At 35.9% G+C, this 57,671-nt stretch carries 57 protein-coding genes (2 of these 57 running past the window's edge); 34 read left to right on the forward strand and 23 right to left on the reverse strand.

Translation table 11 applies throughout. The annotated features are described in order from the left end of the window. The 3 genes from ettA to ACXAGJ_RS02850 all read right to left on the reverse strand — a co-directional run. Positions 1–1,458: the 5' portion of an energy-dependent translational throttle protein EttA gene (gene ettA, locus ACXAGJ_RS02840; protein WP_073314006.1), read on the reverse strand. Its footprint begins 234 nt before the window's first position; only the first 1,458 of its 1,692 coding nucleotides appear in the window; its start codon is at positions 1,456–1,458; the stop codon falls past the left edge of the window. A gap of 44 nt (positions 1,459–1,502) precedes the next feature. After that, entirely contained in the window at positions 1,503–1,685 is a 183-nt protein-coding gene (locus ACXAGJ_RS02845) for a CAL67264 family membrane protein (protein WP_073314008.1), read from the reverse strand. 210 nt (positions 1,686–1,895) lie between these two features. Then, the gene (locus tag ACXAGJ_RS02850; RefSeq protein ID WP_474836931.1) at positions 1,896–3,317 is read right to left on the reverse strand and encodes a DNA/RNA non-specific endonuclease; all 1,422 of its coding nucleotides are present in this window, start codon (positions 3,315–3,317) and stop codon (positions 1,896–1,898) included. 215 nt (positions 3,318–3,532) lie between these two features. On the opposite strand from ACXAGJ_RS02850, the gene ACXAGJ_RS02855 reads away from it, so the two are divergent. From ACXAGJ_RS02855 to ACXAGJ_RS02905, 11 genes are all read left to right on the forward strand, one after another. Next, positions 3,533–5,161: a carboxyl transferase domain-containing protein gene (locus ACXAGJ_RS02855; protein WP_473280090.1), complete on the forward strand. Its 1,629-nt coding sequence runs from the start codon at positions 3,533–3,535 to the stop codon at positions 5,159–5,161. Between the two features lie 8 nt (positions 5,162–5,169). Beyond that, positions 5,170–7,005, forward strand: a complete 1,836-nt coding sequence (locus tag ACXAGJ_RS02860; RefSeq protein WP_474836934.1) for a tetratricopeptide repeat-containing sensor histidine kinase — start codon at positions 5,170–5,172, stop codon at positions 7,003–7,005. A 22-nt stretch (positions 7,006–7,027) separates the two neighbouring features. Then, positions 7,028–7,780 carry a LytR/AlgR family response regulator transcription factor gene (locus ACXAGJ_RS02865; RefSeq protein ID WP_073314022.1) on the forward strand — a complete coding sequence of 251 codons (753 nt, stop codon included), beginning with the start codon at positions 7,028–7,030 and terminating at the stop codon, positions 7,778–7,780. A 125-nt stretch (positions 7,781–7,905) separates the two neighbouring features. Continuing rightward, entirely contained in the window at positions 7,906–8,532 is a 627-nt protein-coding gene (locus ACXAGJ_RS02870) for a hypothetical protein (protein WP_474836936.1), read from the forward strand. Between the two features lie 37 nt (positions 8,533–8,569). Further along, positions 8,570–9,271 (forward strand): VWA domain-containing protein, encoded by a 702-nt coding sequence (locus ACXAGJ_RS02875; protein ID WP_474836938.1) that lies wholly within the window; start codon positions 8,570–8,572, stop codon positions 9,269–9,271. A 5-nt stretch (positions 9,272–9,276) separates the two neighbouring features. Continuing rightward, complete coding sequence (locus tag ACXAGJ_RS02880) at positions 9,277–9,987, forward strand: TapB family protein (protein WP_474836940.1); 711 nt, start codon at positions 9,277–9,279, stop codon at positions 9,985–9,987. 53 nt (positions 9,988–10,040) lie between these two features. Further along, positions 10,041–10,352: a hypothetical protein gene (locus tag ACXAGJ_RS02885; RefSeq protein WP_474836942.1), complete on the forward strand. Its 312-nt coding sequence runs from the start codon at positions 10,041–10,043 to the stop codon at positions 10,350–10,352. A 494-nt stretch (positions 10,353–10,846) separates the two neighbouring features. Next, positions 10,847–11,281, forward strand: coding sequence for a helix-turn-helix domain-containing protein (locus ACXAGJ_RS02890; protein WP_474836944.1), 435 nt, complete (start codon positions 10,847–10,849; stop codon positions 11,279–11,281). Between the two features lie 142 nt (positions 11,282–11,423). Then, positions 11,424–11,579: a hypothetical protein gene (locus ACXAGJ_RS02895; protein ID WP_474836946.1), complete on the forward strand. Its 156-nt coding sequence runs from the start codon at positions 11,424–11,426 to the stop codon at positions 11,577–11,579. Positions 11,580–11,608: 29 nt separating this feature from the next. Next, the gene (locus ACXAGJ_RS02900) at positions 11,609–12,253 is read left to right on the forward strand and encodes a hypothetical protein (protein ID WP_474836948.1); all 645 of its coding nucleotides are present in this window, start codon (positions 11,609–11,611) and stop codon (positions 12,251–12,253) included. 81 nt (positions 12,254–12,334) lie between these two features. Beyond that, positions 12,335–12,535 carry a hypothetical protein gene (locus ACXAGJ_RS02905; protein WP_073314036.1) on the forward strand — a complete coding sequence of 67 codons (201 nt, stop codon included), beginning with the start codon at positions 12,335–12,337 and terminating at the stop codon, positions 12,533–12,535. 97 nt (positions 12,536–12,632) lie between these two features. Here the strand turns inward: ACXAGJ_RS02905 and ACXAGJ_RS02910 are convergent, their stop codons facing one another. From ACXAGJ_RS02910 to menA, 7 genes are all read right to left on the reverse strand, one after another. Beyond that, on the reverse strand, positions 12,633–13,958 hold the full coding sequence (locus ACXAGJ_RS02910) for a M24 family metallopeptidase (RefSeq protein WP_474836950.1): 1,326 nt from the start codon (positions 13,956–13,958) through the stop codon (positions 12,633–12,635). 114 nt (positions 13,959–14,072) lie between these two features. Beyond that, complete coding sequence (locus ACXAGJ_RS02915) at positions 14,073–16,181, reverse strand: vWA domain-containing protein (RefSeq protein ID WP_474836952.1); 2,109 nt, start codon at positions 16,179–16,181, stop codon at positions 14,073–14,075. A gap of 107 nt (positions 16,182–16,288) precedes the next feature. Further along, on the reverse strand, positions 16,289–17,404 hold the full coding sequence (locus ACXAGJ_RS02920) for an AMP-binding protein (protein ID WP_474836954.1): 1,116 nt from the start codon (positions 17,402–17,404) through the stop codon (positions 16,289–16,291). A 55-nt stretch (positions 17,405–17,459) separates the two neighbouring features. Then, entirely contained in the window at positions 17,460–18,383 is a 924-nt protein-coding gene (locus ACXAGJ_RS02925; protein WP_474836956.1) for a lysostaphin resistance A-like protein, read from the reverse strand. A 2-nt stretch (positions 18,384–18,385) separates the two neighbouring features. Then, positions 18,386–19,435: an o-succinylbenzoate synthase gene (locus tag ACXAGJ_RS02930; RefSeq protein WP_474836958.1), complete on the reverse strand. Its 1,050-nt coding sequence runs from the start codon at positions 19,433–19,435 to the stop codon at positions 18,386–18,388. Beyond that, positions 19,436–20,116, reverse strand: coding sequence for a metal-dependent hydrolase (locus ACXAGJ_RS02935; RefSeq protein WP_474836960.1), 681 nt, complete (start codon positions 20,114–20,116; stop codon positions 19,436–19,438). It abuts the gene before it with no gap. A gap of 34 nt (positions 20,117–20,150) precedes the next feature. Beyond that, positions 20,151–21,110, reverse strand: coding sequence for a 1,4-dihydroxy-2-naphthoate octaprenyltransferase (menA, locus tag ACXAGJ_RS02940; RefSeq protein ID WP_474836962.1), 960 nt, complete (start codon positions 21,108–21,110; stop codon positions 20,151–20,153). Positions 21,111–21,193: 83 nt separating this feature from the next. On the opposite strand from menA, the gene ACXAGJ_RS02945 reads away from it, so the two are divergent. The 5 genes from ACXAGJ_RS02945 to ACXAGJ_RS02965 all read left to right on the forward strand — a co-directional run bounded on the left by ACXAGJ_RS02945 (position 21,194) and on the right by ACXAGJ_RS02965 (position 26,467). Continuing rightward, positions 21,194–22,375 carry a helix-turn-helix domain-containing protein gene (locus ACXAGJ_RS02945; RefSeq protein ID WP_474836964.1) on the forward strand — a complete coding sequence of 394 codons (1,182 nt, stop codon included), beginning with the start codon at positions 21,194–21,196 and terminating at the stop codon, positions 22,373–22,375. A gap of 93 nt (positions 22,376–22,468) precedes the next feature. Then, positions 22,469–24,172 carry an alpha-amylase family glycosyl hydrolase gene (locus tag ACXAGJ_RS02950; RefSeq protein ID WP_474836966.1) on the forward strand — a complete coding sequence of 568 codons (1,704 nt, stop codon included), beginning with the start codon at positions 22,469–22,471 and terminating at the stop codon, positions 24,170–24,172. Between the two features lie 133 nt (positions 24,173–24,305). Then, entirely contained in the window at positions 24,306–24,833 is a 528-nt protein-coding gene (locus ACXAGJ_RS02955) for a DoxX family protein (protein ID WP_474836968.1), read from the forward strand. A gap of 28 nt (positions 24,834–24,861) precedes the next feature. Next, entirely contained in the window at positions 24,862–25,740 is an 879-nt protein-coding gene (locus ACXAGJ_RS02960) for a GIN domain-containing protein (protein ID WP_474836970.1), read from the forward strand. 361 nt (positions 25,741–26,101) lie between these two features. Beyond that, the gene (locus ACXAGJ_RS02965; RefSeq protein ID WP_474836972.1) at positions 26,102–26,467 is read left to right on the forward strand and encodes a hypothetical protein; all 366 of its coding nucleotides are present in this window, start codon (positions 26,102–26,104) and stop codon (positions 26,465–26,467) included. A 10-nt stretch (positions 26,468–26,477) separates the two neighbouring features. Here the strand turns inward: ACXAGJ_RS02965 and ACXAGJ_RS02970 are convergent, their stop codons facing one another. The 4 genes from ACXAGJ_RS02970 to ACXAGJ_RS02985 all read right to left on the reverse strand — a co-directional run bounded on the left by ACXAGJ_RS02970 (position 26,478) and on the right by ACXAGJ_RS02985 (position 29,355). Beyond that, positions 26,478–27,278, reverse strand: coding sequence for an alpha/beta hydrolase (locus ACXAGJ_RS02970; RefSeq protein ID WP_474836974.1), 801 nt, complete (start codon positions 27,276–27,278; stop codon positions 26,478–26,480). Further along, positions 27,271–28,140, reverse strand: a complete 870-nt coding sequence (locus ACXAGJ_RS02975; RefSeq protein WP_474836976.1) for an alpha/beta hydrolase — start codon at positions 28,138–28,140, stop codon at positions 27,271–27,273. The genes ACXAGJ_RS02970 and ACXAGJ_RS02975 overlap by 8 nt, the downstream gene beginning before the upstream one ends. A 111-nt stretch (positions 28,141–28,251) precedes the next feature. Continuing rightward, positions 28,252–28,887, reverse strand: a complete 636-nt coding sequence (locus ACXAGJ_RS02980) for a hypothetical protein (RefSeq protein WP_474836978.1) — start codon at positions 28,885–28,887, stop codon at positions 28,252–28,254. Positions 28,888–29,004: 117 nt separating this feature from the next. Then, entirely contained in the window at positions 29,005–29,355 is a 351-nt protein-coding gene (locus ACXAGJ_RS02985) for a 4Fe-4S dicluster domain-containing protein (RefSeq protein WP_473280138.1), read from the reverse strand. Positions 29,356–29,421: 66 nt separating this feature from the next. Here ACXAGJ_RS02985 and ACXAGJ_RS02990 point away from each other — a divergent pair, with 66 nt between their 5' ends. The 6 genes from ACXAGJ_RS02990 (at position 29,422) to ACXAGJ_RS03015 (ending at position 34,519) form a co-directional block, all read left to right on the forward strand. Then, complete coding sequence (locus tag ACXAGJ_RS02990) at positions 29,422–30,483, forward strand: acyl-CoA reductase (protein ID WP_474836980.1); 1,062 nt, start codon at positions 29,422–29,424, stop codon at positions 30,481–30,483. Positions 30,484–30,608: 125 nt separating this feature from the next. After that, positions 30,609–31,673, forward strand: a complete 1,065-nt coding sequence (gene serC / locus ACXAGJ_RS02995) for a 3-phosphoserine/phosphohydroxythreonine transaminase (RefSeq protein ID WP_474836982.1) — start codon at positions 30,609–30,611, stop codon at positions 31,671–31,673. Between the two features lie 29 nt (positions 31,674–31,702). Then, positions 31,703–32,653, forward strand: a complete 951-nt coding sequence (locus tag ACXAGJ_RS03000; RefSeq protein WP_473280144.1) for an NAD(P)-dependent oxidoreductase — start codon at positions 31,703–31,705, stop codon at positions 32,651–32,653. Positions 32,654–32,828: 175 nt separating this feature from the next. Continuing rightward, positions 32,829–33,467 (forward strand): DUF937 domain-containing protein, encoded by a 639-nt coding sequence (locus tag ACXAGJ_RS03005; protein ID WP_073314071.1) that lies wholly within the window; start codon positions 32,829–32,831, stop codon positions 33,465–33,467. 16 nt (positions 33,468–33,483) lie between these two features. Next, the gene (locus tag ACXAGJ_RS03010) at positions 33,484–33,966 is read left to right on the forward strand and encodes a DUF6146 family protein (RefSeq protein ID WP_473280146.1); all 483 of its coding nucleotides are present in this window, start codon (positions 33,484–33,486) and stop codon (positions 33,964–33,966) included. A gap of 31 nt (positions 33,967–33,997) precedes the next feature. Further along, on the forward strand, positions 33,998–34,519 hold the full coding sequence (locus tag ACXAGJ_RS03015) for a DUF6787 family protein (protein ID WP_474836985.1): 522 nt from the start codon (positions 33,998–34,000) through the stop codon (positions 34,517–34,519). Here ACXAGJ_RS03015 and ACXAGJ_RS03020 read toward each other — a convergent pair. Genes ACXAGJ_RS03020 through msrA form a run of 3 tightly spaced genes read right to left on the reverse strand, consistent with a single transcriptional unit; the run spans position 34,516 to position 36,031 of the window. Then, the gene (locus ACXAGJ_RS03020) at positions 34,516–34,815 is read right to left on the reverse strand and encodes a hypothetical protein (protein WP_474836987.1); all 300 of its coding nucleotides are present in this window, start codon (positions 34,813–34,815) and stop codon (positions 34,516–34,518) included. The two genes, ACXAGJ_RS03015 and ACXAGJ_RS03020, sit on opposite strands and share 4 nt — an antisense overlap. A 53-nt stretch (positions 34,816–34,868) precedes the next feature. Further along, entirely contained in the window at positions 34,869–35,465 is a 597-nt protein-coding gene (gene folE / locus ACXAGJ_RS03025) for a GTP cyclohydrolase I FolE (protein WP_474836989.1), read from the reverse strand. Between the two features lie 5 nt (positions 35,466–35,470). Next, positions 35,471–36,031, reverse strand: coding sequence for a peptide-methionine (S)-S-oxide reductase MsrA (msrA, locus tag ACXAGJ_RS03030; RefSeq protein ID WP_474836991.1), 561 nt, complete (start codon positions 36,029–36,031; stop codon positions 35,471–35,473). A gap of 142 nt (positions 36,032–36,173) precedes the next feature. Here msrA and ACXAGJ_RS03035 point away from each other — a divergent pair, with 142 nt between their 5' ends. The 7 genes from ACXAGJ_RS03035 (at position 36,174) to ACXAGJ_RS03065 (ending at position 46,452) form a co-directional block, all read left to right on the forward strand. Beyond that, the gene (locus ACXAGJ_RS03035) at positions 36,174–38,606 is read left to right on the forward strand and encodes a DUF5916 domain-containing protein (RefSeq protein ID WP_474836993.1); all 2,433 of its coding nucleotides are present in this window, start codon (positions 36,174–36,176) and stop codon (positions 38,604–38,606) included. 54 nt (positions 38,607–38,660) lie between these two features. Next, positions 38,661–39,323, forward strand: a complete 663-nt coding sequence (locus ACXAGJ_RS03040; protein ID WP_474836995.1) for an ABC transporter ATP-binding protein — start codon at positions 38,661–38,663, stop codon at positions 39,321–39,323. A gap of 13 nt (positions 39,324–39,336) precedes the next feature. Continuing rightward, positions 39,337–40,101 carry a TIGR02757 family protein gene (locus ACXAGJ_RS03045; RefSeq protein WP_474837129.1) on the forward strand — a complete coding sequence of 255 codons (765 nt, stop codon included), beginning with the start codon at positions 39,337–39,339 and terminating at the stop codon, positions 40,099–40,101. Positions 40,102–40,296: 195 nt separating this feature from the next. Beyond that, entirely contained in the window at positions 40,297–41,496 is a 1,200-nt protein-coding gene (locus tag ACXAGJ_RS03050) for a sensor histidine kinase (protein ID WP_474836997.1), read from the forward strand. Between the two features lie 225 nt (positions 41,497–41,721). Then, on the forward strand, positions 41,722–43,179 hold the full coding sequence (locus ACXAGJ_RS03055; RefSeq protein ID WP_474836999.1) for a PhoX family protein: 1,458 nt from the start codon (positions 41,722–41,724) through the stop codon (positions 43,177–43,179). A gap of 48 nt (positions 43,180–43,227) precedes the next feature. Continuing rightward, positions 43,228–45,027 (forward strand): cytochrome-c peroxidase, encoded by a 1,800-nt coding sequence (locus ACXAGJ_RS03060; protein ID WP_474837001.1) that lies wholly within the window; start codon positions 43,228–43,230, stop codon positions 45,025–45,027. 216 nt (positions 45,028–45,243) lie between these two features. Beyond that, positions 45,244–46,452, forward strand: a complete 1,209-nt coding sequence (locus ACXAGJ_RS03065) for a sensor histidine kinase (protein WP_474837003.1) — start codon at positions 45,244–45,246, stop codon at positions 46,450–46,452. On the opposite strand, the gene ACXAGJ_RS03070 is transcribed toward ACXAGJ_RS03065, so the two are convergent. Further along, a complete protein-coding gene (locus ACXAGJ_RS03070; RefSeq protein ID WP_474837005.1) occupies positions 46,449–48,017 on the reverse strand; it encodes an NAD(P)/FAD-dependent oxidoreductase in 1,569 nt (522 codons plus the stop codon). The two genes, ACXAGJ_RS03065 and ACXAGJ_RS03070, sit on opposite strands and share 4 nt — an antisense overlap. A gap of 194 nt (positions 48,018–48,211) precedes the next feature. Here ACXAGJ_RS03070 and ACXAGJ_RS03075 point away from each other — a divergent pair, with 194 nt between their 5' ends. The 4 genes from ACXAGJ_RS03075 (at position 48,212) to ACXAGJ_RS03090 (ending at position 52,466) form a co-directional block, all read left to right on the forward strand. Further along, entirely contained in the window at positions 48,212–48,730 is a 519-nt protein-coding gene (locus tag ACXAGJ_RS03075; protein WP_073314093.1) for a porin family protein, read from the forward strand. Positions 48,731–48,897: 167 nt separating this feature from the next. Beyond that, positions 48,898–50,823 (forward strand): BatA domain-containing protein, encoded by a 1,926-nt coding sequence (locus tag ACXAGJ_RS03080; RefSeq protein ID WP_474837007.1) that lies wholly within the window; start codon positions 48,898–48,900, stop codon positions 50,821–50,823. Next, a complete protein-coding gene (locus tag ACXAGJ_RS03085) occupies positions 50,820–52,073 on the forward strand; it encodes a dihydroorotase (RefSeq protein ID WP_474837009.1) in 1,254 nt (417 codons plus the stop codon). The genes ACXAGJ_RS03080 and ACXAGJ_RS03085 overlap by 4 nt, the downstream gene beginning before the upstream one ends. Positions 52,074–52,136: 63 nt before the next feature. Then, complete coding sequence (locus tag ACXAGJ_RS03090) at positions 52,137–52,466, forward strand: DUF4870 domain-containing protein (protein ID WP_073314097.1); 330 nt, start codon at positions 52,137–52,139, stop codon at positions 52,464–52,466. A gap of 51 nt (positions 52,467–52,517) precedes the next feature. On the opposite strand, the gene ACXAGJ_RS03095 is transcribed toward ACXAGJ_RS03090, so the two are convergent. The 3 genes from ACXAGJ_RS03095 to ACXAGJ_RS03105 all read right to left on the reverse strand — a co-directional run bounded on the left by ACXAGJ_RS03095 (position 52,518) and on the right by ACXAGJ_RS03105 (position 55,174). Further along, positions 52,518–53,825 (reverse strand): alginate export family protein, encoded by a 1,308-nt coding sequence (locus tag ACXAGJ_RS03095; RefSeq protein ID WP_474837011.1) that lies wholly within the window; start codon positions 53,823–53,825, stop codon positions 52,518–52,520. 83 nt (positions 53,826–53,908) lie between these two features. Continuing rightward, positions 53,909–54,778 (reverse strand): type IV pili methyl-accepting chemotaxis transducer N-terminal domain-containing protein, encoded by an 870-nt coding sequence (locus ACXAGJ_RS03100; protein WP_474837013.1) that lies wholly within the window; start codon positions 54,776–54,778, stop codon positions 53,909–53,911. Positions 54,779–54,814: 36 nt separating this feature from the next. Beyond that, the gene (locus tag ACXAGJ_RS03105; protein ID WP_474837015.1) at positions 54,815–55,174 is read right to left on the reverse strand and encodes a hypothetical protein; all 360 of its coding nucleotides are present in this window, start codon (positions 55,172–55,174) and stop codon (positions 54,815–54,817) included. 326 nt (positions 55,175–55,500) lie between these two features. On the opposite strand from ACXAGJ_RS03105, the gene ACXAGJ_RS03110 reads away from it, so the two are divergent. Continuing rightward, a complete protein-coding gene (locus tag ACXAGJ_RS03110) occupies positions 55,501–56,160 on the forward strand; it encodes an alpha/beta hydrolase (RefSeq protein ID WP_474837017.1) in 660 nt (219 codons plus the stop codon). A 71-nt stretch (positions 56,161–56,231) separates the two neighbouring features. Here ACXAGJ_RS03110 and ACXAGJ_RS03115 read toward each other — a convergent pair whose 3' ends face one another. Beyond that, a complete protein-coding gene (locus tag ACXAGJ_RS03115) occupies positions 56,232–57,014 on the reverse strand; it encodes a hypothetical protein (protein ID WP_474837019.1) in 783 nt (260 codons plus the stop codon). Positions 57,015–57,410: 396 nt separating this feature from the next. Then, on the reverse strand, positions 57,411–57,671 hold the end of the coding sequence (locus tag ACXAGJ_RS03120) for a YdeI/OmpD-associated family protein (protein WP_474837021.1). Its footprint extends 330 nt past the window's final position; the window shows 261 of its 591 coding nt (coding positions 331–591); its start codon lies off the right edge, out of view; its stop codon occupies positions 57,411–57,413.

Below are 57,671 nucleotides of genomic sequence, written 5' to 3' on the forward strand. Positions count from 1 at the left end.
CACATCAAGATCATTGGTAGGCTCATCCAGAAGTAATACATTACCTTCTTCTTTTAAGGTCATTGCCAAATGCAGACGGTTACGTTCTCCACCTGATAAGGCAGATACTTTCTTGTTTTGTTCGCTACCACTAAAATTGAACCTACTTAAATACGCACGAGAATTTACTTGTCGTCCTCCCATCATCACCAATTCCTGCTCATCACTGAAGTTTTGCCAGATCGTTTTTTCCGGATCGATATTGCTATGCGATTGATCTACATAAGCGATTTTTGCAGTATCTCCAACGGTAAAGGTTCCTTTATCCGCCTGCTCTTCATTCATAATCATTTTGAAGATCGTTGTCTTTCCTGCACCATTTGGACCGATTATTCCAACAATACCAGCTTGCGGTAAATTGAAGTTAAGATCTTCGTATAACAATTTATCTCCAAAGGCTTTACTTACTCCGTTAGCTTCAATAACATTGGTTCCTAATCGTGGACCATTTGGGATATATATTTCTAACTTTTCGTCAACTTGTTTTTGATCCTGGCTCATTAACTTATCGTAATTGCTAAGACGGGCCTTTTGTTTTGCTTGTCGTCCTTTTGGAGCCATGCGCACCCATTCTAACTCTCGTTCTAAAGTTTTTTGACGTTTAGACGCTTGTTTTTGTTCTTGTGCCAAGCGCTTGGCCTTTTGATCTAACCAAGAAGAGTAGTTTCCTTTCCAAGGGATTCCTTCTCCTCTATCCAATTCTAAGATCCAACCTGCCACATTATCCAAAAAGTAACGGTCGTGCGTTACTGCAATTACTGTTCCTTTATATTGTTGTAAATGATGTTCTAACCAATGTACAGACTCTGCATCCAAGTGGTTGGTTGGCTCATCCAATAACAATACGTCTGGTTCTTTCAGTAATAATCGACATAAAGCTACCCTTCTTCGTTCCCCTCCTGATAATACGCTGATCTTTTTATCAGAATCTGGAGTACGCAGAGCATCCATAGCTATCTCTAACTTGGTGTCTAGCTCCCAGGCATTACTGGCATCGATCTGATCTTGCAACTTTGCCTGCTTATCCATCAATTCTTGCATCTTGTCTGCATCTTCATATACCTCTGGTAACGCAAACATATCGTTGATCTTGTTGTACTCGTCCAGTACAGCTACGGTCTCTGCCACACCTTCTTTTACTACCTCGAGTACGGTCTTTTCTGGATCTAATTGTGGTTCTTGTTCCAGTAATCCTACCGTATATCCGGGTGCGAATACTACGTCTCCCTGATAGTTTTTATCTACACCTGCAATAATCTTTAGCAAAGTAGATTTACCAGAACCGTTAAGTCCCAGGATACCAATTTTGGCTCCGTAGAAAAAGCTGAGATAGATGTTCTTAAGTACTGGAGTATTTGCCGTTTTAAACGTTTTGGTTACCCCAGACATGGAGAAAATAACCTTTTTGTCGTCTGACATATGTCTTTAAATTAGTTTGATTAGATGATTTGAGTTCTGAAAGATTACACTCTTCCTTTTAGTGCATTAAACACCCATGCAATTGCAAAAAAACCAACACCAACAGCTGCAAATCCATATCCTGAAACATCTCTATATCTGAAAGCTCCTAGTGCTATTAATGATAGTCCAACTATGATCATTATAAAAGTTGCCCATGCAAGCACGGTGTTTTTATTCATTCCCATAAAATGTTATTTAGTACAATACGTTGTGTATTTATTAATAATCGAATAGCAAATATCGGTATTTTCTCTACAAAAAATAGTTTTTTAGGGTTCAGTTAAGATATTAAAAACAATTATCGTCTGTTTTACAATCTATTAACGGTTAACTTTTACATTAAAAACGAGTACAATTTTGCAATCATACTCGTTTGCTATCAAAACAAATTTAAACTAGATCGATTGATTATCCACTCTGGATTCTAATACAGATTCTATAGAATTTGGAATATTTTCGAACAGATCATATCCTGTAAGACTTTCAATAGTGTTTACCGATGTTCTAAAACGTGTCCAATCACTACTAATGCCTTGATCATTGGGTACATTGATAGCAATGATTCGAGTAGATGTCGTTACTCGGTTAATATCATTGGTACCGTTAGGCAATACTAATGCCACCTTCCAAAAAGAATCGGGCACCGTAATGTTTCCATTATCTATTGTAGTAGCAAAGCCATTACTTCCTGTTCCACCACTACCAATCACTCCCGAAACAATATGGATTTCATTTCCGGCATTGACTAAGCTTCTCAAGTAATTTTCGAAATTCACCCAGGCTCTTCGGTTATTATCAGGAGCCTGCGGAGCTATATTGGTCATAAAATAGGTATTCTCATTAGAATCAGCATTCCTGTTTCTATCAGCAGATGGACATATATGTCCCCTATCAAATCCAGATCCCGTATAGTCACTAGTAGTTGCTCTGAAGAAATTACTTGGTAGTGTTCGATCTTGTTTAAAACAATTACATCTTGGGGTATTGCCCAACCATGCACTACTTAAATGCCAGCTTACCCAATTAGGAGTTCCTGTACTGTTATTATATGACAGCACAAAATCGGGTTTTGATACATAGTAGTTATTTGCAGAAGACGCTGCATTAGAGGGATTACCAAAGGTAAGATTACTATCTCGAGTAGGAGTTCCTCCTCCTCCATTATCGCCTCCTCCGGTAGATCCAGTCACGATTTCTACATTATCGATATTAATTCTGTTAGAACCACCGCCAGTTTTGTAGATTCCATAACGAACCGATTCTGTTTCGTTAACGTTGAAATTTACAGTATTCAAGGTAGTTGATGTAGTGTTTACTGTAGCTCCTGCATACACCCATGAGGATCCATTATCGTAAGAAGCGATTAGTCTCCAGGAAGAATTACCATCGTTTCCGTACTTCGCATGACGTACCCTAATCGTCTGTGCGCCATTATCCATATTGAAGGACATAATAATATAACCGCCATTACGGATACGAACCGATTTAGAACCAAACTTTCTGTCGTTAGACAAGGTTCCGATGAGTGCATCATTAAAATACCAGTTCCCAGAAGAAAGGTTAACACTAGCTCCTGCATAGCTGCCTTTGGAACCAGATTCGTAGGTCTCTGTAAAGCCCGAAGCCCTTTTACCAATAAAATCATGTTCATGGGGCCCCATATTATCATAAAAATGGGTGTCGACCTTTAGTTCGCCGTAAACCTCTAACGGAATGACCTCTACCGGTTCATAAATAAGTTCATCATCGGTACTACAACCAACGAAAAATAACAAGAGTAAGCTAAGAAGAATAGAATGAATGTGTGAATGTCTCATAACTGAAAGTTATATTTAGGTTTATGAATACATCAAATTAATTCTAAGCACGTTATGAGATTGTTAACCAGATAGAAACAAAAGTTATTTTTATCAACAACTTATCAATATTTATGAGCAGATTACTATATCTATTGGTTAAACATTTCTAAATTGACTCGGGATCCTTTATTAAATTGGTGTTTTTTGTATTTTCGTGCAAACAATACACACAAATGGATTTAAACTTCAATAAGAACGAAGATCACAATAAGTTACTGGTTTCAGAATTACGCCAAAGACTAGTTAAGGTTAAATTAGGAGGTGGTGAAAAACGCATCAAAAAACTACATGATAAGGGCAAAATGACAGCTCGAGAACGTATCGATTACCTTTTGGATAAAGATGCTAAATGTATCGAGATTGGTGCTTTTGCAGGAGATGACATGTACCAGGAACACGGAGGTTGTCCTAGTGGTGGTGTGGTGGTAAAAATAGGCTATGTCGCCGGCAAACAGTGTATCGTGGTTGCTAACGATGCAACTGTAAAAGCTGGAGCCTGGTTTCCGATTACTGGAAAGAAAAACTTAAGAGCTCAAGAGCTTTCTATAGAAAACAAATTACCGATTATCTATCTGGTAGATAGTGCTGGGGTGTATTTGCCTATGCAAGATGAAATTTTTCCGGATAAAGAACACTTTGGAAGAATCTTTCGCAATAATGCCGTAATGAGCAGTATGGGGATTACTCAGATCTCTGCTGTGATGGGAAGTTGTGTTGCCGGAGGTGCTTATTTACCCATTATGAGCGATGAAGCTCTAATCGTTGACAAAACAGGAAGTATATTTCTTGCTGGTAGTTATTTGGTGAAGGCCGCTATAGGAGAAAGTATTGATAATGAAACGTTGGGTGGTGCCACCACGCATTGTGAAATCTCTGGAGTAACCGACTATAAAGCCAAAGATGATAAAGATGCTTTGGACACCATACGCAATGTGATGTCTAAAATTGGAGACTTCGAAAAAGCAGGTTTTAATCGTACTGAAGCAATAGCTCCAAAAGAAAATCAAGAAGATATTTACGGTATCCTTCCTAAGGCTAGAAACGAGCAATACGATATGATGGAAATCATTAATCGTTTGGTTGACGATTCTGATTTTGAAGAATATAAAGCGGGATACGGACAAACAATCATTACTGGATATGCCAGAATTGATGGCTGGGCCGTTGGTATCGTGGCTAACCAAAGAAAAATAGTAAAAAACAAAAAAGGCGAAATGCAATTTGGTGGAGTCATCTACTCGGATTCTGCAGATAAGGCTACGCGATTTATTGCCAATTGTAATCAAAAGAAAATCCCACTGGTATTTTTACAGGACGTTACCGGATTTATGGTAGGTAGTAAAAGTGAACACGGAGGAATTATAAAAGATGGGGCCAAAATGGTAAATGCCGTAAGTAATAGTGTGGTTCCCAAATTCACCGTAGTTGTGGGGAACTCTTATGGAGCCGGTAATTATGCGATGTGTGGAAAAGCCTATGATCCAAGGTTGATTTGTGCCTGGCCAAGTGCAGAATTAGCCGTGATGGGTGGTGCTCAGGCAGCCAAAGTGTTACTGCAAATTGAAACCGCTTCGCTAAAGAGCAAGGGTGAAGCACTTTCTGAAGCCGATGAAAAAGCACTATTCAACAAAATTAAAGAACGTTACGACAAACAAACCTCCCCATATTATGCAGCAGCCCGTATATGGACAGATGCTATTATTGATCCATTAGAAACCAGAAATTGGATTTCTATAGGTATAGAAGCTGCCAACCACGCCCCTATCGAAAAGAAGTTTAACTTAGGGGTGATCCAGGTTTAAATAGCATAATGAAAATAAAAATTGTAGTTCTATTTTTAGCTGTATATAGTTTTAATCAAATAGAAGCCCAGTCGAATGAAGGGTTAGTTCAGGAAATTGAGAATCATCTTAGTCGTTCCAAAGAATTGAGTCAAAAGAATATTGATAGTTCTCTATACTATTCGGATCGAGCACTAGAATTGGCCAAAAATATATCTAATGATACGCTATTGGCAAAATCGAATTTGCAGAAAAGTAGTGTGCTCATTCTGAAACGAAAGTTTAGTGAAGCAGATTCACTATTACAACGTAATTTGGCCAAAAAACTACCAGAACATATTGCAGGTCAAACCCTGCATAATTTGGGTACAATTCAGTTTTATCAACAAGACTTTCAGAACGCTTTGGACATTTATCTAAAAGCTGCCAAAGTATTAGAAAATGCCAAGAGTAATAAACTATTAGTCAACACCTACTCCAATATTGGGTCCATAAATGCACATCTCAAAAATTATAAAAACGCTCAGGTATATCTCGAACGTGCGTTACCATTAAGTGATTTTAATCAGATATTGAGATTGCAAATTCTGGTGAACCTAAATAATATCTATAGAGAACAAGGCTTACATTCAAAATTCGAAAGCACTGCATTTGAAGCCGAAGGTCTTGCAAAAGAATATAACGCACAAAGTATTCTGTCTGTTATCTATAATAACCTCACTACGTATTACAGTGATGATGTGCCTGATTTTGAGAAAGCAATTTTTTATGGTAAAAAGAGTCTTGCTTTAAAGAAAGCTATCAATAAAGCAACAGATCTTAGCATCAACTACAACAACATGGGAGATGCCTACCTTAAAAAAGGAGAGTATCGTTTAGCTATTCGCTATTTAGATAGTGCATTACCAACAGCCAAAGGCGTACTGAAATCCTATGTTTTAAACAATCTGAAAGAAGCGTATACAGGATTAAATGATTTTAAATCTGCTATTCGATATGCTGACTTAAAGGATGAAATTAAGGATTCGATTACCAGTGCCCAACAAAAGGAAAAGGTAGCGGAGTTGACCGAACAGTTTGAGTCTGAAAAAAAGCAACAGCAAATTGACATTTTGGACACCAAAAATGAGCTTCAGGCTTTAACCATCAGACAGCAAAGAGGAATGCTCATTGTATTTGGGGTTATTGCGCTATTGATTCTAATCTTAGGGTATTTTGGATTTAAGAACTATAAGACCAAACAACAGCTGGACAAGGTGTTATTGCAACAAAAGTTGAGAAAAACACAACTAAATCCTCACTTTTTGTTTAATGCACTACAAAGTATTCAAAATTTTGTCTATCAAAATGATAAAGATAAATCCGGTTCGTATTTGTCTAGTTATTCCAAATTGATACGGCTCGTCTTGGAGAATTCTGAAGATAATTTTACCAGCGTAGCTGATGATAAGTTAGCCCTAGAATCCTACCTCAAGCTTCAACAACTTACACACAACGATTCTTTTACCTATCAGATAGAAATTGGAGAAAGTGTTGAAGAGGATTTTGATCAAGTCCCCTCTTTGATCACACAACCTTTTGTAGAAAATGCCATTTTACACGGTATCAAAGATGTTCCTGATGGCAAAGTGTCGATAAAATATTATAAAGAAAATGATCAATTGCATGTCGTAATTGCGGATAATGGAAAAGGAATATCTTCTAAAAAAGAGGCTTCAAAAAAATTACACAAATCAATGAGTTCAGAGATTATCAAAGAACAACTTAAAAATTTGAACAAAGCTTCCAAAAACTTTAATGGGGATCTTACCATTAATTCTTCGTCTTCGGGTACAGAAGTGGTTTTAACTTTTACTGCAGCTTAATAATCTATTGTATATTTAGGGTATGAATCAAAATATCAGCTGTTTTATTGTAGAAGATGATCCACAGGCTCTTGAGTACGCTACCACCATTATACGAAAACATGAAGAAATAGAAATACTCGGAAATTCGGATACAATCGAGGAAGCTGCAAAATGGGTAAAAGAACTGCAACCGGATTTTTTGATTCTTGATGTGTTTTTGAGTGATGGTAATGCCTTTGAGTTCTTGGCCTTGTTTGACACCATCAATTTTAAGATCATTTTTACCACCTCTTTTGCCAAATATGCGGTTGAAGCTTTCAAATTCAGCGCGCTGGATTATTTGTTGAAACCATATGAAGAAAATGATCTGATGCGAGCATTAGAAAAGGTGAAACAAGACATGCATTCCAAAAATTACGAACTTCAACTGAAGACTTTGTTGCAGAATTTTTCGGATAACAAACCTCCTCAAAAAATTGTACTCAAAAACGCGGATACCATCAATGTGGTGCATACCGAGGATATTCTATATGCGAAGTCTGATAATAACTACACGACTTTCAAACTTAAAACAGGAAAGGAAATCTTGGTTTCTAAACCTTTAAAGTCCTTTGATCAAAAATTAACTCCCTACAACTTTTTCAGAGTGCATCAAAGCTTCCTTATTAATTTGAGTTATGTTTCCGCATTTAATAAAAGAAACGAAGAAGTGGTGTTACAACAAGCCCATACTATCCCAGTTGCACAAAGTAGAAAGAAGTATTTGTTGGATTATATCGAAGGGCATTTGTAAAATTCTCACGTTTCTACTGCTATTTCTAAAATACTAAGGGCAAATTCTCATTGTCCAACTTTTGCGTGCCATCATAGTGTACCTTAGTTCTTACGAACTAATGTATAAATAACAATTCTACAGCAATGACACGAATTATCATCACCGCACTCTCTATCTTTTTTCTGATTTCTTGCGGAAAAAACAAGGAAAAAGAAGAACCAGGTTTACTAGATGTGATTGAAGGGGTTTCTGACCTAAATCAAATAGCGAAAGAAGCAGAAAAAATTGAAGAAGAAAATGATCAGCTCATAGCTGCTACGCCTATTTCTAATGAAAGCATGAAGAAAAATCTTCCGGAGACTATTTTGGGATATCCAAGAACCAAATTTTCGGTAGGTAATCAATTTATGCCAGATGTATCTATGGGAGAAGCAGAATATGAAAGTAAGAACGGAGCATTTATTTCACTTTCCATAATAGATGGAGCCGGAGAAACAGGAAGCGCAATGGTGACTTTGGCTAGACTAGGGTTTGCCAGAGATTTTGAAGAACAGACGGACAGAGGATATCGCAAATCAACCACAATAAAAGGGTACAAAGCTGTTGAAGAAGTAGAAAAAGACCCCTATGACAACCAAGAAACTTCAAAAATCGACCTCATGGTGGGTAATCGCTTCTTAATTTCTCTAGAAGGCGATGCTACTATAAAACAGTTAAGAGAAGCTGTTGGGGAGGTAGATCTTGATGCTTTTGAAAGCTTAGCCGAATAATAACAAATCACACAAAATCAATTAATAAAAGAGGAATATGAAAAAAGTAATTAGGATACTTTCTGTGTTTTTGATCATCAGTACATTTCAATCTTGCTATGTAGTAAAGAAGTCAGACCAATTTTTTGGTATTGAAACTTCTACCAAAAACACCTTATATCTTATCGATATATCAGGTAGTATGGAAGGTATAGATGAAGGATCTATCAAAGATCAGGTAATGCGAGAAGCTGGGAATAAGGCTGGGAGTGCCGTAAGCAACGCCATTGGAGGAAAAATAGGAAGTATTTTAGGGAAACAGGTAACCAAACAAGCTACCAAACTGGGGGCGGTAAAACGTAAACTAATCCCAGCAATCAAAGGACTTCCTGATGGTAAAAAGTTTGCCGTATTTGCTTACAACAATGATGTAACCAAACAATCCGTAGAACTTCGCTTAGCTAGCAATATGTCTAGAACTTCTGCTAATATTTTTGTGGAGAATCTTAAAGCCGGAGGTGGTACCAATACTGCTGGAGGTTTGGTAGAAGCAATCTCTACTCCAGGAGTGCAGGAAATTGTATTGATGAGCGATGGTCTTCCAAATGGTGGTCCAGAGGCTGTTCTTGAAGAAATCCGAAAAGTCAACACCAATAATATCATCATTCATACGATAGCCTTTGGAGAAGATGCTGACCACAACTTCATGAGAACCCTGGCCCAAGAAAACAATGGAATCTTCATAACTTCAAAAATGTAGTACCAATGATCAGGTTACAAAAAAACAAGGTATTTCTTTATGTTCTGGTATTCTTGGGAGGAATCATCATGTCCTTTGGACAAGAGTGTAATGCGGTGCCTTTTATGAAAAAAGGAGCTGTACTCACCTATACCAATTATAACAAAAGAGGAAAAAAAGAAAGTACTACCAGTCATGAAACTATGTCAATTACTGGAGATGGCAATACAGTTTCTGCTATTATCAAAGCGACAGTCAGTGATGAGAAAGACAATAAAACGTTTGATACCGAGTATAAAGCCAACTGCGACAATGGGCTATTCAGTTTGGATATGCTAAGGTTTTTCAATTTTGATAAACTTTCTGAGCATAACAAAAATAACCTCAGTCTTAAAATCGACGGCGATGTTTTGGAATTTCCCGTTGGGATGCAACCTGGAGATGATCTTAACGACGGAAACATTTCTATAAAAGTGAATAGTGAAGCTTTTACCCTGGTTACAATGACTTTTGACGTGTTTAACCGAGAAATTGTTGGAGAAGAAACCATTACTACTCCAGCAGGAACCTACAAGTGTAAAAAAGTAACTTTTGATTTCACTTCCAAATTTGGAATTATTAATGTAAAAGGGACTGGGGTAGAATGGTATTATAACGATGCGATGGTTGTCAAATCAGAATCGTACAATAAAAAAGGAAAACTTATTGGATATCACGAGTTGACAGGGATTCAATAAAACATACATCTCAATTCAGAAAAATAACATATAACCTATAACAACAATTTATTATGATAGTTTGGTCAGGAAGAGGGTTTCTCTCGGTTTTAGTACTAGCCGTAGTACTTTTTGGATTAAGTAACATATTACCCAAAGAACAAAGCAATTTATCATTTGCTATTAGTCTATTTATTGCTGCAATTTTTAGTTGGATCATGGGAAAGAAATGGAATGAATCCAATCAAAAAACAATGATTGATAAAGAAAGTGGACAAGAAATAGTAATTAAACCCAATCATAGTTTGTTTTGGATCAAAATGCAATATTGGGGTCCAATTTTTGGTGTCCTGGGAACAATTATGTTGGTTAAACAGTTTTTGTAACATCGAATTAGCATATAAACAATAAAAGTAATCATCAATTAGAAGTTACAACCACTTCTAATTCTTATCAAGGGAAAATCACCTCAATTCAGTGCTTAAATCAACTGTTTTGAGGTTTTTTATTTTGAATTTCGTAAAATCAAATTCATAAAAACGAATACACAATATTTTACAAAACAAGTATTTACATATAGTTTTGCCAAGAAATTCTCAAGTAAACCCTTCTTTAAAATTAAAAAGTATGATTCAACAAATTTTACAAAGGAATTTCATCAGGTATAAAAGGGATTTAAGATAAGGGAACACAGTGTTGTTGAGATTTTACTTTTATAAAGTATCCAAAACAATTACACAATTATTTGAACACAGGTATATTAAAAAAACCGTGTTTTCTTTTATACGATTTAGTTCTGAAATATTTCGAAATTCTTGAATAACCATCGAAATTCGGGAATACCGTGTAACATGATTTGCGTTGAAGTGAAGCTAAAAATATGTTTGCTCATAATCTTAAATCATCAGAACTAATGCACGCAAATCAACATTACTCTTCAAAAGAAATCGCTGATATTAATATCGCGGATGATAGAATACAAAGCATCATCCAAAAGCTTGATGAATTAGAAAAAACAGACTTCTTCTTTTCTTCAGAATGCAACCTTTACAATACAGCAAAGACCATTAATTCGAACACATCTTACCTATCAAGAATTATCAATATCTACAAACTAAAAACATTTAACGAATATGTAAATCATTTGAGGATACAACATTGCATCAAAAAATTAAAAACTGATAGAAGATTTAAGTTATATACGATCAAAGCCATTTCGAATGAACTGGGGTATAAAAGTGTAAATACTTTTATAGTTGCTTTCAAAAAACAAACAGGTTTTTCGCATGCTGTTTACATCAAAGGTCTTAGGTAAATGCTGTAAGAACAAAAAAAGCAGTTTCAAAAACATCAAATATATAAAATTGACATACTACACTTTTAAAAACCAACTTTTTACACATAACTTGATCTTTAATTCATACTTAGTCTATTTCTCAATGTAAAAACAAAACATCATGTCAAACCATCTTAGGAATTTAAATTTCAAACCTATTACCAAATCAGAACAACTGCATATCAAAGGAGGATATACTCAAGAAAATTGGGCTTGTAACAGTTCAGGAGATAATCAACATCAATACCTTCCTTCTGGTTGTCAAAATAGTATATAAACTAATATTCACACATAAATTAAAACATCATGAAAAAAACGCTCTTAAAACTATTATTTTTATGCCTATTCTTACATTTAGTAGGTTGCCAAACTGAAGATGATGTCATTCTTGAAGAAGAAAACAGCATCCCAACAACTATTCTTTATGAGAACCCTGTAGACTTAGGTAAGTCTTCAACACCAGCAACATTTATTTGTGCTGGCACTCCCCTGCCTAATGGTTATAAAATCGTTGGATATTTGAATCACGTAAATTGCAGTTCTAGTTTTGGGCTATTTCTTGGGTTTTACAATGCTGCGATTATCGTACCCATTGGAACCCCTATTCTTTTGAGTGCAGGTTCTGGATGCGATGACAATTTTTGCATCTGGATTATAGGAAATGATTTCGAATCTAACGCATACGTCGATATTAGAACTACAACAGGAAATGAAATTATAGGAACTTATAGAGGAAATGATAGAGTGCAGTATATCAATGACTCCGGACAAGATGTAATCACTTTAAGACTCGCATCTGATTTTGAACGAAGTGAATTTGCAAGCAGAGGATTACGTATTTGGGTGGTCAACCCTGACGCCAGAAAATGGGGAGATGGACGAACCGTAAGAAGATCCGCTGGCAGCAATCCCAACCAGGATTGTGGACAAATTGAATGTTTAGATCCTTGAAAAATCATAAATACTGAACCTGTTGCAAAGTCAATTTATTCTAAAACTAAATGAAAAAATTAACCCTTAAATACACATACAATGATTAAAAACATTTTAAATCTCAACGGTGTGACCGTTCTTAAAAAAGGGACGCAAAAATCGATTAATGGTGGTTTCTTTGGATGCGAGCCCAGTCTTTTTGAATGTAGATCAGATAGTGATTGTCCATGTGGCCCATGTGGAATTACTATCAATAATGGAGGTAACCCTATTTTCGTTTCTGGGGTTTGTGCTTTTTAAGCACAAGTCTTAGACACACAAATATGATATTATTATAAAGTATAATTGAATTAAAAAACGGTAGTTCAAAAGGAACTACCGTTTTTTAATAAGTTAATCACTTGGTTCGCTTAGGTATCGTAATCAACTCTGTTTGCCTTTCATTTACGTATCTAAAACCATCCTTGCCCCAAAATCCAGCTTCTTCCAGCATGATTCTAACATCTTTTTTCCATTCAGGGATAGTAACTGTAGTATTTAGTTCTATAGCATAAACCGTATCCTCATATAATGGATAATCTCCAGTACCAGGAACACCTCCCTGCGAATCCCACATACCTATAGTTGGCCCAGAAGAATGTCCATAGAGCCCCAAAGGATGTGTATAAATAGAAGGTTTAAATCCTTCTGTTCTGCCCTGCTCTAGGGATTGTAATAAAATTTCGTTTCCAGTTTTACCAGTCTTAAAGTTAGACGTCAAAATATCTTGTACACGATTCCCATCCGCAAATGCTTTATTCAAAAAATCAGGAGGAGACGTTTCTTCATTCTTCAAAATGTATGCATGTTGCTGGCAGTCAGTATTGAGACGTAAATAGGTAATTCCAAAGTCGCAATGAATTAAATCTCCCATTTGGATTATTTTTTCTTTGGGTCGATCCGAAAAGGAAACGATATGGCTTTGCAGGTCCTCTCCTGTTCTTTGAATATCTACGGTAGGATGAAACCATGTTTCTAACCCCAAATCAGTTGCCTTTTGACGTAACCACCATACGACATCATCTGTTGTGGTTTCTCCAGGTTTGATTACTGAAGTACTGAATGCTTCACCAATAATATCATGAGTTATTTTTACCAACTCTCGATAAATCTCCATCTCTTGTGACGTTCTAGTCTCTATCCAAGCAATGGCTAATTTCTCTGCAGAGGTGATTCTTGATTTAAAATCCTCAGGGAGAACTTCCATAAATTCATTATAGTCTGTTTTTACTATTCCGTCTGCAATTCCAAAATCTTTTGAATAATTAATTCCTATGGATTTCGGATTTCTTGTGGAAATGATATCTATGAGGGCTTTCCATTGATCAGGTTGCTTTTCTTTGTCCCAGGCAGATTCTATATTTTTACCAACATTATACCGGGCTACCGCCAGTTTTTCGATAGTATTTTTGGATTGATCTCTGTAAAAAACTAAGATCGTTCTACGTCTTGCATTCAACCAGGTTGACGACAACATTGTTTTAAGTACGGGATCTTCGTTATATTCTCTGGAAATCAGAATCCACATATCGAGTCCAGTTCGATCCATTAATTTGGGTAACAAATCATTAAATCTGGTTTCCAAGATCATATCAATAACAGCAGCTCGCTCCCGTTGCGGAAGAATTTGAGCCTGTATCGATATAGAAAGAGTAAGTAAGCCAACAATAAGAATCTTTTTCATAAGTGAGAAGAGGAAAATAGGGTTTAATTAGTAGAACTAATGTATTACAAAAAAGAGACACCTGCAACAAAGCAAAGTGCCTCCTTATGAATTAGCCAACACTAACTCCTAGTTTTATAAATCAATATAGCTAGACATTAAACGAACAAATTCTGATCGGTATCCTTCTTTATCCTCACTTTTATTACTTGTTGCAAGAGAGACAATATCTTCTATTTTTTGATTTTTGATGTATTTAGAATTTCTAAGCTTCATTCCGAACCAGGCTACAGCAGCCGCAAAATTAAAATCTTGACTTACTTCACGGTTTTCTGTATCCACTACATGTACCATTTCTATGCTCTTATTTTTGTTCGGTTTTTTATACCTAAATTTTACCGTTAACAATTCGTTTCCAAAACCAGTTTTCACATTAGTTTTAGTGTATTTTAAATTGGGGATATCAATGATAAATTCGCTTTGTACTCCGGTAGGTATGATTTCGTACAGTGCGGTAACCGTATGCCCGCTCCCTAGCTCTCCTGCATCCTTGGTGTCATCCACAAAATCTTCGTCATTTAACAATCGATTCTCGTAACCGATAAGGCGATACGCTTTTACTTTTGAGGGATTAAATTCCACTTGAATCTTTACATCTTTGGCAATAGTAAACAATGTACCTCCAAATTCCTTTACCAAAACTCTTTGTGCTTCTTGCATTGTATCTATGTATGCATGATTTCCATTGCCTTTATCGGCAAGTGTTTCTAGTTTGCTGTCTTTATAATTCCCCATTCCGAAACCTAAACATGTTAAGAATACTCCTGATTTACGTTTTTCTTCAATCAATCTTTTCATATCCTTATCAGAACTCATTCCTACATTAAAATCTCCATCTGTAGCAAGTATTACCCTGTTATTACCTTCTTTAATAAAATTCTCTTGAGCAATTTTGTAGGCCAAGGCTATCCCTTCTCCTCCAGCGGTTGCTCCTCCAGATTCTAAACGATCAAGAGCATTCGTGATTTTGGTTTTATGCGCTCCAGACGTAGGTTCCAAAACGAGTCCGGCGGCACCTGCATATACCACAATTGAGACTTTATCCTTTTCTCTTAATTCTTTAACCAATAGTGAAAATGCCTTTTTAAGTAGTGGTAACTTATTTTCACTACCCATCGAACCCGACACATCAATTAAAAAGATCAAATTAGATGCAGGTATTTCACTTTTAGGCACTTCCTTTCCCTTTAAACCAATCTTCACAAGTTGAGAATTTTGATTCCAAGGGGTTTGACCGTATTCGGTGTGTATTGCCATTGGGTGATCTCCTGTTGGTTGGGCATAATCGTAGTCAAAGTAATTAATCATTTCTTCCACTTTTACTGCATCTTGAGGAACTTGAGTCCCGTTATTTATCATTCTTCTTATGTTGCTATACGAAGCCTTATCTACATCTATTGAAAAAGTAGATAGCGGTGATGTTTGTACATGCTTAAAAGTATTTTCTTCAATTTCTGTATAGGATTCATTATCTTCTATTTTAAACTTTCCAGTATGCGTTGTTACTACAACTACGCCGTTAATAGCCTTTGCACCATAAATCGATGAAGCACTCTTACCTTTAAGAACATTGATACTCTTTATTTTGGAAGGATCCATTGCTTGAATACTAACCATATCTTTTTTACTCATCACTACTCCATCTACAACAAATAATGGTTGTTTATTACTACCAACACTACTTGTTCCTCTTATGATAACATTACCGTTTCCTCGTGATTTCTGATTTCTCCTCGAAACCACTACTCCAGCTGCTCTACCCCGCAAAGCTCTTACCTTTCTTCTGCGTTTGGATTTTTTTATTGAAGAAGCCGTTATCGTAGAAACGCTATACCCCAAAGAGTGTTTTTGTCTTTTTGCTGCATACCCTGTGACTACTACTTCTTCTAACTCGCTAGCCGATACTTCGAGAGTCACATCAAGAGTACCTGAAGCAATTACCTGTATTTCTTTGGTCGCGTATCCTACATAAGAAAATACCAATGTATCTCCTTTATTCATTAAGATATTGTACACACCATCAAAATCTGTTTGTATTCCTTTGGTTGTCCCTTTGATAATGACACTTACACCAGGTAATGGAAAATTTCGATTGTCTGTAACCGTTCCCGTTACGTTCAGTTGTTGTGCTTGAGTATATCCAATACTCAAAATAAAACACATAAAAAACCCTAATAATTTCATAGTTGATCCTTTTAGATTATGACCTGAAATTATTGCTTGTTAAGATTGAAGGCAATCAACAATGAGGGAAACCTAATTTTGAATGAGGGAAATAACGAATCTAGAGGCTATGAGCTGGAACTCATCACCAATTCTAATGTTTGAGTACGCTGTACTTTCCCATTTTCGGTTTCGATAAACTGAGGGAAAAAATAGATATCTTTAGGGTGTTCGTATTTGGTAAGGGTATCCAAGTCATTGATAGCCTCTTGAATACTTAGGTAGGCTATTTCCTCATAATCTCGTTCTATAATAAGCACCAATTTATCACCAAGCACATCATCTGGCATTCCTGCAATAAAAAAACGATGACCGATCAAAAGTTGAAGTTTAGTCTCAATCTCTTCGGGATAGAGTTTTACACCTCCACTATTAATCACATTATCATAACGTCCTTTCCAAACAAATTTCTTGTAGGTTTTAAGATCTACTACATCGTTGGTGACTAGAGTCTCACTATATAATTGAGGAGCTTTAATGACCAGACAATTACGGTCATCAAGATTTAAGGTAATGTTGGGTAAGGCCTTGAAGTAGTTTGCCTCTTTTTTATCTTTTTTCTTTGGGTTTATCCTTCTTGCTGCGATATGAGATACGGTTTCTGTCATCCCATAGGTTTCATAAATTTTGGTTTTTACACCTTGTGTAAGTTCTTTTAAGTTCTCTGAAACCGGACCACCACCTACAATTAATTTTTTGATAAGGTGCAATCGGTTTAAGGAGTTATCTAGTTGCAAAGGAACCATCGCACAAAAATCGTACTGCTTGTATACTGTGTCTAAAGGATTTGTTTTTGGAGGTACCAAATCAATTTTCCATCCTAGTACCATTGCACGTACCAGCATCATTTTGCCAGCGATGTAGTTTGCAGGCAAACAAAGTAACGCAGTACTTCCTTCTTCTACCTTAAAGAATTTACCCGTTGCTTTTGCACTGTTAATCATATGTTGCTTAAGGACCTTTATTTTTTTAGGTTTTCCGGTAGACCCAGATGTTTGTACAATAATATGATCTTTTTCATTTAACCAATCCAACAAAAAACTACCTGCCTCCTGCTCATAAACCTCTCCTTCTTTAATGAAGGCATACGCAAGTCGCATCAACTCGTCTCTATCGGGATTGCGTTTATTGATCGAAAACTTTTCGTGTATTTGGGGGGTAGAAAATGTATTCCTTGATTCCATAGTCAAATTTCAATTTTCTGCCATATCCAAAGGTTATGTCTACGTAAAGAGTAGATTAATCTTTTGTTACCTCTTGCGCAATAGGGGTTGTATCTACCTCTCCAAGAAGTTTCCCTTTCCAATCTGTCCATTTGTACTTTTTAGATAGTATCAACAAGAACAATGGGAAAATTACAAAAACAGGAATTAATATTTGATATCCTGTCCCTGGATCAGAGATATCAATCAAAATAGAGTCTGTTTGTAACGCTGTCCAATCTGCAGTAACCAACAAAACCGTTATCAAATTGTTGGCAGCATGAAATCCTAGTGCTAACTCCATTCCTTCGTCCATCAAGGTGATGATCCCTAAAAACAATCCCGTACCTATATAGTATACCATGATAATAGGGCCTAAAGTTCCTACTTCGGGGTTAGCGGCGTGCAACAATCCAAAAGTAATAGAAGTAAAGACCAAGGCAACCCATCTCTTTTTTGATGCTAACCCAATACCTTGCATCAAATATCCTCTAAACATATACTCTTCAAAACTAGTCTGAATAGGCACCAAGATTATTGCCAATATCAATAATTTAATAAAGGATGTTGCTTCAAAATTTAGTTGATAATCTTCAGGAGAAAAATAATAATCAGCTCCTGTTGAAATGATAATAAAAGAGGCCATCAAACCGAACACAAAAAATATTCTTTTCCAATCCACTTTTTTTCTGGATGTAGTAAGTGATAGAATAGACTGTTGATGCACAAACTTGACCCAAAGTAATAACCCAACCAAAAAGATCACAAAAGGAATCATTAACTGGAGAAACAACCCTGTTTTCCCTACCATCTCAATTTGCTGTTTGATCACTGTGTCAGAGTCGATATCCATCAATAAAGTGACCAAATAATTAAGCCCCATAAGTCCGAAAAAACCTAGCGGCAAAGGGAGATATTTCCACATCCCCAAATTTCCTTTTTTTCCTTGTTCTATATACATATTTAATGATTCTCATTTAGGTATTCTACTACCCATTCGATATTCTTTTCGTATTTCAATTCTCCATTTGCTACCTGCAGTGGAGCTTCAAAATTATTAGTAAACAAACTTCCGGTTCCTAGTCCTTGAGGCATTGTACTCTTCAAAGTAAAGGTATACTGTGCAATAGCATTGAGACCAATATTACTCTCCAAAGCACTTGTGATCCACCAACCTATCCCCAAACTTTCTGCTATTTGGATCCACTCATTCGTTCCTTTAAACCCACCTATTAAACTTGGTTTTAGAATAATATATTGTGGTCGTATAGTTTGTAGCAGTTTTTGCTTTTCTGTTACATCAAAAACTCCGATTAATTCTTCGTCCAGAGCTATGGGCAAAGGAGTGGTATTACATAAACGATTCATTTCCTCATATTGGCCCTGCCGAATAGGCTGTTCAATACTGTGTAATTCTAATGCTGAAAGACGTTCTAATTTATTCATAGCTTCCTCCGCAGAGAAAGCTCCGTTGGCATCTACACGCAATTCAATAACATCTGAAGCGTACTTTGATCTTATGAACGACAACAACTCCAGCTCTGTTTCAAAATCTATGGCCCCGATTTTCATCTTAATACAATCAAAACCTGTATGTAGTTTTTCATTAATTTGAGTTTCCATAAACTCTTTATCGCCCATCCAGATCAAACCATTGATCGGAATGTTTTGTCTTCCCTCTGTAAAATCCGAAGGAAACAGTAAAAATGGATGTTCACTTTCTAAAGATGCGAATGCTATTTCCAACCCAAATTGTATACTCGGAAACTCGCGCATCTCTTCTAGTAATTGATCTAACCCCAGGTGGATGTTATCGCAAACCCATTTCAATTTGTCCTCATAGTCCGGACGATCATCAATACTTAATGTTCTAAGGATACCACACTCTCCTATCCCCTTTTTATTGTTATCAGAAAGGACAATAAACCAGGTTTCTTTTTGCTTTAAGACTCCTCGAGAAGTACCACTAGGTCTCTTAAAGTCTAAAATATATTTGTGATACGTTGCTTTCATTTATAAATCAATACTAGCTCCTATCTCTAACAACATTAGATCCTTGTTTTTATCAAAAAACTTGCGTTTGGCTTCTTCATGATCGATCTCTATGTATCCAAAAGTATCATAGTGCACCCCTAAAACCTTATCACATTCTACAAACTCACTAGCAAGGATGGCATCCTCTACTCCCATTGTAAAATTATCGCCAATAGGTAAAATCGCCAGATCCAGGGTATGAGACATTGGGATCAACTTCATATCCATGGTTAATGCTGTATCTCCGGCAATATAAATGGTCTTATGTTCGCCCTCTATAATGAAACCTCCTGGTTGTCCTCCATAGGTGCCATCAGCAAAACTGCTGGTGTGAATAGCATTTACATACTTTACTTTACCAAAATCAAAATCCCAGTTACCGCCATGATTCATAGGGTGTACTTCAATTCCTTTTGCTTGATAGTACATAGCAATCTCGTAATTAGAAACAATAGTTGCTTCATTTTGCCTAGCTATTGCTTCGGCATCCAAAACATGATCTTGATGTGCATGTGTAAGTAAAATGTAATCTGCCTTGATTGTAGTGATATCAATCTTATCTTTTGTCAAAGGATTACCGGTGATAAAAGGATCTACCAAAACATTGATATCTTCAACTTCTATCAATAGTGTATTATGACCGTAAAAGGTAATTTTCATGAGTATGCAGTTTTGATGATTTGTGTTGCTGAAATTATAAAATCTGTCCCAGACTAAATAACAACGCCAGCAAAAAAGTAGATAATGCTACTTTTTTTAACTCAGGATCCAGTAATTCTGTATTAGAAGTCTTGTACACCTTTACCAAATGAATCGTTAGGGGTACGAAAGCAATAAGAAACAACGCATCATTTATGTCTTGATAGGTTTTCCATAAGAAAAGGAGCATCGCACACATCCCAATACCTATAATTGTGAAATGATATCGCCTGGCTTTGTCAATTCCCAGCTTAACTACCAAGGTATTCTTTCCTACTTTTTGATCATTTTGAAAATCACGCATATTATTTAGGTTCAGTACGGCAGTACTCAACAAACCAATAGTGATCGCAGGTAAAAATACCAGACCATTCAATTGTTTGGTAAATAAGAAGTAGCATCCTACTACACTTACCAATCCGAAGAAAATAAAAACAAATACATCTCCTAAACCTCTATAGCCGTAAGCAGAATTACCAACAGTATATTTTATAGCCGCAACAATGGCACCGATACCTAATACAAAAAAGAATAAGGAGTAAAAGAAGTTCTCTTTTCCAAAAGACACATAAATTAGCGCTATTGCCATACAAAAGGTGATGATAGCTGTACAAACAATACCTGTAAACATTGCTTTTTTGGTAATTGCTCCACTTTGGATGGCTCTTTCTGGCCCTACGCGATCTTTATTATCTGTTCCTTTTACCCCATCTCCATAATCATTGGCAAAATTTGATAAGATTTGCAGACCTAATGTGGTGGCAATAGCCAACCAAAATATAAGCGTAGCATAAAAAGGAGCTGCTCCTTCCAGATTACCGATTACCTCTTTATCACTATAATAAGAATTCAACACAACATTATTAAACATAGCCGATCCGGCAATAATTCCTGAAACGGATAAAGGAAGTGTTCTAAGTCTAGCTGCCGAAATCCAGGCTTTTAGTTTGCTCATGGTAATCATTTAGATGTCAAAGGAACATCATTTTCATTTAAAAAAAAACAAAAATTAAATTTTCAATTCTTTAAATTAGCAGTATGCAGCAGATCCTATTTCTTGAATTTCCTTCTTTTAATCTGTACAGCACACCACTTTTGCTATTAGTGTTACAAGCGTATGTCTTTGCAGTATTGCTTTTGATGCGATATTTTAATCAAAAGTACCTTCCTGCTTTACTCTTAGCGCTACTTATTTTCATAACGGGATATCATAGAACCACCTATACTATTGGTTTTATGGAATGGTACGACACCTATCGAAATACCAAAATCAATTATTGGTTAATTGCACTTAGTCTGGCTGTAGGACCTTTGTTGTATTTTTATGTAAAGTCTATTACTACTCCGAATTTTAGATTTAAGAAAAAAGATTTTTACCATTTTGTGCCTGTTACTCTTTTTGTGATTTATAAAATTTCGATTTTTATTTACGATGCCTCCTTACCTGGTTTTGATGAAACTCAAAATGGATACTTAAAAATACATCTGGATGAAAAGTACGTTCAACCATTAGTTGGGATTGTAGAAAGTCTACAAATGCTATTGTACTTGACCTTTACATTGCAGTTATACTATGCCTACAAAAAGAAGATCCAGCATTTCTTTTCGAATACCTACGCTATAGAACTCAACTGGATACGTAACTTTTTGTTCATCTACTCTTTTCTCTTTCTGTACAGCATTTTTGAAGGTGTGATTGGAGATTTAATTGTTGACCTGCACTGGACCCAACGATGGTGGTATCAGTTCTTCTCGGCTTTGGCGATTATTTATATTGGCATAAAAGGGTATTTTACAGATACCAATACGCTCAAGAATTTGAATTTTGAGGTCATTCCTTCTTCCGAGAAAAAAACTATTGATTCTACAAAGGACAATAGCATTTTGGAAAACAAAACTAAACTCGAGCAGTTTATGAATGACGAAAAGCCCTTTTTGAATCCTGACTTGAATTTGAAGGAACTATCTAAAATGCTAAAAATAAGTGTTCCTGTTCTTTCTGAAACTATAAACAGTGGTTTTCAAAAAAACTTTAATGATTTTATCAACGAATATAGAGTGAAAGCAGTACAGGATATGCTTAAGGAAGGAAAACAAAAACAACTCTCCTTGTTAGGAATTGCCCATGAGTGCGGTTTTAATAGCAAAGCAACATTTAACCGAGTATTCAAAAAATTGACCAATTCCTCTCCCTCAGAGTATGCCATGCAGCATCAATAATTACTACATTCATTTTTATCAATATCGCAATTCATCTTCTATCGATTTTTGTAAGAGTTTTTATAGATTAGCGTTTTAAACCACCTAGAACTTATGAATAATTTCGCAAGAATCACTTTGTTTGCGCTGATGTGCGTACTTTTTGCGTGCAAAAGCGACTCTAAAAAGGAAAAAACGGAACAAAAAGATGTTTCGGATACCGCATCTACTGCTAGTAAAAAGAAATCAGAACCTTTCATTTGGGAAGGAGCCAATGTCTACTTCCTTCTAACCGATCGTTTTAATAATGGAGATACAGAAAACGATATTGTATTAGAAAGAACCAAAGAAACAGGGAAACTAAGAGGATTCCAGGGAGGAGACATCAAAGGGATCATTCAAAAAATAGAAGAAGGGTATTTCAAAGACTTAGGCATCAATGCCATTTGGTTTACTCCAGTGGTAGAACAAATCCATGATAGTGTGGACGAAGGTACCGGAAATACTTATGCTTTTCACGGGTATTGGGCCAAAGACTGGACCAAAATCGATCCCAATTATGGTACTTATAATGATTTGAAACAATTGGTTAAAGTAGCACATGATAATGGTATTCGAATTTTGATGGATGTCGTTTTGAACCACACTGGACCGGTAACCGATAAAGATCCGGTATGGCCAGATAATTGGGTACGTACAGAACCTCAATGTACCTATAAAGACTATAACAGTGCTACGGTATGCACACTAGTAAAGAACTTACCGGATGTAAAAACGGAAAGTAATGAAGAAGTAGAATTACCACAAGCACTGATTGATAAATGGACATCTGAAGGCAGATTAGAGATAGAATTAGCTGAGTTGGATATCTTTTTTACCAAAACCGGGTTAAAACGATCTCCTAAAAACTATATCATTAAATGGCTTACGGATTATGTGCAAGAGTTAGGAATTGATGGGTATCGCGTAGACACCGTTAAACATGTAGAAGAAGATGCATGGAAGGTGCTGGAAGAACAAGCCAAAGTTGCCTTTGCCGAATGGAAATCAAAACACCCCGATGAAGTATTGGACGATAATGACTTTTATATTCTTGGGGAATTATACGGCTATGGAATTGATAGCAAAAGATATTACGATTTTGGAGATAAGAAAGTAGATTATTTTGCTCATGGTTTTGATAACATGATTAATTTTCAGTTTAAGTATGATGCCAAACAATTGGATTATGAAACCCTTTTCAGCAAGTATAGTACAATTTTAAGCACTAGCCTTATTGGGAAAGGGGTCATGAACTATATCAGTTCTCATGACGATGGTGATCCTTTTGATAAGGAAAGAAGTAAAACCTACGAGTCTGCGACAAAACTCCTGCTTACTCCAGGAATCTCTCAAGTATATTATGGAGACGAAACGGCAAGACCATTAATCATTGAAGAAACCGAAGGTGATGCTACTTTACGCTCTAATATGAATTGGGATGCTTTAGAAAATGAAACAACAAAATCTTTATTAACTCACTGGCAAAAACTGGGAACGTTCAGAAAAGAGCATCCTGCAGTAGGTGCTGGTAAACACAAAATGATCTCGAATGCTCCATATGTGTTTTCGAGAACATATAAACAAAATGGCATTTCGGATACGGTTGTTGTAGGGTTAGAACTTCCAACAGGAGAAAAAATAGTTCCCACTCAAACTCTTTTTGAAGAAGGAACTACAGTAATTGATCATTATTCGGGTATAGAAGCAAAAGTTACCGATGGTAAAGTAACACTAAGCACTTATGAAAACATTGTTCTCTTAGCCCAGAAAAAATAAGGCTTTATAGACGAAGTCTCAAAAGAATAAGACGGCTCAAATCATAATTTGAGCCGTCTTATTTTGTTATGAGGCGTGGGTATCATTGAGGTTTTGGACTTTTGAACTGTTCAATCATCAAAATCTAAAACAAATGAAAAAAGTACTTAAAACGATAATCACGCCTACCTTAATGAAACATTGGTCAATAGATTTGGCCTTCGCTATTCCTAGAGTAATATGTGGGGTAGCCCTAGCCATCAATTTTGGAGGAAGCAAATTTGGAGTACCATGGAGTCCTGAAGGGTCACCAGAACTAGGTTTATTCGAAGTAGTAGATTGGTTTCCTAAAGATATCGCAGCATATGGAGGTATTTTTGCCATGTTCCCCTTATTTTTTGCCTGGATGGGTGCTGCTAGCGAAGCTATAGGCGGAGTATTTCTTGCTCTTGGTTTAAAAACCAGAGTTGCCTCATTCTTTATCATGTGTACCATGCTGGTTGCCATATTCTTTCAAAAATGGGACGATGGCCTTTGGGGCATGCTTCCTGCCATGGGATTCTTATGGCTTTCTATGTATCATCTTGTGCTAGGTTCTGGCAGGTTCGGTCTGGACTATCTACTCTCTCGGCAATGGTCCCGAAACAAGACTAAAGTATCTACTCATATTCATTTCATCTAAAAAAACAATAATTCAAAATCAAAACATTATGAGAACACTAACATTTTTATTTTTCCTTATGGGATGCATTGGATATGCTCAAATAAAGGGTAACGGAATCATTGAAACCAAAAAATTCGACGTCAATAATATACATACCATAAAGATCAACTTTTATGCCGATGTATTGATCGATGCAGCCCAAGAAGAATCATTAACTATTACCACAGATAATAACTTATTTCAAAACATCGACAAAGAAGTAGTAGATGGAGTGTTATCCATAGGACAACTAGAATGGATTCAACCCACAAAGAAAGCCAAAATCATTATCGGAGCTCCTGCACTAGAAGCCGTTGAGCAGGGAACCCATGATACCACCAAAATCATTAACCTGAATACAAAAGAGATACGATTAATGGCATTGGTAGGTAAAATAATAGCCAAAGGCAAAACTGAAGAGCTGCGCATCGGAAACGAAGTAGGTACTGTAGATGCATCAGGCCTTATCGCAGAAAACGCAACTATCCAAATTTGGAGTTGGGGAAGCGCCAAGGTAAATGTGATGAACACCTTGAATTCTGATCTAAATGACAATGCAAAGTTAATCGTAACCAATACCCCAAAATTCTTGAAAGGAGATAGCAAACGAATGATCGCAAAATCTAGTATTAAGAAAGATGTTTCTATCGAGTACATCAATTTCAAAATTAAGAATAACTCATTCTCTAGAAACAACTTTTTTGTCGTTGGGCCAAAACCCGATGGTTCCAAGTTCGGGTACGGTTTCCCAATGATGCCAGGTTCGGTAAGAAAAGAAAACTGGACAACAGGTACCAAAGTATACAAGGTTAATTCGCTTGGATTTAGAAAACTTTTGGTCACTATCAAGGCAGAAGATAAAGACCAAATCGTAAAACTTTTTTAAAACCGATAGGTATAAAGAAGAACTTACCTCCTTAGGACTAAGGAGGTAAGTGTTGGGGAAAACAAAAAAAGTAAGGGAAAAATTGTAATTGGAATACTTTTCAAAGATAAAGAGGTTTGGGGTATAAACGGTTACGGTTTTACCTCAAACTTTAGCAGGAATACTAGTATTTGTTAAAATAAAACAGTTTAAACAACTGACAATCAACAGTATATATAAAAAACCCATTTATTGTTAAATTATCGTAAACAGAAAAATAATTGTAATGTTTGAATAAAATACCGGTTTAGTGGTTTCAAAAGTTCAGGAAAAAATTAAATTTGCAGTGATAATTTAATTAACCATCATATAATTAATATCATTGGAAAATAAAAAAGCCATCAAATTAGTAGACAAGATTGTTGCAGATCTTGATAACACCGGAATCAATTCAGATGCTCTTATTGAAGATCTAAAATCACTTAGAGAGTATGCGTTACAGGAAGAGGTACCTTTGGTAGTAAAAGTACTTAGATACACCTACGAACATATCGAGGAGCATAATTCTTTTCTGGTTCCCATCCCAGATGACGAACCTATAGAAGATGAAGAAGCTGCTAACGAGAGTACACCTGGATCTGATCCAGTAGAAAGTCTAAAATATCTTGTGTCGCTTACCAAAAGTTTAAATAACAAAATGAACATCTCTGATTTGAGAGAATACAGAGATGCGTTGAATAACTTTTAGGACTTATCTCTTAGTTTCCTAATGCACTATCGATAGTAGATAAGTACTCTTGATATAAAATTAGATTATTGTGGGATCCGTCGGGTACCACAATAAACTTTTTATTTTTGTTGAGTATGCTTTCAAATAATCGCTTTCCGGATGGAAAAGGCACTACCTGATCATTAGTTCCATGGTAAATCGTAATTGCACAACGCACATCTTGAATCATCTCATGAGATGGAATTCGATATTTTAGAATGCTCGTAGTGGGAATGAATGGGAACTTTGTCTCAGCTATCTCTTGTATGCTGTAGTATGGAGTTTCTAATACAAGTCGTTCAGGTTTATTATCTGCAGCTACTTTAATCGCTACTCCTGTCCCCAGTGACCTCCCATATACAACGATTTCATTTTCCGGAAAATGTTTTAGGACATACTCATAAAATAGTTGTGCATCGTCATATAATCGCTGTTCAGTTAAAACACCAGTACTCTTACCATACCCGCGATAATCCATAATTACCACATCATAGTTTTTTTCCACAAAAAAGGTGGTGAGTTCTCCCCAACGTCGTAAGCTTCCGCTATTACCATGAAAATATAGAATGACACCATTTGGGTCTTGGTTTTTAAAATGAATTCCATGAAGCTCTGCTCCATCTTCAGAAGGTAGATAGATCTCTTCGAATACATAATCAAATTCAAAAACAAAATCTTTGGCTAATACTTCAGGATGAAATAGAATTTTTTCCTGAAAAAAATAGAGTAGCAATATCAGGACAGCATAGAAACCCACCAGCCAATAAAATATGGTTTTCAGTCTACGCATTAACTTGTTTTGAAGAATGATTAACTCCAATGCTAGTTTCAGAGAAATTGATTCTTTTCATTCTGGAATTAATGATTTCACCCAACATTCTATGGTATGATTCAAAATTATTCAAATTTTTGTGCCCTCCTCCTATTACCGTATACAGTCTCGTCAGTTTTGGACGAATCTTGGATAATTTTACGCTGGATTTAAAAGGAATTAACTTATCATGCGTCCCATGAATGATATGTATGGGGCAATTAACATATTTTAACCATTTATACGTTGGTATAGGGTATCTCATGATCAAGGATACGGGCATAAAAGGAATAAATTTAGCGGCTACTTTGGTCAAACTATAATAAGGTGCATCCAGAATTAGCATTTTAGGATTATTAATAGACGCTAGCTTAGCCGCAAACCCTGACCCCATAGAACGACCATATAGAATGATATATTTCTCGTTTACTTTTTCTTTAATCTTGTTATAGACAAATTGAAGATCTCGTTTTAAAGCTTTAAAAGAGCGTCTTCCAGTACTTTTACCAAACCCTCTATAATCCAACATCACTACTTCATAACCGTGTCTGGTAAAATCTACTGCAAATTTCCCCCAACCCTTAATACTTTTAGAATTTCCTTTAAGGTATAATACCACCCCTTTGGGTTTCTCTACCTTGAAATGCAATCCATTAATAATGGCTCCATCCCTTGTCTTCAGGTTATATTCTTCTACGGTTTGGTTGTTGTAATAAAACTCGAAATCTTTGTCTAATTTTTCTGGTTTGAAAATGAAATACTCTTGCAGATAATATAATGCAACACTAATAATGATATAGATCACCACAAGAGCAAGTAATATGTATCCCCAATTTGGCATTCCAAAAAACTTTTGTAATGATCTAATTTACAAAATTTTAAACAAAAAAGGGTAAGAAAAATCCCGCCGAAGCGGGATTCTAAATAATTCTTAAGATATCGTTATCATTCTTTATCGCCTAGCATCGTAGATTCTGAAACGAACCCCTACTCGTGCATAGAAATCAAAAAACTTACTATCTGTATCCGTAATATTGTCTACAAAGTCATTCATGGCACCTACTTCGGCCATGATATCAAACATTTCACCTACCATTTGCGAGAATCCAATACCGTAAACCCCACCAATGACTAGTTTTTCATAGGCATCATCTTCCAACTCTTCTCCTCCTATTTCAAAATTAGTATTTACTCTAAAAGAAGGTCCGACATTAACAAATCCTCTAAAACGATCTTTACCCTCTCCGGTGAGGTATCGAAATTTTGGATTAAATCCGATTTGCAAAGCTTTTACATCTACATTTGCACTGCTCCCAGGAATATTTACACCAGAAAAACTTCCAGAAGTAAGGTCTAACTCACTACTTCTCTGCAAAATCTCCAAAGAAAAAACAATACTGGTTCTAGCTCTTACCCCCATAACATACCCATAACCGGCATTCAAAAAGAACCCTGTTCCTGTGCTGCTATCAATATTATCTAGGTTTAATTTAGAAAAAGTGGCTCCACCGGATATTTCCCAGCGATATTGTCCATAAAAAGTGGTAGTGCATCCTAACACTAATAAAAAGAAAATGATTTTTTTCATAACTATGGTTTTGACTTGAGGTTGTACTTAGCGACGAAAATACTAAAATTTAAAGAACAGCCATAAAAAAACCTGTCTTTAAGAGACAGGTCATAGCGTATACATCGTATTGAAGTATTATTCTTTATGCATAAATGCTTGTTTCTGTAATAAAAATTCTTCTGTTTCTACCACATCCTCATCGGGTACACAACAATCCACCGGACATACTGCCGCACACTGTGGCTCCTCATGGAAACCTTTACATTCTGTACATTTATCAGGTACTATATAGTAGATCTCATCGCTAACTGGTTCCTGTGCTTCATCGGCATTCACCGCTTTCCCACCAGGCAAAACTACGTCACCGTTTAAATCGGTTCCGTCAGAATATCTCCAATCGTCTGCGCCTTCATATATTGCTGTATTTGGACACTCTGGCTCACATGCTCCACAGTTTATACATTCATCTGTTATTATAATTGCCATAGCTCTTTTTTATTCTAAATTTGCAACACAAAAATAACTCCTAAACTAGTGATAAACAAATAAGAAATGGTATTAAATGATCGAATTAACGCTTTTGCAAAACTCGGAGAGTTTCTAAGCCAATTTAAATCTACTGGTTATGAGAAAGTTAATACCAATAACGCTGATGATTCATTTTTTGATGAAATGATCCAAAAAATTGAAAGTGCAAAGCATTACAACGGGTGGTTTACCAAGGAAAACGTCCTTTTTGCTGTTGATGAATGGAGTAATGCACTAACCGAAGCAAATCTAAAGCAGTGGTTATCTGCTTATGAACTATCCCATATGACTCCAAAAACTGTTGGAGTAATCATGGCAGGAAATATCCCTTTGGTTGGATTTCATGATTTTCTTTGTGTTTTGATTTCTGGTCATAAAATACTGATCAAACAGTCCACGAATGACAATCAACTACTTCCATTTCTTACTTCGTATTTGATTGAAATAGAGCCTCGATTCAAAGATTATATTTCCTTCACTACAGAACAGTTTTCTGATTATGATGCCATTATCGCTACCGGAAGTAATAATACATCGAGGTATTTTGAACATTATTTTGGCAAGGTACCCCACATCATTCGAAAAAATAGAAATTCTGTAGCCGTTCTTACTGGTGAAGAAACCAAAGAACAGTTAGAAGCTTTGGGGAAAGATATTTTTACTTACTACGGTTTGGGATGTCGCAATGTTTCTAAAGTATATGTTCCTGAAGACTATAATTTTGATACACTTTTTAACGCTTTGTACGGATATCATGCAATTATTGACAGTCAAAAGTATGCCAATAACTACGATTATAACAAAGCGGTTTACCTAATGAGTAATTACAAATTGTTTGATAATGGATTTTTGATGATGAAAGAAGATCCTAGTTACTCCTCTCCTATTGCAACACTGTTTTATCAAAAGTATGGATCGGATGAAGAAATCTCACAAATTCTAAAAGAAGATAATGATAAAATACAATGCATTGTAGGCGCGAACAAAACCCAAAAAACTGTTGATTTTGGACAAACTCAAAGCCCTGGTCTTGGAGATTATGCTGACGGTGTTGACATTATTGAATTTTTGACAAAAATTAACTAAATAATTTATCATTTTAATAATGCATTTGTATAAGATTATTAGCACCTTTGTGGTGTTTTTTTCAATCTTATTTGAAACAAAACTCAAGACGAAATTTGGAATAATAAATCATAACAAAAATTACGATGAAGAAGCATAATTTTAGCGCAGGACCATGTATCTTACCCGAAGAAGTTTTTAAAGAAGCATCACAAGCCATTTTAGATTACAATAACTCTGGCCTTTCGGTAATCGAGATCTCCCATCGTAGCAAAGATTTTGTTGATATTATGGAAGAGGCCCGCAGCCTGGCTTTAGAATTACTAGGCCTTGAAGGAAAAGGATATAAAGCACTTTTCTTACAAGGAGGAGCGAGTACTCAATTCCTAATGGTAGCCTATAATTTACTGCAAAATAAAGCGGGATATATCAACACTGGTAGTTGGAGTGATAAAGCGATCAAAGAAGCAAAACTTTTTGGAGATGTGGTAGAACTTGCTTCTTCAAAAGATGCTAATTTCAACTATATCCCAAAAGGTTATGAAGTACCTGAGGATTTGGATTATGTACACTGTACAAGTAATAACACTATTTTTGGAACACAAATCAAGGATTTTCCAAAATCGAATGCACCTTTAATTTGTGACATGAGTAGTGACATCTTCTCTAGACAAATGGACTTCTCTAAGTTCTCATTGATATATGCTGGAGCCCAAAAGAATATGGGACCTGCAGGAACTACATTAGTAGTGATAAAAGAGGATATCTTAGGAAAAATCAACAGACAAATCCCATCGATGCTTGATTACCAAGTACATCTAGGTAAAGCAAGTATGTTTAACACCCCTCCTGTTTTTGCAGTATACACTTCTATGCTCACCTTGAGATGGCTAAAAAACCTAGGAGGATTGGCTACTATCGAAGAGCTAAATGAGAAAAAGGCCAACCTTATTTATTCTGAAATAGATGTAAATCCATTATTCAAAGGTTTTGCTGCCAAAGAAGATCGTTCTGTAATGAATGCCACTTTTACACTGGTGAATGAAGATTTAAAAGAGACATTTGATGCCATGTGGAAAGAAGCTGGAATTAACGGTGTTAATGGACACCGTAGTGTAGGCGGATATCGCGCTAGTATGTACAATGCTATGACTATAGAAAGTGTAGCCGCATTGGTAGACGTAATGGGCGATTTAGAAAGAAAAGCATAAAACCAACATTTAAAACTTAAAAATTAATAATGAAAGTATTAGCAAACGACGGAGTATCACAAAGTGGTATTAATGCCCTCGAAAAAGTAGGGTTCGAAGTATTAACTACGACCGTCGCTCAAGACCAGTTGGTGGATTACATTAATGATAACGAAATCTCTGTTTTATTAGTAAGAAGTGCCACCAAAGTAAGAACCGATATTATAGACAACTGTCCTTCGCTAAAAATCATTGGACGTGGTGGTGTTGGTATGGATAATATTGATGTTGCCTATGCTAGAGAAAAAGGGTTACATGTAATCAATACCCCTGCAGCCTCTTCTGGTTCAGTTGCAGAACTAGTATTTGCTCATTTGTATGGTGGAGTTCGTTTTTTACATGACTCCAATAGAAATATGCCTTTAGAAGGTGATAGCAAATTCAAAAATCTTAAGAAATCTTACGGTGGAGGAATTGAGCTTAGAGGAAAAACTCTTGGTATCATCGGAATTGGACGAATCGGACAAGCTACTGCCAAAATTGCAATTGGTGTTGGAATGAACGTAATAGCATTTGATCCGTTTATAGAAGAAGTAGATATCCCATTGGAATTCTTTGATGGACAATCGGCAAACTTTAAGATCAAAACCGTATCCAAAGAAGAAGTACTTAAAAATGCCGATTTCTTTACTCTTCATGTGCCTGCACAAAAAGAATATGTGATCGGAAAAGCCGAAATCGCACAAATGAAAGATGGTGCTGGACTTGTAAACGCTGCTCGAGGCGGTGTTGTAGATGAAGTTGCATTGGTTGAAGCTTTGGAAAAAGGAAAATTAGGCTTTGCAGGACTTGATGTATTCGAAAATGAGCCTAGCCCTGCCATCAAGGTACTAATGAACAGCAAAATCTCTTTAACTCCTCATATTGGAGCTGCCACTGGTGAAGCTCAAGATCGTATCGGAGTAGAACTTGCTGATCAGATTATTTCTATACTGAAATAACCAGATAAAAAGTAATATTAAAAACGCCATTTCTTTACGGGAATGGCGTTTTTTATTCTTTCATCCTTGAAATGTGTCATTCATCGAATTGTCGGCAAAATAAAGTAGTATCATATTTTTAATTCTACATAGAAAAGATGTAATTTTAATTATCATTAATAAAAACTAAACTACTATGTCAGGAATTCTAGATCTTTTAGATAGCCCGATGGGCAGACAAATCATTAACGGTGTAAGTTCTCAAACCGGTCAACCTGCTAATAAAACAGGAGATTTGTTGAGTATGGCTATGCCAGTACTTATGGGTGCAATGCAACGTAACGCTTCTACTCCAGAGGGAGCTTCTGGTTTACTTAATGCTTTATCAGGAAAGCACACTGGAGGAATTTTGGACAACCTAGGAGGTTTATTTGAAGGTGGTGTTGATCAAAGCGTTTCTGATGATGGTGCGGGAATATTAGGACATATCCTTGGAGGTAAACAACCAGCAGTTGAAAATGCATTAAGCCAAAAATCTGGAATGGATGCAGGTTCTGTTGCACAAATTCTAAAGGTTGCCGCTCCAATTTTGATGGGAGTCCTAGGTAAGCAAGCTTCTCAAAGCAATGTAAGCGATGCCAACGGATTATTAGGCATGTTGGGTAATATGTCTGGTGGTGGTGCTGGATCTAAGCAACAATCATTAATAGAATCTTTTCTTGATGCAGATGGAGACGGAAGTATCCTAGATGATGTAGCAGGTATGTTGTTAAGCGGTAGCGGAAGCAAGAAAGGCGGACTTGGTGGTCTGCTAGGTGGATTATTTGGAAAATAAAAACAGATCATAAATAATGGTTAAAGCCGAAGAGAAATCTTCGGCTTTTTTGTATTTTAAGCGTAGTATGTGGAAAAATATAATGTATATCATTGTTTTGGGAGTTTTTATCTATAGTTGTTCAACAACTAAGGACAGAAACCTCTTGGCGACCAATGATAGTCAAATGTCTGATACGCTCAGAATAGCCAATGACAGTCTGGAATATGAAATCATTATTATAGAACCTGGATTTAATGCCTGGTTACTCACTCAACGCCCAAGAGGGTATTATTCAGAAAATTTCTTAGAAACACGTAATAACCTTTTTGTAATAGAATATAATCAAAGGGTACAACAACCGCTGCGTTTTGATCCCAACTTGTACATGCAACCCATTAACTATGAATCTGGAATTGCATATGGTTATGAGGTAAATTATTTACTGTACAATTACTTCTTGTTCTTTCAACAACAATATCGACAACGTTTTACCTTTGCTCGTGGGCAAACGTTTTGATTTACAGATTTTTTAGTTGTATTTTTGCTACATGCAAAAATTTAAGGATCGCTGGCAAATAACATCCAACTGGCAATTACTATTTCCGTTTTTGGGCTTGACAAGCCTTGTACTTTCTGGATATCTTATTGGTAAAAGAATCATTAGTATTTTTGAATTGCAACCTAATGATGTAGCTTATCTGGGTATTTTATCTTCGCTAAGCATTTTATTTGCTGCAGTTCTTCTTTGGATTACGCTTAAACTTTTTAGTGTACTAGAAAAAAAATGGGAAGTCACCTATCGATGGGAATTGATCGCTATTTTTATTGCCTTTGCGGTTACAGGATCTACTGCAGCCCGAATATCCGACCCTATCATCTCATTAATAGGACTTAGCAAAGAAACCACCAGTGGTTGGATTTACTGGCCACTACGCATATTCCTGATCTTCCCTGTATATCAAATTATACTATTGATCGTAGGATGGTTATTTGGTCAGTTCAAATTCTTCTGGAATTTTGAAAAGAAAATGCTTTCTAGAATGGGATTTGCTCGTTTTTTAAAGAATTAAGATATTTCTGCATCGATAATATCTTCTACTTTTTCTTTTTTGAATACATAGGTATACAACCACATAATGGTAAACGTAGGGATCACATCAAAACCTGGCAAAGCCTCTTCTACAAATGTAACAAAACCTGCTGCTTTACCTACATTTCCTTTATACATTCTTGTCATAAGATAAGCTGCCAATGGAGCCCACACCACATCTCCAAATTCTCCTATCATAGGAATCACAAAGGTCACCATTCCCATTGCATCAAATAGAAGACTTAGTGCTAATTTTTTATATTTTTCTTTTGCCATAAACTTATAATTAGGTTGTTACTAATTAATTAGCAAATTGTATTCCAAAAAAATTAAGTCAAATCTGAGGTAATTAATCTTAGGAATTCTGTGCGAGTTTCTATTTTTTCAAATTGCCCTCTAAATCCTGAAGTTGTTGTAACAGAATTCTGTTTTTGAACTCCACGCATCATCATGCACATATGTGAAGCTTCAATAACCACAGCTACTCCCTTAGGTTTTAAGGTATCATTGATACATTCTAAAATATCATGAGTTAATCGCTCTTGCACTTGTAGTCTTCTGGCAAAGACATCCACAATTCGAGGCAATTTACTCAATCCGACAATATGTCCGTTTGGGATATACGCAATGTGAGCTTTACCAAAAAATGGGAGCATATGATGTTCACAAAGCGAATACAGTTCGATATCCTTCACAATTACCATATCGTCATAATCCTCCTTAAACATGGCTCCTTTTAATATTTCTTCAGGATTTTGATCATATCCTTGAGTCAAAAAGAGCATCGCTTTGGCTGCTCTTTCAGGGGTTTTTAGGATCCCATCTCTTTCGGTATCCTCTCCTATATCCTCAATGATTGATTTAAACTTCTCTTTTACTTCTTCTGTGACCTCAATATTATACTCTTCAAAATTCTTATAAAGCATTGTGACTAATTCTGTATTTCTTTTTTCAATTTGCTCCTAAAGGTAGTGTATAATTTATTAAGTTTTGGATTTATCACAAATTGGCAATATCCCTGTTCGCTATTTTGATTGTAGTAATTCTGGTGATATCCCTCTGCGTTGTAGAAAGGCCCTAATGCCATTACCTCTGTTACTATAGGCGCATCAAAAACATTTTGAGTTGTTAATTCTTCAATAATCCCTTCGGCTATCTGCTTTTGTTCTTCGTTACTGTAGTAGATACCACTTCTATATTGTGTTCCTTTATCCGCTCCTTGTCGATTAAGTGTAGTAGGATCGTGTGTAGCAAAGAACACTTCTAATAACTCTTTGTAAGTAATAATAGTAGGATTATACTCAATTTTGATGGCTTCTGTATGCCCAGTTCTACCTGTGGTTACTTCTCGATATGCAGGATTTTTGATGGTACCACCGGTGTAACCAGAAGTAACACTGATCACTCCTTCCAAACGTTGAAAAACAGCTTCTGTACACCAAAAACAACCTCCTGCAACAACTGCAATATCTGTATTCATTTCTTTATTCATTTTGTAAAATCAATTAGTTTTTAAGCTAAAATACGGTGATCCCGAAAATCACTTTTACTTTTTAACTTTTCGTTAGTACGCCATGCGTTTCAACAATCCTAGATTTGCAAAAGATCAAAAAGTAAGGATTTTAGTACAATTTATGAATATATCACTATGCTTCAAATTTAGTGTCTTTTTCTTTTTGAGTACCATGCTTATGATGGCTCAGGAAAAGAAAGAAATACATGCCAAAAGAATATCCAATCCCCCAAAGATAGATGGCGTCCTTTCTGACGAGGTATGGCAGGATATCCCTGCTAGCGGTAATTTTCATATGTGGCAGCCCGGTAATGAAGGTAGCATTCCAGAAAACCTACAATCTGAAATCAAAATGGCCTACGATGATAAAGCAGTGTATTTTGCTGCCTATTTATATGATAATGAGCCTGACAAAATATTACGACAATTCAGTCAACGAGATAATGTTTTTGTACAAACCGATTTCTTTGCCGTTAGCATCAATACTTATAATGACGGTATTAATGAAACTCGTTTCTATATTACTAGCGCAGGTACCATCGGAGACTCCAGAGCTGATCAGTTTAATGAAGACTTCAGTTATAATGTAGTGTTTGACGCTAAAGCTTCTTTTGATGAAAAAGGCTGGTATGCAGAATTTAAAATTCCATATAACGCATTGCGTTTCCCTGAGGTCGATGTGCAAGATTGGAGTATTAATTTTTACAGACGTTTACAACAACGCAATCAATCCCATAGCTGGAATTTTATCAATAATGAAATTGGACAGCGAACACAATATAATGGATTGGTAACAGGCGTAAAAGGAATAAACCCTCCGGTACGATTGACCTTTTTCCCGTTTTTACAAGGATTGGTTTCTACCGTTGATGGAGAAACCGAAACCGATTTTAGTGCAGGTATGGATGTCAAATATGGCTTGAGCGATAGTTTTACGCTCGATGCAACGTTGATTCCTGATTTTGGACAAGCAGCATTTGATGAAGTCCGATTAAATCTCGGCCCTTTTGAACAGACCTTTGGAGAGAACCGACAGTTCTTTACCGAAGGGACAGAACTTTTTAATAAGGGGAATATTTTCTTTTCCAGGCGGGTGGGTAATGGTCCTAGTAGTTTTGTAACGCATGATGATCTTCAGGAAAATGAAGTTGCTGAAGATAACCCTTCAAAAGTGAACCTTCTGAATGCACTAAAAATTTCAGGAAGAACCAAAGATAATTTAGGAATTGGAGTATTTAATGCGATTACCGAAAAGACTGAAGTACGAATTACAGATACGATTACCGGCAACATTAGAAAGCAAGTGGTAGAACCTTTGGCTAATTATAATATTTTGGTATTGGATCAACAATTTAATCAAAACTCTTCGGTTTCATTAATTAATACCAGTGTGATTCGTAATGGAAGTGGTTTTAGAGACGCCAACGTAACGGGTCTAGCCTGGAATCTAGCCAATAAGGCTAATTCCTATCGTTTTACAGGAAGGACTATCGTGAGTCAAATCAATTTACCAGGGGATAATATTGGTGGATTTGCTTCAGAAATAGATTTTGATCGTATCAAAGGAAATTTCCGCTTTGGTTTTGGTCATGACTTGGCCAATAAAACTTATGACATCAATGATTTAGGAGTGAATTTCAGAAATAACTTTAATAATTTCAGAATAAGTGCTTCTTACCAGATTTTTGAACCCAAAGGAATCTTTAACAACTACCGGATTAGCACTTTTATAAGGCACCGTAGACTATACGATCCTAATGTACAGACCAGAAACAGTGCCGGAATAGATTGGTTCTTTGTGACCAGAGAACGGTTTGCTTTTGGAGGTTTTTCTAGCTATAATTCTGATAATGACGATTATTTCGAACCTCGTGTTCCCGGAAGGTTTGTAACCTTTAGTGAAAACCTTGGGGGCAACATGTGGGTGTCTTCTGACTATCGTAAAAAATTCGCTTATGACGTCAGAGCATTTTATCGCAACTGGTTTGCCGATCCACAAGAAAGATATGGTATCAATATATCTCCCCGATATCGTTTCTCAGATAATTTTTTAGTGATATGGACTACCGATTATTCGGTAAGAAAACGAGATTTTGGATTCATCGATCTTGAAGATGATAATGTTTTTCTTGGGCAAAGAGATATCACCACTATAGAAAATAGTCTAAGTGCCAGTTATAATTTTGACTCGTACAAAGCCATTAATTTAAGGTTTAGAAACTTTTGGAGTGCAGCAGATTATACAGAAAATACTTTCTTTTTATTGAATGATGATGGAACCAGGGATATAACAGATTATGATACTACCGAAAACGATCCGAATACCAATTTTAACATCTGGAATCTGGATTTAAGCTTTAACTGGAGATTTGCTCCTGGTAGTGAAGCTACCCTACTCTACAGAAATCAAATTTTCAATCAGGATAATTTCTCAACCCTCAATTATACCGATAGTTTGAATAATCTATTTGATCAACCCATACAACACACATTATCGTTAAGAGTGGTGTATTTTATTGATGTGAATAACTTAAAGCGTTCTTCCAAGGGATAATGTTGGGGATTGTACGGATATTGTTTACTTTCACTGCTCGTAACTTGAAAATACATGATCAAAGCAAGTAACATTCATAAAAATTATGGGGATCTACATGTACTAAAAGGTGTAGATCTACATATCAAAAAAGGGGAAATAGTTTCTATTGTCGGGGCTTCTGGAGCAGGAAAAACTACCCTTCTTCAGATTTTAGGTACTTTGGACCGCGCCAATGAAATAAAAAACAGTGACCTAAGTATCAATAGTACCAACATTAATGGATTATCACAAAAACTACTGTCTAAGTTTAGAAATGAACAATTAGGGTTTATTTTTCAGTTTCATCAGCTATTACCCGAGTTTACTGCCTTAGAAAATGTGTGCATCCCTGCTTTGATCAAAAAGACTCCAAAAGCCGATGCAGAAAAGCGTGGCAAAGAGTTGCTGGATTTTTTGGGACTCTCACATCGTTACGATCACAAACCCAGTGAACTTTCTGGTGGAGAACAACAACGCGTAGCAGTAGCCAGAGCCTTGATCAACAACCCTAATGTAATTTTTGCCGACGAACCTTCTGGAAATCTAGATAGTGAGGCTGCCGAGAAACTACATAAGTTGTTTTTTAAACTTAGGGATGAATTTGGACAAACCTTTGTTATTGTTACTCATAATCAGGAATTAGCGGACATGGCAGATCGCAAATTGGTAATGGTCGACGGTAAAATAATTAGCTAGCGATTTGAAAAAGTTGAAAGCATCAGAACTTAAGGATTTTCTGGATGAAAAAGCGGCTTTGTATGAGCAACCCAAATTCATCGAAACCGATCCTGTACAGATTCCACATTTATTTACCCAAAAAGAAGATATTGAAATTGCAGGTTTTTTGACTGCCACTATTTCGTGGGGTAATAGAAAAAGTATTCTTACCAATGCGCACAAGCTAATGCACCTTTTAGGGAACAGTCCATATGATTTTATAATGAATCACGATCAATATCACCTAGATAGTTTGGATGACTTCGTACATCGCACTTTTAACGGTATTGATCTTCGTTATTTTTTAACCGCTTTGCGACATATCTATACCAAATACGAGGACATGGAGGCTTTTTACGCGCAATATGCTAGTGAGGCTCATCTTCAAAATGCGATTCATAATTTCAAAAAGGAATTTTTCTCTTTAGAACACCCTGCCAGAACTCAAAAGCATATTAGTGATCCGGCAAAAAATTCTGCAGCTAAGCGTATCAACATGTTTTTACGATGGATGATCCGTAACCCAAAAGCAGGTGTAGACCTTGGGATCTGGAATACCCTATCCCCTGCTCAACTCTCTTGTCCACTGGATGTACACTCTGGCAATGTGGCCAGAAAATTAGGGTTGCTTAAACGGAAACAAAACGATGGTAAAGCGCTATTTGAATTAGATAAAAAACTTCGTTCTTTGGACGCTTTAGATCCTGTTAAATACGATTATGCTTTGTTTGGACTAGGAGTTTTTGAAAAGTTCTAAAACTTAAATTCATCTTAATTGTCCTTATATATCTTGCCTAAAGGCCTAATTTTGTGTTAGCTTTTGAGTTGATAATCGTCTAAATCTCAATAATTATAGGATTTTCTAGTTTTAGTATAAGAGAATACTATGATGATTGATCTTCTGAACAAAAGAGATCATTTACTTTAACAACGTAAAATTTGGAATACAAAAATGATAGCCCCAGCTTTTCCACATAATGAATTAAAAAGACAACGGGAGGTTGAAAAATACGGTCTTTTAGATTCTCTACCCGAAGAAAGTTTTGATAACATCACAAAACTAATAAGTTATATTTGCGATGTTCCTATTGCATTAATCACTTTATTAGATAAGGAACGTAATTTCCTGAAGTCCCATCACGGTATTCCTTTTAACGAATCCCCTAGAGAAATCTCTTTTTGCGGTCATGCTATCAATGCAGAAGGCCCTATCATGATTGTAGAAGATTCACGCAAAGATGAACGATTTCAAGGAAATCCCCTTGTTGATGATTATAAAGCCATTTTTTATGCTGGTGTTCCTTTGGTTAATAGCGAAGGTTATAAATTAGGAACCCTTTGTGTATATGACCATAAACCAAGAAAACTGGATGAAAAACAAATCAACACCTTGATAGATTTATCAAAACAGGTGGTTAGTTTGTTCGAACAGAACTACAATAATATTCAGTTAAAGAAAGCGCAGGAAGATCTGCAAGAAAGAAATGAGAACCTAAGAAAATTTGCCAGTGTAGTGTCTCATGATCTTAAATCTCCATTGGCTAATATTGTAATGCTTACAGATCTTTTGGCAGAAGAAAATAAAAATACCCTTAATCCAGATTCCGTAGAATATCTGCATCACCTAAGAAGTTCTTCTTTATCCCTTAGAGATTACATCGATGGTTTGCTACAGTTTTACAGAAGCGATCATTCTATAGAAAAAAGAGAAACAGTGGATTTAGTTCCTTTTTTCGAGAACATCAAAGAACTTACCGCTACGGGAGGTGACATACATTTTGAGTATCCCAAAAACCCAAAAAGTATCTACATCAATAAATCAGGTTTAGAACAAGTTTTTGTTAATTTGATTACCAATGCTATCAAATATAACTCCAAGGAAAACATAGAAATAGGAATCACTTTCGAGGAGCAAGATGACCGATATTCGTTTTCTGTAAAAGATAATGGCGATGGTATTTCTGAAGAACATCGATCCAAAATATTTGGTCTTTTCACCACTTTAGGAAAAGAAGACAGAAACGGTAATATGGGAAGCGGAATTGGTCTGGCAACCGTAAAAAAAGTGGTGTCAAACCTTGGCGGATGCATTCAGGTAAACTCTGAAATAAACAAAGGAAGTGAATTCAATTTTACACTATCCAAACAATAAAACCGAATTTAAAACACTGTAAATCTTTTACTTATATCAATTTACATTATCCTACGATTTAAATCTTTTCCCTTTAATTTGTTTAGATTGGTTCTAAAGAATAATAATTCCTTTACAAACTAAACATTAGGGTCACATTTCTTTAATAAACATAAAACATCTTCATAAAGTTGTTCAGCTGGGGCATGAGTTACATTTGTCTAAACAAAAAAAACTCACACAACCATGAAAAATCATTTTATAATTGCTGCTCTAGCGTCCGCATTACTTGTTACTTCTTGTGATGTTGATGACTTTTCGGGCAACCCTAAACCACCAACAGGACAAATCGAATTTGCTAACCACTCTATTTCTCCTGTTTTATTGAAAACTACTTCGGAATTTTCTGATGTTGAGATCTACAACATCCTTTCTTCTGAAGATACTTATGTTCCTGATTTTGTATATGGTTCTATGGCCGATGGTGCTGGACTTTTAAGAAGTAAAAACGGTACTTATACACTAATCAACAACATCGAGGCTGATTACTCAGTTGCTAGAATTACACTAGACGAAACTTTTAAGCCAGTAAAAGGAGAGCATATTTTGAATGCTGTTGCAACAGCTAACACTGCTCAGTGTTCTGGTTCTATGATTACACCAAGAGAGCACGGATTTGGACCACTTTACCTATCTGGTGGTGAGTGGGGAGGAAACTCTAAAGGGGTTTTTGCTACGGATCCATTTAGAATGGCAGAGGCTGCATCTGTACCAAGAATGTTACCAGCCATGGGACAATGGTCTACAGAAAATGCTGTAGCGCTTAATATGCGTGCTTATCCAGGAAAAACTGTTGTATTTATTGGAGATGATAATAGTGATAACGAAATACCTTCTGGACAATTAGGAATGTACGTAGGTAGAATTGGAGACTTAGAAGGTGGTAAATTATACGGTCTTAAAGTTACTGCTCCAGATGTTACTTATGAAGTAGATATGAAAGAAGGTGTTGAATACGATATGGAATTCGTAGAATTACAAGAAAGAGATATCGATTTGTTAGATGCCGAAGCTAAAGAAAAAGGTGTAATGGGATTCTCAAGGTTAGAAGATCTTGACTGGAGAAGAGGAAACAGAAAAAACAACCAGGAGCTTTACTTTGCAGTAACAGGTAGAGAAAAGCCAGGATTAGTAGGAAGAGGTACTATCGCAGGAAGAATCTACAAGGTAATCCTTAATCCAAGAGACCCTTCAGGTCCAGGAAAAATCGTTTGTGTTCTTGACGGAGACGTTGAAGGAGGAAAAGCTGAAGCTTTCCATAGTCCAGATAACATTTTGGTAACAGAAAACTATGCATATATCCAGGAAGATCCAAACGGAATCTCTAAGCCAGCTGCAGATCACTTTGCTAGATTATACCAATATGACTTAAACACAGGAGCTTTAAAAACTGTTTTAGAGTGTGATCAAATCATGGCAGAGTCTCTAGGATACGGACCATCAACAAGAACTTGGGAAATCACTGGAATGATCGATATTTCTGAAACTATCGGTGTAGATGAAACCTTTTTATTAATTACTCAAAACCACGGATGGGAAAGAGAAGATGGAGTTCCATTTACTGATCCTACTGCAAATCCTGATTTGGCGAATAGCCGTAAAGAAGGAAGTATGTTGTATGTGGTTAGAGGATTAGAAAGATAACCTATGATTATCAGGAATTTTCTAAACATAAACAAAGGGGCTTATTTTATGATAAGCCTCTTTGGCATATTAAGCTTTTGTTCTTGCACCAAAGAAAAGCCGAAAACTGAAAACATATCTCATAAGGAACAGCTTAAAAATCAGTTTGATCAGGATATTTCTATGGCTATTCTATTTTTGGATAGTGCTGCTACGGATCAAAGTAAACTAAAACAGCATTTAACTGCTTCAAGAACATATTTCAAAAAAATTGAACCTGTATTGGCTGCTTTAGATATCGAAAACTATGGTTTTTTGAATCAACCTAATATTCTGAAAGTTGAAGAAGATGACTATACCGACATTAAAGTCAAAAAAGCTAGTGGTTATCAAGTGTTAGAAGAAGAAGTATATGCTGATGAAATGGATAATGAAGTAATACAAAAACACCTTTCTCTTGTTTCCAATCGTTTAAAACTAGTGAAAGAAAATATTAGTTTTACGCATGTAAAGCCTTATCACTTTTTATGGTTGTTCCGAAAAGCCATTGTAAGAATTGGCATCACAGGAACAACGGGGTTTGATTCTCCAGTATTGGAAAACTCTCTCGAAGAGTCCAAAATTGTGTATCAGAGCTTACAAACCTCTTTATCGTATTATCGAGATCAATTCAAAGATCAAACGCTTTTTGACGAATGGAACAAGGAAATTGATGCAACGACGAAGGATTTATCTGGTGATTTTAATGCCTTTGATCGATACCACTTTATAAAAAACCATACGCATAAACAATTAGTATTGTGGAATAAAATGGTTGAAGATTGGGGTGCTACCTTCCCTTTTGAATTGGCCATCAAGAATGAAGCTAATTCTCTGTTTTCTGATGCTACTTTTAATCTTACGTTCTTCTCTGATCAAAACTCTGGACCAATAAGTCCAGAAAAAGTGGCCTTAGGGGAAAAACTATTTTATGACACCAATTTATCGTCTGCAAATCAAATAAGTTGTGCCACATGCCACCATCCAGATAAAGCATTTACCGATGGTCTAAAAATTGGGAAAGGAGTTACCCGTAACACCCCTACTCTTTTGTATGCTGGATTACAACAGGATTTCTTCTATGACAAAAGAGCCGGAAGCTTGGAAGGGCAAATTGTATCTGTAGTAGAAAATGAAAATGAATTTCATACGGATTTAGAAACTCTTAAAAATGTAGTGAGCAATGATAGTGTTTATGCAAATGCCTTTAAAGAGGTATTTCATAGAAATGACATCACTGACGCACATATTAGGAATGCTATTGCGAGCTACATCAGAAGCTTGAATCCATTTAACTCCAAATTTGATCGTAATATCAATGATTTGGAAAATTCATTGACACAAAGCGAAATCAATGGGTTTAACCTGTTTCATGGTAAGGCAAAATGTGCCACTTGTCACTTTGCTCCTCTTTTTAACGGTACCGTTCCACCAGATTATAAGGAATCGGAGATAGAACTCATTGCTGTACCAGAACAAAACGATACCATTAATGCAACAATTAGTCCTGATTTGGGAAGGTATTACGTATACAAGACCCCTGAGAGAAAACATTTTTTCAAAACCTCTACGGTACGAAATGTGAGTAAAACTGCTCCCTACATGCACAACGGAGTATATAACTCTTTGGAAGAAGTAGTTGATTTTTACAACCGTGGCGGAGGAGCCGGAATCGGTATCGATCAAGAATACCAAACACTACCTCCTGATCCACTAAATCTCAATCCTCAAGAAATTAAAGATTTGATCGCTTTTATGGAGTCTTTAGAGGATCAAGACGATTCATATGCCGAAACCAAAACAGAAAAGCTGGCTTCGACTACAAACTAGAACTCTTATGGTTCTTTCCTCTTAATTAGATAAGTGATAACGTTAATACTATCCTAACAAATTTAGCGTTATCACTTTTTAAATACCTTCTTACAACACCTTTTTTACGGCTATTACATAAAAAGAACATATTCAATCAAATAAAACCTTTTATCTGAGTATTTTTTGTTAATTTTATTAAGAATTGTTCTAATTAATTCAATTCTCAAAATTGCAATGATATTACCTGCTGTACCGATTAATGAAAATTTTAGACTCGAGGCCCTAAAAGCATTGGAAGTTCTTGATACGGAAACGGAAAAAGAATTTGATGAGATTACGGCCCTGGCTAATTTTATTTGCGATACAGAGGTAGCATTGATTTCTCTTGTAGACAAAAGCAGAATGTGGTTTAAATCCAAAAATGGGGTTTCCATTTGCGAAACACCAAGAGATAACTCCTTGTGCTCCCACGCAATTTTAAATCCAGAAACACCTCTACTGGTCAAAGATACTAGGGAAGATGAACGATTTAATAAAGAGACTATTCATTTAGAAGACAAAGTTGTGGTTTTTTATGCAGGTATCCCATTGGTAAACAAGGATGGTTTTGCACTTGGCACCTTGTGTGTTATGGATAGTAAACCTAGGGAGCTTTCAGAAAAACAACTAGAATCTCTGAACTCTCTAGCCAAACAAGTAGTAATCCTTTTTGAGTTAAACAAAAAGAATAACGATCTTCAAAAAATTCAACGAAAGTTAAAGAAGAAGAATGAGGCATTAAAGGAATTTGCACGGGTAATTTCGCATGATCTTAAAATGCCATTGGCTAATATCATTACCACTACAGATCTTTTGAAATTATTACTAGATAAAAAGTTGGACAAAGAAAGCTTGCAGTATTTTGATTATATCAAAACTTCTTCTTTCTCTATGAGTGGATACATTAGTGATGTACTGGATCACTATGAAAGTGAAAGTTTGATTCATAATAAACCAGAAAAGTTCAGTTTGAATGAACTACTCCAAGAAATTATCGAACTATTGAGTATAAAACCAGATATTTCCTTTAATTTCCCAGAAAATGACCCGGTATTAGAATCTAATCGCTCTGCGTTAAAGCAGGTATTCTTCAACCTTATTGGAAATAGTATAAAGTATAACGATAAAGAACGGATTGAGATCACTATCGATCAAAGTGAAGATGCTAACTTTTATTATTTCAGTATTACAGATAATGGAATGGGCATTCCAGAAAGTCAAATAGAAACTATTTTTGATCTTTTCACCACCGCAGGGATGGCAGACCGAAGTGGCAATAAAGGTAATGGTATTGGGCTGTCCACGGTAAAAAAAATAGTTGAAAATCTAGGCGGATCCATCAGCGTAAACTCCAAAGAAAAAGTAGAAACTACTTTCAATTTTTGTATCAAAAAGAAGCTTTAATCTATTATTTTCTTTATTGTCTGTATACAGGCTTCTGCACACTTTTCTCCATCGATTGCTGCAGAAATAATCCCTCCTGCATATCCAGCTCCTTCACCACAAGGATATAAACCTTTGATCTGAATATGTTCTAAGGATATACGATCTCTTGGTATTCTTACCGGTGATGAAGTTCTTGACTCTGGTGCATGCGCAACAGCATCATTGGTTAAATATCCCGGCATACTCTTATTAAACATGCTGAACCCTTTTTGTAAAGTTTGATGGATAAATTCGGGGAATACCGCTTTCATATCCACAGCAGTCAGTCCTGGCTTGTACGAAGTATCAGGCAAATCAGAAGATACTTTTCCCTGAACCAAATCCTGCAAGCGTTGAGCAGGGACTCTTTGGGTTTCTCCTGCCAGCATCCATGCTTTTTGTTCTATTTCCTTTTGAAAATACATCCCAGACAGCGGTCCAAACTTCTTGTACGCTTTAAAATCCTCAAGTCTTAACTCTACGACGATACCACTATTGGCAGTTGGTTGATCTCGTTTGGAAGGAGACCATCCGTTGGTCACTACTTCTCCCGGACTGGTGGCACAAGGAGCAATGACACCTCCTGGACACATACAAAAAGAATACATCCCTCTGCCATCAACTTGTTTGACGATGCTGTAAGGTGATGGTGGTAAATACGGACCTCGTACTTTGCAAGAATATTGTATTTGATCTATCAATTGTTGCGAATGCTCTACCCTAACCCCAAGGGCAAAGGGTTTGGCTTCTATGGTAATTTTCTTTCTGTAGAGCAATTCAAAAATATCTCGAGCAGAATGTCCTGTGGCCAAAATCACTTTACGGGTATCGATAACAGTTCCACCTTTGAGCTCCACTCCTGCGATTTCAGAATCTTTAACCTTAAGATCCACCACTCTGGAATTAAAACGTATCACTCCACCTCTCTCGATAATCTTTTCTCGCATTGCAGCAATAATACCGGGTAATTTATTGGTCCCAATGTGTGGATGAGCCTCAACCAGTATCTGGTCAGTGGCACCAAAGCCTACCAAAAGTTTTAATATTCGTTGCACATCCCCTCGCTTACGGGATCTTGTATATAATTTACCATCACTGTAGGTACCGGCACCTCCTTCTCCAAAGCAATAATTGGAATCTTCATTAACGATATGATCTCTGTTAATTGCTTTAAGATCTCTTCTACGCGTTCTTACATCCTTACCTCTTTCCAACACTATAGGTTTACAACCTAATTCTATACATCGCAATGCGGCGAACAATCCCGCAGGCCCTGCTCCAATAATTACTGCCTCTGGGGCATTGGTAACATCTGGATATTCGGGTAATGGTATAGAAACATCAGTGTATTCTTCCTGTACATACACCTGGAGTTTTAAATTGACTTTTATCTGGCGTTGCCTGGCATCTATAGATCGTTTTAAAATCCTGATATGGCTAATTTCATGAAACGGAATACCATTTTTCTTGGAAACAGATCGTTTTAGAAGTTCTGGGTTCGACGCAGTTTCTGGAGAAACTTGTATGCTAAATTCGTATTGCAATGGATATGGTTAGTTAAAACATTTTGACGAAGATACGATAAACTTTAGATCATTTTTATCGATAAAATAGTCTATTTTTAGGTTTATTGGATAGATTGGTAAAACAATAGCTCATCTAAACTTTTTGATAGTTTAACCTTTTCTTAAGGTATTAGTTCCTATATTTGGTTGAAACAAACCTTAAATTTACAATTATGAAAAAGCTATTTTTATTAGCGATTGCCGTAATCGGTTTCACATTTACTACCAATGCACAAGACATCAAATTTGGTTTTAAGGGAGGGGTCAACTTTGCCACTTTAAATGGAGATGATGTTGATGATGCATTAGATGGAAGAACAGGTTATCATATTGGAGCTGTGGCTCAAATAAGCCTGTTAGAGACTATTGCACTTCAACCTGAACTTATCTATTCTGCTCAGGGACTTGATGATTTGGATATCGATTATTTAAATCTTCCTGTGCTATTTAAATTGAAATTCGCTGGTATTGCAAGTGTAGAAGCAGGTCCACAATTCGGTTTTGTAGTAAACGACGGTTTTGAAGTGGGTGAGCCAGAAAGCTTTGACTTGAGTGGAGCTGTTGGTGCTGGTGTAGAGTTTGGTGGATTCTTCGGGCAAATTCGTTACAACTTTGGTTTAACAGATGTTGTAGAAGATGCAGAAGCAAAGAACTCTAATTTCCAGGTTTCTGTTGGATATTACATCTTTTAATTAAAAGATATACAATAATGAAAAAAGCGGGAAGGTTTTTCTTCCCGCTTTTTTATGCCCAAGATTTTGCTAAACATTCATGTAATAGTTTTAGATCCTTAAAAATTCCTAAATGCCAAATCGTAATTCATAAATGTTATAGTATATTTGAAAAACACTAAAAACGAATGCAGTTTAAACACCCAGAATTTCTTTATGCTCTTTTTGCCCTTATCATTCCCATTCTGGTGCATTTATTTCAATTAAGACGTTTTCAAAAAGTAGCATTTACCAACGTACAATTTCTAAAAGCGGTAACCATACAAACCCGCAAAAGTTCACAGCTCAAAAAATGGTTAACTCTACTTACTAGGCTTTTCATTTTGGCTGCCATTTGTATTGCCTTTGCGCAACCGTTTTTGGCTTCAGAAGATACTGTCGGTAAAAAAAGTGATACGGTAATATATCTAGACAACTCTTTTAGTATGCAGGCAAAAGGTGCTAAGGGGCCTCTTTTAAAGAGATCTGTACAGGAAGTACTAAGCGAGTTTTCTGAAGAAGAAACTTTTTCTCTGTTTACCAATACGGAGACTTTTATCAAAGTGACCAAAAAAGATATTCAAAATGAGCTTTTACAACTAGAATACAGCTCTAACCAACTACCCTATCGTGCAGCTTACCTAAAAGCCAAGCAATTATTAGGAAATTCTGAAGAAACCATAAATAGAATCGTATTGGTATCTGATTTTCAGCAAAAAGAAGGTGCTTTTGAATTACCAACAGACCCAAGTACCAGAACCCATCTTGTACAAATGCAACCGGTTACTCGACAAAATGTTGCTGTAGATAGTCTTTATCTTCAAAGAAATACAAATAATGAGCTCTTACTTAAAGTGGAAGTAAGTAATACCGATAGCAATGCAGAAAACACATCAATAGCATTATATAACGATGAAAAACTAATCGCCAAAACTTCGGTTTCGATTCCTAAAAATGGAAAAACAAATACTGAATTTCGTTTGCCCGAAAATACCAAAATCAATGGTAGAGTAACGCTAGAGGATCCCGCCATCACTTTTGATAATTCTAGATATTTTACCATTAATACTCCAGAAAAAATCAAAGTAGTTGCCGTTAATGAAGCAGACGATAGCTTTATCAAAAATATTTTTACTGCAGACGAGTTTGAATTGGTGAGTAACTCAACGCAAGAGCTCAATTATAGTGATATTACCAACGCCAATTTGGTAATCCTTAATGAAATTTCTCAAATTCCGATCTCCCTAATTAATGCACTCAAACCTTTTGTAGATGAAGGAGGAACGGTCTGTTTTATCCCAGCTCAAAATGGCGATATCGCCTCATACCAACAATATATGGGTTCCTTTTCTTCTCAAGCATTATCCAATTCGGTGAATCAAGAAAAAAGAATCACGAAAATTCACTTTTCGCATCCGTTGTATTTGGGAGTTTTTGATAAAGAAGTGACTAACTTTCAATATCCAAAAGTGAATAGTTTTTATCAAACTCAAGCTCCTAATGCTATTCTTTCTTTTGAAGATAATACACCCTTTTTATACAAAACGAATAACGCGTATATCTTTACTGCAGCACTCAATACAGAAAATTCTAATTTCAAGAATTCTCCGTTAATTGTTCCAACGTTATATAATATCGGGAAACAGAGTTTAAAGCTTACAGACATATCCTATACTATCGGACAAAATAATTCGTATGATGTTCCGGTATCTCTGGGACAGGATGGTATTTTATCTTTAGTATCCGCACAGGAGCAAATCATTCCTTTGCAACAAAGTTTTTCGACAAAAGTTCGCATCACTACAGACGAAGTCCCAACAAAATCTGGGATCTATAGTCTTCAGGATAAGAATAATGTTATTCAACATGTAAGTTATAATTACGACAGTTCTGAGAGCAACCTGCAGTACTACCCACTGGGTACAACAGAAAATTATGATGTCAAAAATTCGTTGTCTGAACTTTTTTTACAGATAAAAGAAGAAACGAGTGTGAATGAACTTTGGAAATGGTTTATTATTTTTGCGCTGATATTCCTGTTGATCGAAATATTATTATTAAAATATCTGAAATGAACGTATTACTAAAGGACGCTACCATCATTGATCCATCTTCATCTTTTCATAAAAAAACCGTAGATATTCTAATCGAAGATGGGACAATTAGTAAAATAGGTTCAAATATTTCTAAAGAAGATCATATAGACGAAATTACCCTTCCTAATCTACATGTATCGCGAGGTTGGTTTGATAGCAGCGTATGTTTTGGTGAACCTGGATATGAAGAAAGAGAAACTATAACCAACGGTTTGGAAGTAGCAGCAAAAAGTGGTTTTACCAGTATCGCACTTAATCCAAACACTTTGCCTATAACTGATACTAGCGCTTCTGTAGGTTTTCTTGATAGTAAAGCAAAAAATCATGCTGTACGTCTCTACCCTATTGGATCATTAACCACAAAATCCGAAGGAAAAGACCTTGCTGAGTTGTATGATATGCAACAAGCTGGTGCGATCGCTTTTGGAGATTATAAAAAAGCCATTCAAAACCCGAACTTGTTGAAAATTGCTTTGTTATATGCCCAAAACTTTGATGGCTTGATCCTATCTTTCCCGCAGGACAATAGCATTGCAGGAAAAGGAATGGTAAATGAAGAAGAACAAAGTACATTGCTAGGATTGAAAGGGATCCCTTCTTTGGCAGAAGAACTACAAATTTCAAGAGATTTATTTTTGCTGGAGTATACAGGTGGTAAACTGCATATTCCAACCATTTCTACGGCAAAATCAGTAGCTTTGATTAAAGAGGCGAAAACAAAAGGATTACAGGTAAGTTGTAGTACAACAGTGCACCACCTTACCCTAACCGATCGGGAATTACAAACTTTTGAGACATCATATAAGGTACAACCTCCTCTTAGAACGCAAAAAGATATCGATGCGCTAAAACAAGGAATCCAAGAAGGAACTATAGATATGGTGACCAGCGATCACCAACCCATGGATATCGAAAATAAAAATGTGGAGTTTGACAATGCCAAATACGGAACAATAGGCCTGGAAAGTGCATTTGTGGCCCTTAATCATCATTTTGACCTGGATCAAACAATTACGTTACTTACCAAAGGAAAAGATATTTTTAAATTAGAAAATCAACCTTTGGAAGAAGGAAGTATTGCAGATCTATCGCTTTTTAATCCAGAAGGCGAAGCAACTTTTGAAGCAGACCACATTTTATCTACTTCTGCTAACAGTGCTTTTGTAGGTAAACCCATAAAGGGTAATGTATACGGAGTAGTGGCAAACAAACAACTGGTATTGAAATAAATATAATTTTAGGTCTTTCTCAATTATATATATCTTTAGAAAACAATTACGAAAAACATCATTATGGAATCAGACTATGCCAAACAAGGAAAAACTGCAGCCATCGTGGCTTACATTACTATCATTGGTACTATCATTGCCTTTTTCATGAATAATGATGATAAGAATCAATTTGCCAGTTTCCATATTCGACAAGCATTAGGTGTCAATATTAGCTTTTATGTATTGGGAGCCTTGGTTACCATCTTTGATTCATGGCCAATTTCTACTGCATTTTATGTGTTTATCATGGTGCTTTGGTTTTTTGGTTTGATTACAGCTATTAGAGAAGAACAAAAAACAGTACCATTACTTGGGCCTTTCTTTCAAGATTGGTTTGGCTTCATAAAATAATATAAAAAATGCGATCTAGATGGATCGCATTTTTTTATGATTGTATCGTCTTTAATCCTGTTTAGGGCTCCACTTTAATAAGTTTGGTTTTACCACTAGCATCGCCCATGCCCAGTTTTGTGTACTTGCTGGGTCAGCTACACCTTTTAGGATTTCCATAGAATCCGAAGCAAACATATGAGAGTATCCTATCTTTAAAGTAGCAAAAGGAAGTACTTTTTGAGTGTATACCAGATCTACTTCTGTTCCCAGATAGTCATCTATTCCTTCACCCAGGCTTTCTGCAGCTGCAAAATAGTGGGCTTTGATCAAAAGGCTTGACTTTTCTCCGGTTTTGATCACTGTTTTCCCGTAGAGGTCATTCAATCCTACATTATTAGCATGATTCCCTACAAAGAAGTAATCCATATACCCATTGAACTTGTGGTTGGTACCAAAAATTGGGAAGAAGGATTCGATTTTTCCATCGGTTCCTCCATTTTCATCTCCACTTAAAGTCTCAAATCCAAGTCCAAATAATGTTTTCCCTGGCTTATAGGTAAGTTCTAATAATGCATTGTAAGCAGATAGCTCGATATCTTCGGTAAAGTCTCCTGTTTGCCCATAAATATTGGCTGCAATAGAAAATCCTTTTGCAGGTTTGGCTACCAAATGCGTACCAAAGGTTTGTCTGCGTACCGTGCCATCTACAGGTGTTTGTCCATCATTAGGATCTAGATTTTGGTAAGAGTTATTGGCAATTAATAAACTTCCAGAGAATTTCTCCCAGTCTTTATGCAACCAGGTATAGATCATTCCTTTATAATCGAATACTGCTCTTGCATTTCCTCCATTATTAGGATCAAATAGGGTGGTTTGTGTTCTCAAACCATTTTGGTTAAACGCAAGACCTATATCTAGTTTCAACCCTTTATCATTAGCATATTTTAGTAAGGCTGCGTCATGGAATCGACCTTGCATCGCCCAATCCAATCCTCCAAAGATTCGTTGATCATCATAGGACAAGGCTTGCCTTCCTAGTTTGGTAGACCATCCTTTTCCGAATTTGAAATCAATCCAGGCTTGCGCCAATGAGAAGCTATCATTCCCATCGGTAGGTGAAATTTGTGGAGTATCTCCCCAGATACTTACATCTTGAACACTAACAAAGGCAGAAAATTTTTCTTGTTTGTAGCCTAATTTTAATCTAGAACGTTGTTGTACAAATGTTCCGGCATCTACACCATCAGGAATTAACGTACCAAAACCATTTAAATATTCCAATCGAGGCCTGATATCTGCGTCGACACTAAATTCTTGGGCGTTTGTAATAGAGGAAATCGCTACTATCAACAACGCTATAAGTAGTTTATTTTTCATAATCAAAATTTAAAAAATGGAACAAAAAAATACGTATTAACGTTAGAAACAATTAATACGCATTCTCCTTAATTAACCTCAAATTATAATTTCACTTTTTCATAAAGCGTCGTTACATCGTTAAAGGCCTTTGTAAGTTCATTACTTAATCTGTACATATCTGCAGGCTTGATAGTATGATTGAATAATTTTTCTTTATTCGATTTTACCTGGTCCCACTTAGACATAGCAACTCCTAATTTTTCATCAATTCGAGAGTTGTTAAATTCTGATATCAATAACATACTTATAGCACCGTCTAATTCGTTATATACATTTTTGAGCATCTGCTCGTTGTTTTTATCCTTTAGTGTAGAATTATTGGCGAAGTAGTATAATGCTAATCGTTGCGCTAACATCCTTTGCCTTCCTGAAAGGTTAATGATTTTTTTCAATTCACCGTCTTCTTCTCCTAAACCTTCGTCTTCTAATAAAGAATCATTACTATTATTAGCACCTTTAGACTCGGTGATCACAGCCATAACTACACTGTTTGACGCTTTTAAAAGATCTGTATTAGCTTCAATAATCTTTTTGGCGTTATCATAATTGGGTTTTCCATCTACCATTTTCTTAAATGCTGCCCATAACTCTTCAACCTTTGCAAGTCGATCTTTGGTTATTTTGTAATCTGAATTTTGTAGTAGGATATTATTTTGCTTTTCAAATATCAATTTACTGGTAAGTAGGTCTCTTTTGGCCTTAGTATCACTTGGATTTTCTAAAGCATAAAGATAGGCCTTGGCAATTTTTTGTCCTAACATTCTTTGTTTTCCAGAAATGTTTACGGCTTTATTAAAAGTCAACATTCCGAAAGATTTACTACTCTGGGATTTTATATCATTAGTAGTGACTAGTATCACAATTAAGAGTATGAACGCTCTTAACTTATAAGTAAAATTATAGTTTTTCATAGGGTATAAATAAAAGGTTAATTGGGTAATAGTTTCTTAATATTCCTCCAGCGCCAGCTGGTTGATTTTATTATCAGCAGTAAGTTTAATGACCAAAATAGATGATGCATTCTCAAACTCAGTTAAATACCGCTTACTTCCGTTATCATCTAGTAGAAAAGAAGACTCCCCCATTGTCCCTTTTGTAGATTGATTTTTCGAAATAAAAGTTTTTACCTTGTCTAAGGTAAATGACGATTGTAAATCTGCTGAGAATGCATCAAAGATTTTTTGAGCATTGTTAGAATTGTATCCATCAGAAACTATTGCAATGGCATTTTGGTAGTCACTATCTGATTGCGCCAAAACAAATTGCATAGAAAATAACAGTACAATTAAGTAGGTAGTTTTCTTCATAAGAAATTGGGTTTAGTTACTTATTTAATTGACATTTTTATGCTTCAGATTGGGTAGTAAATTGCAAAAAAATACCATAGTGTCTTTTTCAATTTAACTAATATTACGGTTAAACCACAAAAAAATTACTGTTTTTTAACAAAAAATTAACATTTGTATTGTTAATTTAAACATCTACAAATCAATATATTAACCTACTTGTTCACTAGGAAACCCTAAAAACATTAACAAATATTTAAAATATTCATTCTAATTCGTCAAACAAACTTCAAAAAGCTTCTTTAACAATTTTAAAAAAATTATTTTTGACCCTTACATTTTAAAGGATGACAACAAAAACACTTTCCCTTCATCATATAATTAAAGCGCCTACAATTAAAAAGGACAAAACTCCGGTGCTATTTATGTTTCATGGTTACGGTAGTGATGAAAACGATCTTTTTTCTTTCTCATCAGAATTACCAGAAGAACTTTTCATTATTTCGGTAAGAGCTCCTTATCAATTACAACCCTACGGAAATGCATGGTATGCAATCTATTTTGATGATAACCAAGGGAAATTTAGCGACGACCAACAAGCGATTCTATCTAGAGATAAAATTGCATCATTTATAGACGAAGCAATCGACGCTTATGATTTGGACAAAGAAAACGTTACCATTTTAGGTTTTAGTCAAGGTACCATACTGAGCTATTCGGTAGCACTCTCCTATCCGGACAAGATCAAAAATGTGATTGCATTAAGTGGGTATCTTAATGAAGACATTTTAAAAGAAGGCTACGAAAAGAATGATTTTTCTGGTCTTAACATTTACTGTTCTCATGGTAGTGTAGACCAAGTTATTCCTTTGGTATGGGCACAACGTGCTCCATCTTTCCTGGCAGAATTAGGGATAGAGACCTCGCTAAACGAGTTTCCCGTTGGACATGGTGTTGCCCCCCAGAACTTCTATCAGTTTAAAGATTGGCTGATCAAAAACTTATAAAAAATACAAAGACCTCCTACTGCTGTAAGAGGTCTTTTTTAATAAGAGTGTTTTGTATGATTTCTTAATTATTATCGTGCCGGACTATATTCCTTAAGCGCTGGTAATATCTTCTGCTCAAGTGTCAAATACAAAGATCTCATCACATCCATTTTTGTTTTTCGAATAAAAACAATTGCCAAATTCTTAAAATCAATAGGCACAATGCTTAGTAGTCCTTTGTTAGATTCGTTATGTTTTATCTTAGCATTGAAATATTTGATAAATACATTCTCACTGCTTAGGATTTCAGGTTTTTGTTTGATCTCTTCTACTTCAGTAATGGTAAAAGGAACACCAATAACATCTGTACTTACTTCATTTAAATGAAACCTTTCTATAATTCTTTTTTTCACTGCAGTAATGGCTTCTGTATTTTCCATTTCCGGACTTGGATATGAGTATTTCCAATACTTACAGGTAGCCGAATACACAATAGGATTCATCGTTATACCGACCATATATACATTCTTCCATATATTTAAGAGTTTTGCACGAATCATCGTCTTCATGATTAAGCCTTTAGGGAAATAAGAACTCATACGTTCTTCTTTTATGATCCCAAATCCCAGGCGCATGTATATATCTTTTTTATTTGCTGGATTCTTACAGTACATAAAATAAGCTACCCCTATATCCAAATTGTTTTTCTTCATGAAATACAAATCCATTTTCGAACACTTTGAAAACAATTTTCTAAAATCATCTAGGGATACCTGGTCACTAATCGAAGATTTGAAAAGTGCATAAAATCGATCTTCTAGCAGGGAGTCTTTTTCAATTACTTTAATACGGTGGCGCTCTAACTTTGTCATATTTTGGGGTTTTGGATGAAGTAGTTTTTCACAATTGTTAAAAAAATCCTACAACTATATCACACTACAAAATTATGAGTTTTGCCGTTCAAAAAAAGAGAATTCAAAAGTTTAATACCTCCTTAACTTTCTATACTAAAACAGTTTTAAATAACTAAAAAACAGATATTTAAACTTAAAAATAACATCAAAAATATGGTTTACGCGTATCAATTTTGTTGCTAAAACTCTCGTTTTTATCGGTACTTTTTTAGTCCATTACGAAATTGATAAAATACCATACCTCCTATTAAATTTTTGTTAACAAATAAGAAAGTCTAAATTAGGGAGACTGATCAATGAAGTATTAAAAGTTTTAGATCCTAAAGATTAGTAGAACATCAAACCAACTATATCTTATCGGTATTTATCACTCAATCCAATTCCTTGAAGTATCATTGGGGTTATTTTTTCTAAACGTGAAATACGAGTGGCTTCCCGTTTGGCAGTAGCTATATACTCTATATATTCTTTCTGTTTATATGAAGGTAGGTTATCAAACGCTTTTTTAAGTGTTTCACTTGAAGCAAACACTTCTTCCAATGCTCCTGGTATTGATATCTCTTTCGTCTTGCTAGGTTTCACTTCTTTCCCATCTTTTTGATTTTGGATTGCTTC

This window comes from Aquimarina sp. AWH4_224 (assembly GCF_056160245.1).

Coding starts and splice junctions, on each gene's coding strand:
- ACXAGJ_RS03040 (WP_474836995.1), top strand. CDS start 38,661: ATGATCAAAGCAAGTAACATTCATAAAAATTATGGGGATCTACATGTA.
- ACXAGJ_RS03100 (WP_474837013.1), bottom strand. CDS start 54,778: ATGAAAAACTATAATTTTACTTATAAGTTAAGAGCGTTCATACTCTTA.
- ACXAGJ_RS03080 (WP_474837007.1), top strand. CDS start 48,898: ATGCAGTTTAAACACCCAGAATTTCTTTATGCTCTTTTTGCCCTTATC.
- ACXAGJ_RS02960 (WP_474836970.1), top strand. CDS start 24,862: ATGAGAACACTAACATTTTTATTTTTCCTTATGGGATGCATTGGATAT.
- ACXAGJ_RS03000 (WP_473280144.1), top strand. CDS start 31,703: ATGAAAGTATTAGCAAACGACGGAGTATCACAAAGTGGTATTAATGCC.
- ACXAGJ_RS02885 (WP_474836942.1), top strand. CDS start 10,041: ATGATAGTTTGGTCAGGAAGAGGGTTTCTCTCGGTTTTAGTACTAGCC.
- ACXAGJ_RS02890 (WP_474836944.1), top strand. CDS start 10,847: ATGTTTGCTCATAATCTTAAATCATCAGAACTAATGCACGCAAATCAA.
- ACXAGJ_RS02845 (WP_073314008.1), bottom strand. CDS start 1,685: ATGGGAATGAATAAAAACACCGTGCTTGCATGGGCAACTTTTATAATG.
- ACXAGJ_RS03110 (WP_474837017.1), top strand. CDS start 55,501: ATGACAACAAAAACACTTTCCCTTCATCATATAATTAAAGCGCCTACA.
- ACXAGJ_RS02855 (WP_473280090.1), top strand. CDS start 3,533: ATGGATTTAAACTTCAATAAGAACGAAGATCACAATAAGTTACTGGTT.
- ACXAGJ_RS02905 (WP_073314036.1), top strand. CDS start 12,335: ATGATTAAAAACATTTTAAATCTCAACGGTGTGACCGTTCTTAAAAAA.
- ACXAGJ_RS02930 (WP_474836958.1), bottom strand. CDS start 19,435: ATGAAAGCAACGTATCACAAATATATTTTAGACTTTAAGAGACCTAGT.
- ACXAGJ_RS02860 (WP_474836934.1), top strand. CDS start 5,170: ATGAAAATAAAAATTGTAGTTCTATTTTTAGCTGTATATAGTTTTAAT.
- ACXAGJ_RS03065 (WP_474837003.1), top strand. CDS start 45,244: ATGATATTACCTGCTGTACCGATTAATGAAAATTTTAGACTCGAGGCC.
- ACXAGJ_RS02900 (WP_474836948.1), top strand. CDS start 11,609: ATGAAAAAAACGCTCTTAAAACTATTATTTTTATGCCTATTCTTACAT.
- ACXAGJ_RS02970 (WP_474836974.1), bottom strand. CDS start 27,278: ATGCGTAGACTGAAAACCATATTTTATTGGCTGGTGGGTTTCTATGCT.
- ACXAGJ_RS02850 (WP_474836931.1), bottom strand. CDS start 3,317: ATGAGACATTCACACATTCATTCTATTCTTCTTAGCTTACTCTTGTTA.
- ACXAGJ_RS02925 (WP_474836956.1), bottom strand. CDS start 18,383: ATGTATATAGAACAAGGAAAAAAAGGAAATTTGGGGATGTGGAAATAT.
- ACXAGJ_RS02990 (WP_474836980.1), top strand. CDS start 29,422: ATGGTATTAAATGATCGAATTAACGCTTTTGCAAAACTCGGAGAGTTT.
- ACXAGJ_RS03115 (WP_474837019.1), bottom strand. CDS start 57,014: ATGACAAAGTTAGAGCGCCACCGTATTAAAGTAATTGAAAAAGACTCC.
- ACXAGJ_RS02875 (WP_474836938.1), top strand. CDS start 8,570: ATGAAAAAAGTAATTAGGATACTTTCTGTGTTTTTGATCATCAGTACA.
- ACXAGJ_RS02865 (WP_073314022.1), top strand. CDS start 7,028: ATGAATCAAAATATCAGCTGTTTTATTGTAGAAGATGATCCACAGGCT.
- ACXAGJ_RS03105 (WP_474837015.1), bottom strand. CDS start 55,174: ATGAAGAAAACTACCTACTTAATTGTACTGTTATTTTCTATGCAATTT.
- ACXAGJ_RS03090 (WP_073314097.1), top strand. CDS start 52,137: ATGGAATCAGACTATGCCAAACAAGGAAAAACTGCAGCCATCGTGGCT.
- ACXAGJ_RS02920 (WP_474836954.1), bottom strand. CDS start 17,404: ATGGAATCAAGGAATACATTTTCTACCCCCCAAATACACGAAAAGTTT.
- ACXAGJ_RS03020 (WP_474836987.1), bottom strand. CDS start 34,815: ATGGCAAAAGAAAAATATAAAAAATTAGCACTAAGTCTTCTATTTGAT.
- ACXAGJ_RS02880 (WP_474836940.1), top strand. CDS start 9,277: ATGATCAGGTTACAAAAAAACAAGGTATTTCTTTATGTTCTGGTATTC.
- ACXAGJ_RS02870 (WP_474836936.1), top strand. CDS start 7,906: ATGACACGAATTATCATCACCGCACTCTCTATCTTTTTTCTGATTTCT.
- ACXAGJ_RS03085 (WP_474837009.1), top strand. CDS start 50,820: ATGAACGTATTACTAAAGGACGCTACCATCATTGATCCATCTTCATCT.
- ACXAGJ_RS02955 (WP_474836968.1), top strand. CDS start 24,306: ATGAAAAAAGTACTTAAAACGATAATCACGCCTACCTTAATGAAACAT.
- ACXAGJ_RS03060 (WP_474837001.1), top strand. CDS start 43,228: ATGATAAGCCTCTTTGGCATATTAAGCTTTTGTTCTTGCACCAAAGAA.
- ACXAGJ_RS03015 (WP_474836985.1), top strand. CDS start 33,998: ATGCAAAAATTTAAGGATCGCTGGCAAATAACATCCAACTGGCAATTA.
- folE (WP_474836989.1), bottom strand. CDS start 35,465: ATGCTTTATAAGAATTTTGAAGAGTATAATATTGAGGTCACAGAAGAA.
- ACXAGJ_RS02945 (WP_474836964.1), top strand. CDS start 21,194: ATGCAGCAGATCCTATTTCTTGAATTTCCTTCTTTTAATCTGTACAGC.
- ACXAGJ_RS02985 (WP_473280138.1), bottom strand. CDS start 29,355: ATGGCAATTATAATAACAGATGAATGTATAAACTGTGGAGCATGTGAG.
- menA (WP_474836962.1), bottom strand. CDS start 21,110: ATGAGCAAACTAAAAGCCTGGATTTCGGCAGCTAGACTTAGAACACTT.
- serC (WP_474836982.1), top strand. CDS start 30,609: ATGAAGAAGCATAATTTTAGCGCAGGACCATGTATCTTACCCGAAGAA.
- ACXAGJ_RS03005 (WP_073314071.1), top strand. CDS start 32,829: ATGTCAGGAATTCTAGATCTTTTAGATAGCCCGATGGGCAGACAAATC.
- ACXAGJ_RS02950 (WP_474836966.1), top strand. CDS start 22,469: ATGAATAATTTCGCAAGAATCACTTTGTTTGCGCTGATGTGCGTACTT.
- ACXAGJ_RS02910 (WP_474836950.1), bottom strand. CDS start 13,958: ATGAAAAAGATTCTTATTGTTGGCTTACTTACTCTTTCTATATCGATA.
- ACXAGJ_RS02980 (WP_474836978.1), bottom strand. CDS start 28,887: ATGAAAAAAATCATTTTCTTTTTATTAGTGTTAGGATGCACTACCACT.
- msrA (WP_474836991.1), bottom strand. CDS start 36,031: ATGAATAAAGAAATGAATACAGATATTGCAGTTGTTGCAGGAGGTTGT.
- ACXAGJ_RS02915 (WP_474836952.1), bottom strand. CDS start 16,181: ATGAAATTATTAGGGTTTTTTATGTGTTTTATTTTGAGTATTGGATAT.
- ACXAGJ_RS02975 (WP_474836976.1), bottom strand. CDS start 28,140: ATGCCAAATTGGGGATACATATTACTTGCTCTTGTGGTGATCTATATC.
- ACXAGJ_RS03075 (WP_073314093.1), top strand. CDS start 48,212: ATGAAAAAGCTATTTTTATTAGCGATTGCCGTAATCGGTTTCACATTT.
- ACXAGJ_RS02935 (WP_474836960.1), bottom strand. CDS start 20,116: ATGAAAATTACCTTTTACGGTCATAATACACTATTGATAGAAGTTGAA.
- ACXAGJ_RS03010 (WP_473280146.1), top strand. CDS start 33,484: ATGGTTAAAGCCGAAGAGAAATCTTCGGCTTTTTTGTATTTTAAGCGT.
- ACXAGJ_RS03055 (WP_474836999.1), top strand. CDS start 41,722: ATGAAAAATCATTTTATAATTGCTGCTCTAGCGTCCGCATTACTTGTT.
- ACXAGJ_RS02895 (WP_474836946.1), top strand. CDS start 11,424: ATGTCAAACCATCTTAGGAATTTAAATTTCAAACCTATTACCAAATCA.
- ACXAGJ_RS03035 (WP_474836993.1), top strand. CDS start 36,174: ATGAATATATCACTATGCTTCAAATTTAGTGTCTTTTTCTTTTTGAGT.
- ACXAGJ_RS03095 (WP_474837011.1), bottom strand. CDS start 53,825: ATGAAAAATAAACTACTTATAGCGTTGTTGATAGTAGCGATTTCCTCT.
- ACXAGJ_RS03050 (WP_474836997.1), top strand. CDS start 40,297: ATGATAGCCCCAGCTTTTCCACATAATGAATTAAAAAGACAACGGGAG.